Origin of the sequence: Thioalkalivibrio sp. ALMg9 (assembly GCF_000380625.1) — a bacterium.
GTDB lineage: Bacteria > Pseudomonadota > Gammaproteobacteria > Ectothiorhodospirales > Ectothiorhodospiraceae > Thioalkalivibrio > Thioalkalivibrio versutus.
Window position 1 is genome coordinate 113,715 of sequence record NZ_AQYC01000004.1, and the last position, 42,327, is coordinate 156,041.

A 42,327-nucleotide genomic window follows, 5' to 3' on the forward strand; every position below is an offset into this window, starting at 1 on the left:
AACCTCTTTTCAAGATCGTTCCTGTGGGCGGTTTTGTGCAGGTCCTTGAATTCCTCAATGCATCCTCTCCAATATTTCCTGCTCATGTACGCCGGCATGCGGTACTGGACGAAGACGTCAAAACTGAGTCCTTGAGCGAAGCCTGTCGCTCAGGCAATCAGCAGATGGTAAATCTGTTCAATCGAGCTCGCAGACATCTCAGCTACTTGCCTTGTACTCCGGAGCTTGGAATCACGTCCATGATTGAAGGTGGGCGAATGCAGGAACACCTCCGTGCAAGTTTCGCTGGGCACGCCGTGAACTTTGGGAGATTGGTTCAAACGCAGGAGTACCTTTCGAGAACGAGTGCAAATCCCAGGGAACAAGCCAAGAAGCGGACCAATTATCTAGTTGAGCAGGTTGAGGACATGACAGGGATGGATACGGTACAAATTAGGCGAAAGTTATATAGTGCGTATGTAGAACAGAGATATGCGACGGCGGTCGCCGATCTCCATCAATTTCTTGGGCCGGTGTTCAATGCACGGTAACGGTGTCTGCGCCCTCATGACGGGGTCGGACCACGGTAACGGACTGACTTTAAAACGATTGTGGAATCTGAAGGGCTGTTCCAGGGCCTTAAACGGCGCATTCCGGCCCATAAATGGGCTCTTGCTCTGAGATTAGATCCCACTCCTGCACCGCAAAGGGGATCGGTAGAGTCGCGGGCCGGTCCGACGGATTGCCGCGGCCTCTTCGAAGCCTCGCAATGACGGTGGGGAATGACGGGGCAGACGTTGCTTTGGCCCTCCGCCTCATATTCGAGTAAGAAATCACGGTTTGATCCGATACTATCCGGAATCCGCGCGACAGTGCGGGGCGCTTGGCCCATGGGAGGGTGGCTCCCCATGCTCGCCCCTTGGAAGGAGTAGTCGATGCAGTTCTCGCAAAAGGTGCAGCGGATCAGCGGGCGGTTGTTGAACGCCATCACGGTCGCTTTCGTGGTCCTGCTGGCGGGCATGATCGTGATTGTGGGCAACAGCCTGTGGCAGAACCAGCGCCTGTTGGACGAGCTGCATCACATCACGGAGGAGCGAGGACAGCGCATCCAGCTGGCGTCCGATCTGCTGGAGGCCGCCTACAATCGCCACCAGACCATGGTGAATCAGGTCATCACCGACGACCCCTTCGAGCGTGATGACCTGATGATGGCGTACCACCGCTGGGGGAACCGGGTCGGCGAGGTGCGCGCGGCCCTCAATGAGCGCGTGACCGAGGATGCGGCGCGGGCCAGACTCGAGGAACAGGATGCCCTGATCCCGGAGATCGTGAGGCTGCAGGACCAGGTGGTGGACCTGGCGGCCCGCGAGGAGATCGAGCCGGCAATGGCGATCCTGAGCGAGCGTCTGTTTGATCTTGATCGGGAGTTCGACAGCTCCATCGAGGCGTTGCGAGCACATGAACGCGCACAGATGGAAGCGGCAGCCGATCGCGCAGGCGAAGTCGGGGCGCACACGCAGCGCTTCATGCTGGTGTTCGGTGGCGGCGGCGTGGTGTTCGCATTGGCCCTGATGCTGCTCACCCGGCGGACCCTGGTGACCATGCACCATGATTTGCGCGAGCAGGCGTCACAGCTCGACGAGGCTGGACGCCAGCTGCAACACGAGGCCACCCACGACCCGCTGACCGGTCTACCCAACCGGCGGGCTTTCTATAAGCGCCTGCAGGACGCAATCGCCTGGTCCCAACGGACTGGCGAAGCGTTCTCCGTGGGCTTCATCGATCTCGACCAGTTCAAGCCGGTGAATGATCGGTTCGGGCACGCGGCGGGCGACGAACTGCTGGGGGTGGTCGCCCGCCGGCTGGAGGAGGCGCTCAGCGAGCCGGCCTGTGTGGCCCGGGTCGGGGGTGACGAGTTTGCGGTGCTACTGTTTGGCGAGGATTCAACCGAAGCCGAGGGGAAGCGACTGCAGGCGGCGGTGTCCCGGCCGGTCCAGCTTGCTGCGGGCGAGGTCACGCTGGCGATGACTCTGGGCTGGGCCTCCGGCCCGGGAGACGGCGATCCAGACGAACTGCTGGGGCGAGCCGACCGCGCGATGTATGGTCTCAAGGCGGGGCGCGGGACGTAGCCGGAGAAAGAGGACACCACCTTTCCGATCCGATCCGGCACCGCGAATGCTACCAACAAGGTCTCGGGCCAGTCCGGCCGATTGCCGCGGCCTCTGCGAGGCCTCGCAATGACGGTGGGCTGGGCTTGCGTGCGCTCAAACGCCACGAACCGTGAGCGGAGGTCTGGTGGCTGCCTAGTTCTTCTTCGACGCTCCACCAGGGTGGTGCAGCAGGCGTTCGCTTCGCCAGACGCGGACAACCCTCACCCGACCGGGATCACGCCGGTACACGATGCGGAACGGTGGATGGACGACCTCTCGCAGGAACGGCTGGTCAAATTCGGGCACTACCCTGTCGATGTCGGGGTGGTCGTTCAGGGCCTGGACTCATAACGGGGTCGGACCACGGTAACCCGCTGTAGGGACGAGACTTTCCTGCTCTCAAGCGCGGTTTCGGGCCCTTAGTCGAGGCATTTCACCGCCGAAATGGGCCCTTCATGCCGCCCTGGGCGCACACACGCGCGATTGGCTCAAGATTGATATGGTTTCCGCCGAGGAACGACCCAGAACAACAACGAGAGAGCTGCACGGATGGCGCTATCAGACCGAGATTACGACCGCGACGGGCCGCCCCGTCGTAGGCGGGGGCGCAAGCCTGCCGCCCCAGAAGAATTAGCGCTGGACCGAAGCACCAAACAACTCCTCATGGTCGTGCTGATCCTGGCGCTCGTCCTCGCACTTGCCTATCTGCTCCACTACCACATGCAGATCCGGGCCGTGAACAACATGCTGGAGCGGCTCGGAGTCGTTCAGACCGAGGCCGCCGAGCAACTCGTCAAACCGGCGCTCGACGGTCTGCGCAGCCAACAGGAACGCCTGCAACAGCAACACCGACATCAAGAGGCGGCCCGTCAGCGTGAAGAGGCGCTCCGTCAGCGCGAAGCCGCACAGGCACGCAGAGAGCGTGAGTTCGAACGCGCATTCATCGCGCAGTACGAGGTGCCGGACGGCTGCGACAGCTGGGACTCCCAAGCCCAGATGGTCGAGTGCACGAACCAGCGCATCCGCGCGCGCCGCGAATTCCGGGCCGAATTCTTCCGGGAGCCCACCCCGGGCCAGATCCTGCTGGAGGACACGCCGCGATGACGCCGAAGACCCTTCCCGATTCTGCAGCCTTCCCGGACCCTGCCCCGGGGCAAGAGGCAAGGTCTGCCCCCGAAGTCCCGTGCGTCTTCGCCTCCATTGCGCAGGCGCGCGTGCTGTTGGCGTTATGCTTTTAGAGGACTCGTCAAGTGATAGAAGCAGTGTCAAGTAAGAACATCGAAGAAGTACTCCCGCTGATTAGAAAATACCAGGAGTTCTACAAGGTTCAGGAAATTGATGACGAGAAGAATCGAGTGTTCTTCTCGCAGTTCAGCGAAAATGGAAATAATGGCTGCATTTTCCTGTTCAGGAGCAAAGCCGGAGACGCCGTGGCTTTTGCTACTGTATATTTCACGTATGTATCCAGTATTCCCGCTCGGGTCGGCGTTATGAGCGACCTTTATACATTGCCAGCCCATAGAGGAAACGGGATAGGTAAGCGGCTGATCAATCATTGCTTGGAGTTCGCCCGGGAAAAGGGTGCAGCAAGACTTCAATGGCTTACAGCCCAAGACAATCATCCGGCTCAAAAACTTTACGACTCCCTTAATACAAAAAAGAGCGAATGGTATGTCTACACGTACAGCGCATAGCCAAGCAAAGCAGTTCGGCCCTGCGGACCTGTAACTACGTGCGAGATACCAGGGTCAGGCCTTGCCTCTTTCATTTTAGGCCGGGGCAGGGGAAAAGGCACGCCCCCCAAAGGTACACATTCTGAACATATTTTCCGATGTTTATTTGCTCCACACTTACCCAACAACGATCAGGATCTGAGACAAACCCGCTAACAGAACAGACAATATAAATGCTGTCCAGACCACTGAACCATTGCCGGCCTTCGCCAGACGGTCCCCGAGCAAAAACCAAACGACAAAAAACGAGACAATCTGAATCCAGTTCAGGTGCGCCCAAGAAAAATAGAAGACAGCAGAAAAACCTGAAACGCCGTATAGAATGGTCAGGACCGTTACTAGCAGCGGCATCGATCTTGCGGCCGCCCGCACCTCACCAGTGTTGTTCAACCGCGCGCCTGTGGGCCCCGCGACCCCGACCGAGGCAGCCAAAACGTAACCTAAAACATCGATTGGGAAGAGCACAGTTCATTTCCTTATGACGGCCGAAAGAGCGCGAAGTCTATACGAGCGGGCCTTTAGAAGGGCGGGCAAGGACGGGGTCGGACCACGGTAACTAGGTGTATTAACTGGACTTTCTGAAGATAGATGGCTGTTTCAGGGCCTTAAATGGCGTATTCCGCGCCACAAATGGGCTCTTACTCGGAAATCGGGTCCAGCCGCGGCAGCGCGAAGGGACCGGTAGAGTCTCGGGCCGCTCCGACGGATTGCCGCGGCCTCTGCGAGGCCTCGCAATGACGGCGCTTCGGGCATCAGATCAAAAAGAGGACACCTACGTTTACACGCCCCACCCCGGTCATCCCGGCCGTAGCGAAATGTAGAGCCGGGATCTCCCAGCTCGGGAAACACTCGGACACCGATTCCACCCCCAACCGCGGGGATCCCGGATAACCGCTGCGCGGTTTCCGGGATGACCAGACAGTGTCATCCATGATGGGACGGACGACGGTGATGGAATCCTGGCATTTGCAGCGCACGCTGCGCTGCACCGGTTTGATTGCCTTTGCGATAGCAAAGGGCTTTGCAGCCTGCATCAGGCTCAACCACCTGCGGCGGGCGGTTCTGGCGGCACAACCTTGTGCCGCGGGGAAACCGGCACCCCTCCCGCCGGAGGCAGATCTGCGCCGGCCGCAGGGGAAAGGCCCCGGAATCGCTTCCGGGGCCCGTTCGGACAGGGTGCTGCGGTGGCTTACGCCGTCGAGGCCGGGGCGGGATCCTTGCGCCGGCGCAGGGCCCAGCCGAGCATCACGAGGCCGATACCGACCAGGAGCAGCGAGCCGGGGGTCGGTACTTCGTTATTTCCGTTACCGCGGTAGTACACCGAGATGTGCGAGATGTCGCGATCCTCGCCCGCGCCCGACAAATCGAACGGGGGGGCGGTCAACGGGGTGGCGTAGGTCCCGCCCAGGGCGCCGTTCAGCATGTCGTAGGCCACGATGTTGGTGTCGGCGCCATCCTTGAACGCGAACATCAGGTTCTCGAAATTGCTCCAGAAGTCGAGAACCACCAGCTCCCAGGTCCCGCTCTGGGCATCGCCGCTGAAGCTCACGATGGTTGCCGGATCATTGGGGTCGTTGATCAGGTTGCCGTTGGTGTCCTCGTACTTGCCGTCGAACAGCCAGTCCGAGTAGCCGAAGAACTCGGCATTGTTGACGACTGTGAGGCTGGTATTCACGTTGCCGTCAAGCGGCTCCAGGACCTGGCAGCCCTGGTTGGGCGTGACCTTGTCGCCCAGGTTGCCGTCGAGATCGGAGCAGTTGATGACGCTGGCGGAGGCCGAGCCGGCGGCAATCATGCCTCCCGCGAGCAGAAGGGCGAGGGTTCCGCCCCGTACAGTCTTTGTAGTCATGGTTGTTACCTCGTGGGTCTGCGCAGGCAGGTTGTGGTTTGGGGTCTGCGCTCGCCCACGAATTTGCAACATCCATGCCCGCTGGATTCCGCTCTATATTGACGTTGGAAAACCGTAGGTTACGCGCACCCGACGGGGGGCGGTCGCAAACGCGATCATCGGGTGTAAAGGGTTCTGACGCGTGCACGGGTGAAGGACCTCGACCAGGTCACATCGACGGGGTTGGGCCACGGTAACTAGGCCGTGTTAACGGGGCTTTCTGAACCCAAAGGGCTGTTTGAGGGCGTTAAACGGCGCATTGCGGCCCATAAATGGGCTCTTACTCTGAGAGAGGATCCCGCTCCGGCACCGCGAAGGCGACCGGTAAGGCCTCGGGCTGCCTCGACGGATTGCGCGGCCTCTGCGAGGCCGCGCAATGAAGCCATCTCAACCTTTTCCCCCGCCCCTTCCGGTCCTGACGACACGCGGCGTACTCTGCTGTAGAAACGGAGTAGTACAAAAAAGGAGACAGAGATGGGGCTTTACGATCGCGACTATGTCCAGGAGAAACAAACACCCCATACCAAGAAAGCGAGGGGTGATCGAACCGGGGGAACATCCAAGCCAGGTGCTGACGCCCGCCGGACTCGCCCGGCTCAGACGTCGCACTCGACAACCGGGGCCCCACCCAGTCCAGACTGGAAGACGATCGTCCTATGGGCATCCCTCGCCGCGAACGTGATGCTTCTAACGGCCTTGGTCATCCTCCACGGAAGATAGGATCTCCCGGGGTCGGGAGAATGGAGGAAGACGGGGCCGGACCACGGTAAGCCGGCGGACAGCATGTGAGTGAATGAGGCGTCATAGTGAAAACACTGACTTTCAGGTATTGGGACCGCATTCGATCCAGCTTATGGTTCATCCCCACCATGATGGCCCTGGGCGCGGTGTTTTTGGCCTTCATAAGCGTCGCCCTGGATAGGCCGGTGACGAACTGGTTGTTGCGTTCGTGGGGCTGGACATTCACCGGTGGAGCCGAGGGGGCCAGCGCCGTGCTGGGGGTCATCGCCGGATCGATGATCACCATCGCTGGAGTTGTGTTTTCGATGACGCTGGTCGCCCTGTCGCTGGCGACGTCGCAGTTGGGGCCGCGCTTGCTCCGCAATTTCCTGCGCGATACGACGACTCAGGTCGTGCTGGGCACGTTCGTCGCCACCTTCCTGTATTGCTTGCTGGTCCTCCTTACCATCCGGCGCGCGGAGGAGGTTGCTTTCGTTCCTCATATATCAATCACGCTCGGCGTACTCTTTGCGGTCGCGAGCGTGGGGGTGCTGATCTACTTCATTCACCACGTGTCTGTTTCGATGCAGGCCAACGAAATCGTGGCGCGCGTGAGCGACGAGTTGATCGCCGGGGTGGACCGCCTGTTTCCGGAACACATCGGGCAGGGGACGCCACGGACGTCGGCAACACCACCCGAGTCGGCATTTCTGGACGTATTTGACCGGGAGGCTCGTCCCATTCGAGCGAGCGCGGACGGATACATTCAGTTCATCGACACGGACGCCTTGATCGAGTTGGCGATGCAAAAGGATGTGGTCATTCGACTGGAGCGAGTACCCGGCGACTATGTGGTCTCCGGTGGCCCCCTGATGCTGGTCTGGCCGGGAGAAAGGGCCGCCGACGTGCCTGCGGATCAGGTCAACGACACCTTCGCCCTGGGTAACCAGCGGACTTCGGGCCAGGACATCGAGTTCGCGGTTACCCAACTCGTGGAGGTCGCTCTGCGTGCCCTCTCCTCGGGAGTGAATGACCCGTTCACGGCAATTACGTGCGTAGACCACCTGGCGTCCGCGTTGAGTCGTTTGGCTACGCGAGACATGCCATCGCCCTATCGTTATGACAGTACGGATCAGCTGAGGGTGATTGCTCCAGGGTCTACTTTTGTGGACGTCACAGATGCGGCCTTCAACCAGATCCGACAAGTGTCCCGCTCGAACACCGCGGTTACTGTCCGCCTGCTGGAAACGATCGCCGAGGTCGCGAGATTCGTACAGCGGCCAGAGGATCGCGCTGCGCTGTTACGGCACGCTGAAATGATTGCCCGTGGGGCTAGTGAGGGACAGCCCGAAGTTGAGGACCGCCAGAAGGTAGAGGAACGCTTTGAATATGCAAAACAATTGTTGAGCGTGTCGCCAAGGACAGGGTCGGACCACGGTAACGGACTGAGTTAACGCGGCTTTGAGAATTTGAAGGGCTATTTCCAGGGCTTACACGGGGCTTTTGGGCCCGTAAATGGGCTATTGCGGTGACGAGTCGCCGACGAGCAGAGGCGAAGAACTGCGGATGGGGTGCGCTACACTGGGGCGCACCCTTGTCCCGCCATCCATCATGCTGCTCACGTTCCTGATCCTGTTTGCCCTGCTGGGGCTTGGCGTCGCGCTGATGCTCTGGCATGCCCGGCAGGTGTTTTCGGTGGAGCTGCGCGATGGCGCTGCCCGCGTGCGGCGCGGCAAGCCGCCGTCCGGGTTCGTGCGGGGCTGCGAGGACGTCGCTCGACGATACGGGCTGAAGCAGGGCCGGATCCAGGCCGTGCGCACCGACCGGGGTGTCGAGTTGCGCTTCTCCCGCCACCTCCCACCGAAGACGCATCAGGCCTTTCGCAACGTCTGGACACCCCCGCCCGGCGGAGGGGGAGGCGGCGGCATGCGCGCGACGGGATAGCGAGGCGCGGGGCTCGGGGTCAGTCCCTGGCTTTTGGTCCCGTGGCAATCGAGCGGCATCCAGGCCACTCCGACCGATTGCCACGGCCTCTTCGAGGCCTCGCAATGACGAAGGGGCCAAGTTCGCAGAAAGCTTCACACTGCATGCATTATATGAGCGGGTGCGAACGCGTCTTCTGGGTGGTTCGCGACGAGATGGCGGGTACCAGCCCCGCGGGGCCAAGGGAGCGATGTTGAAGCTGAATATCGAAGAGCCGGGACCGTATCGGTTTGCCCTGAGCCATCTGGGCTTTCGCCCGTTCTTCTTGCTGGCGGGGCTGTACGCCGTGCTGGTCGTGGGTCTGTGGACCTGGCTCTACCAATTCGACATGGCGGCGCTGCCCACGGCCGCCTTTGGCGGGCCCTTCGCCTGGCACGGCCATACCCTGATCTTCGGCTACGCCATGGCGGTCGTCGCCGGGTTCCTGCTCACGGCCGTGCGCAACTGGACCGGGGTACAGACAACCCACGGGCCCGCGCTGCTGGTGCTGGCCGGGCTCTGGCTCGGCGGCCGGGTGGCGGCGTTGTTCGGGGACCCCGGGCTGGTGGCCATGGCGCTGTTTGATCTCGGCTTTACCCTGTGGCTGCTGGCCGCCCTGGCCCGCCCGGTATGGCAGACGCGCCAATGGGCCCAGCTCGCCGTGATCGGCAAGATCGCGCTGCTGGGGGCGAGCAACGGCCTGTTCTACCTGGGCGCCTTCGATCTGCTCGATGGCGGCCAGCGCCTGGGGCTCTACTCCGGGGTCTACCTGGTGCTGTCGCTGATCCTGATGATGGGGCGCCGGGTCATCCCGTTCTTTATCGAGCGCGGGCTGGATGGTGCCTTTACGCCGGTGAACCGGGACTGGCTGGACCGTCTCGCCCTGGTGCTGTTGCTCGCCTTCTGGCTGGTGGAGGTGTTCCTGCCATGGGCACCGGTCGCGGCGGGGCTGGCGGCTGGGCTGGCCGTGGCGCATGGCATGCGCTGGGCGGGCTGGCATACGCCGGCGCTGTGGCACAAGCCACTGCTGTGGGTGCTGATGATGGCCTATGGCTGGATCGTGATCGGCTTTGCCCTGCGGGCCGTGGCCGAATTCACGCCCCTCAGCCCGATGGCCGCGCTGCACGCCTTCACCTACGGGGGTATCGGCATGATGACCCTGGGGATGATGACGCGCGTCGCCCTGGGCCATACCGGACGTAACGTGTTTGACCCTCCGCGGGTCCTCGGGCTGCTCTTCGGCCTGCTGGCCACGGGGGCGCTGGTACGGGTGGCCGGCCCCCTGCTCTGGCCGGCCTTGACCGCCAGCTGGATGAGCGCCTCGCAACTCCTGTGGATCGCGGCCTTCGCCGGGTTTCTCTGGGTTTATGCCCCGATGCTGGTCAAACCACGCATCGACGGGCGTTACGGCTAGCTACCGAACTGTCGAGGCCGGACTGCGGCAACCGATTGGCTTGACGAGCTTGTCCGGGCGCGAAGGGCTCGTTGAAGGTCCTGGACGGCCCGACCTGGGCGTCGAAACCGGCGTTGGGTGAAGGCCGGACGACGTTTACCACCCGGAGGCCGAGTGGTTGCGGGCTCGCAGGGGCCAGACAGGCCTGGAGGATCAGGCGCGGGCGGTTGCCCTCCGGCGGTCGCGGGAGCCGAAGGACGGGGGCGACCGGGAATTCGCGCACCGGGCAGCAGTAGCCGAACCCTCGGCACAAAAAAACGCCCGGGATGGTCCCGGGCGTCCTGGTCTGCATGCCGGGCAAACCGCCCGGTTCAGACCGCGCTTACTGCTGGTACTGCTCCAGATCGAAGCGGTCGGCGTTCATCACCTTGGTCCAGGCCCTGACGAAGTCGTTCACGAACTTCTCCTCGTTGTCGTCCTGGGCGTACACCTCGGCGTAGCTGCGCAGGATGGAGTTGGAGCCGAACACCAGGTCGATGCGGCTGGCGGTCCACTTCACCTGGTCGCTCTTGCGGTCACGGACCTCGTAGATGCCGCTGTCCGCAGACTTCCAGGCATTGGCCATGTCGGTCAGGTTGACGAAGAAGTCGTTGGTCAACTGGCCTTCACGGCCGGTGAACACGCCATGCTTGCTGCCGCCATGGTTGGTGCCGAGCACGCGCATCCCGCCGATCAGCACGGTCATCTCCGGCGCGGTCAGGCCCATCAGCTGGGCACGATCGAGCAGCATCTCCTCCGGCTTGACCACGTAGTCCTTCTTCAGCCAGTTGCGGAAGCCATCCGCCAGCGGCTCCAGCGGCGCGAAGGAGTCGGCATCGACCATCTCGGCGCTGGCATCGCCACGCCCCGGAATGAACGGCACCAGGACATCGTATCCGGCCGCCCGGGCGGCCTGCTCGATGCCCACGCTGCCACCCAGCACGATCAGGTCGGCCACGCTGGCGCCGGTCTCGGCGGAGAGCTGCTCGTAGACCTTGAGCACCCGGTCCAGGCGCTGCGGCTCGTTGCCCTCCCAGTCCTTCTGCGGGGCCAGGCGGATATGGGCACCGTTGGCGCCGCCGCGCATGTCGGAGCCGCGGAAGGTGCGGGCGCTGTCCCAGGCCGTGCTGACCATCTCGGCGATGCTGAGGCCGCTCTCGGCGATCTTCTTCTTGGTCGCCTCGACGCAGTAGTCGGTGTTGCCGGCCGGCACCGGGTCCTGCCAGATCAGGTCTTCCTGCGGCGCTTCCGGACCGATGTAGCGGGTCTTCGGGCCCAGGTCACGGTGGGTCAGCTTGAACCAGGCGCGGGCGAAGCAGTCCTGGAAGTACGCGGGATCGGCCATGAACTTCTCGCAGATGGCCCGGTACTTCGGATCCATCTTCATCGCCATGTCGGCGTCGGTCATGATCGGGTTGTGGCGGATGGAGGGATCGCTGGCATCTACCGGCTTGTCCTCCTCCTTCATCTCGATCGGCTCCCACTGCCAGGCGCCGGCGGGGCTCTTCTTCAGCTCCCACTCATGGCCGAACAGCAGGTCGAAGTACCCCATGTCGAACTTCGTCGGATGGGTGGTCCAGGCACCCTCGATGCCCGAGGAGACGGCGTTGGCGGCCTTGCCCTGCATGTTGGGATTCTTCCAGCCGAAGCCCTGTTCCTCGACATCGGCCCCTTCGGGATCCGGACCCAGCGCACCGGCATCGCCATTGCCGTGGCACTTGCCCACGGTGTGGCCGCCGGCGGTCAGCGCCGCGGTCTCTTCATCGTTCATGGCCATGCGGGCGAAGGTCTCGCGGACCTGCTCGCCGGTCTTGAGGGGGTCGGGCTTGCCGTTGACCCCTTCCGGGTTCACATAGATCAGGCCCATCTGGACGGCTGCCAGGGGGTTCTCCATGGTGTCGGGCTTGTCGACGTCGCCGTAGCGCTCGTCGGAGGGTGCCAGCCATTCCTTCTCCGCGCCCCAGTACGTGTCCTTCTCGGGATGCCAGATGTCCTCGCGCCCGAAGGAGAAGCCGAAGGTCTTCAGACCCATGTTCTCGTAGGCCACGGTACCGGCCAGGATGATCAGATCCGCCCAGCTGATCTTGTTGCCGTATTTCTTCTTGATCGGCCACAGCAGGCGGCGCGCCTTGTCCAGGCTGACGTTATCCGGCCAGCTGTTGATCGGCGCGAAACGCTGGTTGCCGGTGCCGCCGCCACCGCGGCCATCGGCAATACGGTAGGTGCCGGCCGCGTGCCAGGACATGCGGATCATCAGCCCGCCGTAATGGCCCCAGTCGGCCGGCCACCACGCCTGGCTCTCGGTCATCAGCGCGTGCATATCCTTCTTCAGGGCGTCGAAGTCGAGCTTCTTGACCTCTTCCCGGTAGTCGAAGTCCTCGCCCATCGGGTTGGTCTTGCGGTCATGCTGATGGAGGATGTCCAGGTTCAGCGCTTCCGGCCACCAGTCCATGACCGAGTGGCCGGCGGCGGTCTCGCCGCCATGCATGACCGGGCATTTGCCCATGTTCTGATGCTCACCCATATCGTTCTCCATTTTTTCGCTGCGTTCAGCTGGTTCGTGTTTCGGAAGCCGTCATCCATGTGTCATCGATGGCTTTCCTCAGGGACCGCAAGCCGTTCCGACCCTGGGCCACCTTCGGCCAGGGTGGGCTTCACTGTCCACCTGCCCTTGAAGCTAGGCCCCACGAACCATTAGTTCCAGTTGATATTCACCATGATCGAGATAGTCTCCCGCTATTTTTCCGTGAGCGCCTCTATAGCGCGATGGGCTACAAGATGCTCTCGATCGCGCGGCGCAGCTTGGCGGACCCGGGGCCAGCCTGGCTGGGGAAGTGCGCCACCACCCGACCCTCTCGGTCCACCACGTACTTGTAGAAGTTCCAGCGCGGGGCGGCGGCCTGGCGCGCCAGTTCGCGGAAGATCGGGTGGGCGTCCGCGCCGCGCACACTGATCGGCCTGAACATGTCGAAGGTGACGCCGAAGTTCTCGAAGCACACCCGGGCGGTCTCGGCCTCGTCGTCGGCCTCCTGATTGAAGTCGTGGGAGGGGAAGCCCACCACCTTCAGCCCCTGGTCCCGGTAGTCCTGATGCAACTGTTCCAGCCCACCGAACTGGTCGGTGTAACCACAATGGCTGGCGGTATTGATGATCAGCAGCGGATGGCCCTGGAAGCGTTCCTGCAGGCTGACAATCTCGGACGCGTGCAGCCGGCCCAGCTCGTGCTGGAACAAGGCCTCGGTATCGGGCTCCGTGGCGGTTGCGCAGGCCATCGGCAGCACCAGCAACAGGGAAGCGAACAGGGGCGCAAAACGGGACATCGCAAGTCTCCACAGGGGCTCGACCTTCAGACCAGCGGCGCACCTGCGGGTTCTGTGGAGGGCTGGTTCGTGACCGCCAGCCCGGGGCCACGATGGCGCCGAACATCCTCCATTTCGGTGCTCCCTTTTGGACATGCCATGGCCTCACGGGCATGACGGGCGTACCCTTGATCGCAGACATCAACGAAGTCTCTAGCCGATGATTGCCTACACCCGCCCGCTCCTGCTGCTCGCCATCATCCTGCCGCTGACCACGGGCTGCACGGCCGTGAAGGTCGCCGGTGCCACGGGAAGCGCCGCCGTCAGCGTCACCACCGGCGCCGCAAAGGCGACCGGCAAGACCGCCGGAGCGGTGGGACGTGCCATCACTCCGGGCAGCAAGCAGGACAAGGACGACGACTGAGATACCGGCCGGCCGGCCGGGGACGGACGCAAGCCGCGAACTGCGTTTACTCGGCGCGCCTGAGCGCAACGGCCGCTCCAAGGGCTCGCACGCTGGGCCCTGGGCCGGAAACGGCGCCCTTGCACTCCGAGAGCATGCGGCCGAGGGGGATGGCCGCCCCGTTTCTGGGCTTGCCGGGCCCGCGTAACGGTCGCAGGTCTTATCCACCGACGCCTTCACCTCCCCGCTCGCATGGCAGCCCTGCCCGCCACCAGGCGAGCATGCCGCCGCGAAGCTGGCGGGCCTCGTAGCCGCGGGCCCGCAGCTTGCGCACGGCAGGGATGCTGCGGTGTGCACTGAGGCAGATGGCCACCACGGGACGATCGGGATCGAGTTCCAGGTCCGCCAGGCGTTGCCTGGAAAACTGCGTGATCGGGAGGTGACGCGCGCCCGGGATACGACTCCGACGATGCTCGACACCGGTGCGCACATCCAGCACTTGCACCTGGGCATTCTCCATCGCCTGCGCCAGTTCCTCGGGGCTCATTTCCGGCACGCGGCCGAACGGCCACCACTGGCTCAAACCCATCGTGATCACCTCCTGTCCACAGGCAAGAACGCGGTCGAACTTTGTCTTGTGCCCCGTACCTAATTCGCGACGCGGCGAGGATGGGCTGTTCTCAGCACTGACCGCGCGAAAAACCATCGCCGAAAGGAAAATCATTATGGATCATCACGACGAAGAGTTTCTCCGTCGGGCGCAAGCCGCGCGCGCTCGCATCAACGAGATCGAGCCGCAACAGGTAGACGCCAGCCTGGCATCCGGTGCGGTGGCCATCGATGTGCGCGAACCCGGGGAGTACCAGAAAGGCAGCCTGCCGAGCGCCCGCAATGTAGCGCTGGATTCCATCACGCGTCAGATCGAGGGAGTCGCACCAGACAAGGACGCGCCCATGGTCTGTTTCTGCAATGGTGGCAACCGCGGGGCATTGGCGGCGGCCCAGCTGGTGGATCTGGGCTATACCAATGTCCAGTCCATCGCCGGGGGACTGCGCGCCTACCAGAAGGCAAACGACACCTCGAAGAGCTCCGCCTGACGACCGGACGGCCCGGGGGTCCAGCTTCGGATTTTCCGACCTTGCCCGTTGCCCCATCTTCCCGTTGCCCCATCTTAAAGAAACGCTGATTCGCCACGAGGGTCAGCCAGGTCCAAGGACCGTGCGGGCTCGGGTGTGTCCAGCACCCGGTGGCCGAAGGTGGCCCTGGAGCGCAGCGGTACGCGCCCAGCGGCTCCACGCGCCTCCTTCTTCGTCATCCCGGAAACCGCGTAGCGGTTATCCGGGATCTCGGCGGCGGCTGGGGTTGCCCCGACGGGGGAGATCCCGGATAACCGCTACGCTCCGGCCGGGATGACAGTGCAGGGGCAAGGGCCCCGGGGGGAGTGACATTCCCAAAAGGCCCGGATTAAAGCACCCTGCGACGGGCCATTGTCGTCCCCGGATGATCCCCGTGACTGGCTGACTCTCGTTGTTAGTCAGGAAAGGGGAAGACGGGGCAGATCTCGGTCTGCGCCCGCGCGAGGGCTCACAGTCGTTGGCAGGTGTACTGTTCGCCGGACGCGTGCTCGACCACGAGGCGCGTGGGCGATTCGGTGACGATCCGTGTGACCTCCGTATGCGGGAGTTCCGGTAGCCGCGTAGTGATCTGCCGGATCAGCTGGCGCTGGAGTTCGACACCTGATGGGGAGCCGGGCGACAGGTCCAGGGCTTCCACGGTGAGCGTGAGCTGCTGCTCCTCGCGCTGCCACTGCCCCTCGCTGGTCGCGATCAGCGTGAGCGGCCACAGGCCGAACTGGGCCACGGCATCGCCCTCGCTCTTGTACCGCCCGTCCGGATGCAGACGGGAGCGCGTATCGAGCTGCAGATTCAGCTGGCTCGAGCCAATGGCGGCCAGTTGCATTACGGCAGGACAGGCCCAGTCGCCGTCCAGCTCCGTGGTGTCCGCCCAGGCTGCGCCGGCGAAAACCAGAGAGATGCAAAGGCCCAGCACGGGCCACGATCGATTCATCAAACGCGTCTCTCCAATCCAGTCTGGCTTCCCGGCACGGGCAGTAGGCGCGGGCAAAGGGCAAGGTTTGACCCCGTAGGGCTTCGGTTATGCGCCTGCTCCCCTCCAGCGCCCCGAATTCGTGGGGCTTCAGCCGATTACCACGGCCCCTTCGAGGCCCGCAATGACACGTCACCGCGGGGTTATTGGTTCGGCTTTGGATACGCGCCCCACCCTCGCCTGCGCGGGTCCACGCCGCAGATTGAGCCGAGTACGGTGCGCTGACCGCAGGACGCCCCGTTCGGACTCTGGGTGCGACCGACTGCTTCGTCGGTTCGATGCCACACATAAGCGTTAGTCGTCCGTTATGTTACGCTGCGCGGGAGCCTCGCGCGCCCTGAAGGCGCTCTTGACGGGGCCCGACCAGGAGAGACTGCGGTGCGATCAGTCACGCATGCACACCTTCCCGCGCTAGCCTTGGTAATGGCCGGCTTTCTGCCCTTGGCACTCCCGCTGCCGGCCCTTGCCGACGACGGTGGGTATCGGCTGCTCAAGCTGGATGGCTACAAGGTGAAGTGGGGAGACCAGCAGTTAGGGGTGGGGGCCAGCATCAGCTATGCCTTTGCCGGGGAGGCGCTACGGTTCGATGATGCGCACAACTGCCGCGATCTCGCACCGATTGACGAGCTTCTGGGCGAAGCCCTCTCCAGGGAGACGCTGGATCGCGAGGCCGCGGCGGCGTTTCGGGTTTGGGAGCGCGCGGCCGGTCTGTCATTCCACAAGGTGAGCGATACCCGGGAGGCGGATATCATCCTCGGTGCCCAGGGGCAGCCGCGTGGACGGGCATTCGCCAACGTAGCCTACGCACCCGATTCGGACGATTTCTCCAACGTTTCCTACTCGCCCGATGCGGAAGTGGATGTGCGCACCATCGAACAGTCGCTGGTGTGTCTGAATCCTGCTCACGAGTGGAAGGTCGGATTCGACGGCAACAAGGATGTGTACGACATCCGCTATACGCTGACTCACGAGATCGGTCACGCCATCGGCCTGGACCATCCCGGGCCATCCGGGCAGGTGATGGGATTCAGGTACACCGAGGACTTCGCCGACCTGCAGCCCGGCGATCTGCGCGGAGTCCAGCGGCTCTACGGGCGCCCCGCCGATACCCTCGATACCCAACTGGCCGAGATGCCGACCGAGGACGGGGAAAGCGCATTCACCAGCGACCTCTTCCTTGACCCGAACGGCCGCATCGTGCCCGTGACCGGTGTCGATAGCGGCCTTGGCATCGGCGAGAAATAGCCCCGAGTCAATTCCGGGGCAGGTCTTTCCCATGCCCCTGCTCCACCACGAGCGGCCCCCACCCGTGGCACGTCAACCGATTGCCGCGGCCCCTGCGGGGCCCCGCAATGACGGGGTTTCGGAAATTCGGGGCAGGTCTTGCCCCCTTGCCCCCGCTCCACCGTAATTCGCCCACCCCCTTGGTACTTCAACCGATTGCCGCGGCCTCTGCGAGGCCTCGCAATGACGCGGTTTGTTCAGGCGGTCCGCCCTCTGACCGCTGGCGTGCTGTGGATACCGCAATCGCCCGGAGGCCGGGGCGCCACAGCGGGTTGCCTGGCAGCGCCGGAGATCAACCGGTCTTACCGCTGCGGGCATGGCCCCGCACCTCGCGACCCGCGCCGTGAAAACCTGAAAACGGCGCGGAAACTCGAGCAGATGGAAAGGAGCCGAGACGCCAAGGTGTGGCAACGCACAGAACCCCGGAGCGACTGCACCGCAGCATGCAGTCTCATCCACTTGTCACGAAGGAAAGTCGCCATGGCATCTGTCGAGCCCACTCTGGCGGGGCGTTCCGCCACATCGGGAATGCATGACCCATTCACCACGGACATCGGTAACGAGGCACGGCGCTCCGGCGTTTCCTGGGGCGCGGTGATCGCAGGCGCCGTGGTCGCTACGGCGCTGTCGCTCAGTTTCCTGCTCCTGGGCACGGGCCTGGGATTCTCGGCGGTCTCGCCGTGGGCCGGGGAAGGCGTGTCGGCCGAGGGCATCGGGTTCGCAAGCATCGTCTGGCTGATACTCGTGCACATCATCGCCGGCGCCATGGGCGGCTATCTGGCCGGCCGACTGCGCACCCAGTGGACCGATCTGCATACCGACGAAGTATTCTTCCGGGATACCGCACACGGCTTCCTCGTCTGGGCGCTTAGCGTGGTCGTCACGGCGGCTCTGCTCGTTTCCGCCTCCACGGCGATCATCGGCAGCACCGCCCAGGCCGGTGCTTCGGCTGTCGGGGCAGCGGCTACGACTGGCGGCGCTGCCATGATGGCAGGCGCTAACGGGCAGACCGAAGGCGACGCCACCGGCCCGCTCGACTATTTCGCGGATATCTTGTTTCGCCCAGAGCGTGCCAGGGCGGCTCCCGACGCCGGCGCAACCGACTCCGACAGAACCGCCATGCGCACCGAGGCGGTACGTATTCTCGCCCGCGGCTGGGACGATATGTCGGATGGCGACAGGGCGTATCTGGCGCAACTGATCGCGCAGAACACCGGCGTCAGCCAGTCCCAGGCGGAGAACCGGATCCGCGAAGTCCAGGCGCAGATGGAGGAACTGGAAATGCAGGCGCGACAGGTGGCCGATGAGGCCCGGAGCGCGATGGCGAAACTTTCTCTGTGGACGTTCCTGGGACTGCTGATCGGGGCGTTCAGCGCCAGCTTCGCCGCCACGATCGGCGGTCGGCAGCGCGACAGCGTCCACTATTGAACCGTACAGATTGCTGCCAATCAGCGAGGTAGATCAAGATGAAATTCATACTGCTTTGGTTTCTGGGCATCCCGATTCCCGTCCTCATCCTGCTAGCCATCCTGCTTTAACGGCTGCGCGAGGCCCCCTGCTACAGGGGGCCTCGCCTTTTGCGAACCCCCGAAGCAATGATCACTCTTCGAGGGATCCCCTTGGCGCAGCGCGCCCCAGGCCTGCACCGGTCTTGCACCTGAAGACCACCCGCGGCCCGCGGGACAAGACGTCGCATACGTGGCCGGTTACCGTAGAGTGACCGTACCGATGGGCCAATGCGGGGCCGGCTCCCGGCAAGGGACTCATTACCGGAGACGGGACCCCGAAAATTGAGTGCGGATAAACCCTCGGCAAGTACGTGGATCGGAAGGCATTTGAAAGACAACCCCCTGCCGTTTTGCCCCTCTTCTGCCTGGTGGCTGACCGCATGGCTGGCCGGCGGGATGTTGCTTGCTGGCTGTGTCGGCGGGCCGCCATCGGCGGAGCCACCCGTCGCCACGGGGGCCGCGCCGCAGGAGCAGCCCGCCGCCGCGGCAGACGGACCCGCGGAGGGCTTCGCCAGCCTCCGGGACGAGATCCACTACTACCTCGAACGCCTGTCGGATCGCGCGTTCACCGAGACCTACGGGGGCGAGGAGCATCCGCGTACCTGGTACACCGCGGCCGAGGCGCTCGGCCGGATCGGTGCGCCGGCGGTCCCGCATCTCGTGCCCTACCTCGATTCCGATGATCCGTGGGAACTGAAACTCGCGCTGTACGCCCTGATGCTGGCTTCGCAGGATCCGGCGGTGACCTCGCAAACCGGCGGCGAGTACATCCGCCTGGGGACCGTCCTCGACGAACGCGAGAACGTGGCCAACCGGGCCCTCGCCCGCGACTGGTGGGAACGCTGGGGCCACCTCTGGGATTAGCAAGCGCATCCGCGCTCGAACGAGCAACACGGCACGGGTGACGAAGCGCTTACTGGATAGACGATACGGGACCGACATGGCAACGCCCCCGCCAGGGTCAGCGCGACGCGGTGTCCGACACACGCATCAACGCACAACACGCGTTCGGCAAGCGCAGGAGGCCCGAATGGGAATATCGGCGCGGGCAGTGGCAAGGTCCAGGCGCTGCTTGATGATGGTGGCCTCCTCGTTGCGTCCGAGGCGCATCAGGCACTCGTGGTAGCCGTGCAGCGCCCAGACGTTATCCAGATGCTGGTACGGCCGCGGTAGCGCGGGGTCAAAGCCGAGGTCCTCACGGTATAGCTGCGCTGCCGCCGCGACCTCGCCCTGTTCCAGAAGCAACGCGCCACAGGCGTGGCGAGTCGGCTGCATCCACCCCCAGGGTTCGTCAAAGGGAAGCCCATCGTCCTGCTTGATGGCCTGGCGCAGGAAGGCGAAGGCCTCGTCGTAGTTGGCCTTGCGGTACTCCAGCTCTCCGTTCAGCATCGCACGGGCGATCGCGAGAATATCGCGGCAGCGATTGTTGAACAGGTAGCGAGTGTCGGGCATGCATGCCGCGGCGGCCTCGAAGCGCACGCGCTGTTCCTCGCCCTCCTCGATGCGACCGGTGGCGGCGTTGGCCACGCCCTTCGCGTAGTGGGTCAGCGCGGTGCTGAACGCATACAGCTCGGGGTCGGCAGGCAGCGGGGTGTCGATCAGTTCCTGCCAGCGCCCGAACCGCACCATTACGTGCAGGTGCATCGGCACGAAGGACTCCAGCCAGTCGGCCATTGGTGGCGATTCGATCCGCAGAAGGGCCTCCGGAATGGTGGCGCGCAACCCCTCCGCTGCCTCGCACGCGTCGGTATATCGGCCTTGGAACATCGCGCCGTACAGCTTGAAGTGGTAGTTGTGAGAGCGGTAAAGGGTGTAGAAATTGATGGCGCCTTCGCGCTCCAGATACTTGCTGTCGGCCGCGATTGCCTCATTGTTGATCCGCACCACGTTGTCGTACTGACCGCACAGCACGTCGATGTGCGAGGCCATGTGTTGGAGGTGGCCCGCGTCCGGCACCAAACCACGCAGCCGGTCGCAAACCCGCAGGGCGCGCTCCGGGTGCGGCGACATCTCCATCAGGTGTACGTAGTAGTGGAGGATGCCGGGGTGCCTGCGCGCCTCTTCGCGATAGAGCGCAGTCTCCAGCACCTCGGTGGCCTCGACCGTGCTGGCACCTTCCGCCGGGGCGTTGGCCTTCAGGTCCCACAACTGCCAGGGAGTGCGGTTCAGCAGGGCCTCGGCAAACAGGGCCACCACATCGAGGTCTTCGCCGTGTTCGCGGTACACCGCGCGCATGGCATCGGCGTAGTCGTCATTCCAGCGCTCGAGTGCACCCACAGCTGGCGGCTCTGCCGTCTGGCAGCGCACCTGCAGCGCGTTGATCAGCGCCTGCTCCACCGGACTGCTGGTGGCAGCCTGCTGCGCCCGGGCCAGTGCCGTCGATCCGCGTGACAGGGAGTCTGCCAGCTCCGAATCGGCGAACGCCTCCCACGGCTTGTTGTAGTTCGGGCCAAGCGCCCAGGCGATGCCCCACCACGCCATCGCGCACTCGGGGTCATGCTCAATGGCCGTTTCGAAGCAACGGATGGCCTCCTCGTGGTTGAATCCATAGCCCCACAAGAGCCCGCGATTGAACCAGAGCCGAGCCTCCGGCGACGGTGAAGAAATACCCCGACGGTAGGGCCCAAGGTCGTAATAGCGTTTCATGATCCGCCTCCAACATCGTTCCGGATCATTACTTCAGATCATAGGCAGAAGAGACCCGAGCTGCTGCCGGTAGACGCCGGGCCGGAAGAAGGCGAATGCCACGGGTGGCTCCCGGATCGAATCTTGGCCGTTGCCTCTCCCTGCGCGACCGTAAGGAGACCAACTTCGTGGCACTTCGGCCGATTGCCACGGCCTCTGCGAGGCCTCGCAATGACGTTGCCCTGGCGTTTCGGCACGTGGGGAGATGAGCGCCCTGCCCTCGCCATCCGGGGCTTGTTGGGCCATGCTCCATGCTGCGGGCAGATGAAGACGGGGCCCGTGTCGCGGCGCCGGGCAGGAGCCGTTACCTCGAACGACAAGGAGCATGCGCATGAACCTGGAGAAGGTGATCTTCGGCTTTTTCATCATCCTGGCGTTCACGCTGAACTTCGGGTTCTTTCTCGGCGAGATCGATGATCCGGCGCACCACAATGTGTACGAGCTGTTCGCAGCCATCGTGGTAAACGTCATCGCGACGGCCCTGAAGCTGGGGGACCGGACGCAGACCGGGGCGTTGCTTCTGGCCAGTTCGCTGGTCGCGGTGCTGCAGTTGATTGCGGCCGCGGCGGTTTGGGCCTATGCCAGCCACGTGCATGCCGGGGGCATGGATGCGATGTTCATGGCCAGCATCGTCTCCCTGGCGGGCGGGGCCATGGTGGCCAACCTGATCTCCGTGCTGCTGCTGATCGCGGATACGGTGGCGCTGCGCCGCTGACGGCGGCCGCGAGCGCTACAGACACCACGAGCCGTGGGCCCCACGATCAACAAGGTGCTGTTCCTGTTCCTGCGGCGCATGCGGGCACCCCTGCTTGCGCTGACGGCGGCCTACGCGATCTCCGTTCTCGGCCTGGTGCTGATACCCGGCGTGGACGATCAGGGGGAGCCCTGGCGCATGGACTTCTTCCATGCGTTCTACTTCGTGACCTACATGGCCACCACCATCGGCTTCGGCGAGATCCCCCACGCCTTCACCGAGGCGCAGAGGATGTGGACGGTGTTTGCCGTTTACCTGTCGGTGGTGGCCTGGCTGTATGCGATCGGCAAGATCCTCGCACTGATCCAGGACCCGGCCTTCCGCCTGGCCGTCAGCCAGCATGCGTTCGACCGCACGATCCGCAAGCTGCAGCGACCGTTCCATATCGTGTGCGGTTATGGCGACACCGGGGCCCTGGTGGTGCGTTCCCTGCTCGGGCGCAATGGCTTTGCCGTGGTGATCGACCAGAACCCGGATCGCATCAACGAGCTGGTCCTGGAGGATTACCCGCTGCAGATCCCCGGTCTGTGCGCGGATGCCAGCATCGCCAATCGCCTGCTCGATGCCGGGCTCCTCAACCCGCACTGCCAGGGTGTGGTGGCGCTGACCAGCGACGATGCGGTGAACCTGCGGATCGCCATTGCCGCCAAACTCCTTAACCCGGAGCGCCCCGTGATCTGCCGTGCCGAGAGCCACGACACAGAGAAGAACATGGCCTCGTTCGGGACTGACCAGGTCATCAACCCGTTCGACATCTTCGGCCAGCGCCTGGCCCTCGCGCTGCATTCCCCCGCGCATCACCTGTTGCACGAGTGGCTTGGGAGCATCCCCGGGAGCCCGCTGCCGATGCCGATCGACCCGCCCTGCGGTCGCTGGATCCTGTGCGGCTTCGGGCGCTTCGGCAAGGCCGTGCATGCCGGGCTGATCCAGGAGGGCGTGGAGGTAACCCTGGTGGAAACGGACCCCGAGGGCGCGGACTGTCCGCCCGACTGCATCAAGGGCCGCGGCACCGAGGCGGACACCCTGCACGAGGCCGGCATCGAGAGCGCCTCCGGGATCGTGGCCGGAACCGGCCGCGACGACTACAACCTGTCCATCGTGATGACCGCGCGCGAGCTGAACCCGGAGCTGTTCATGGTCGGACGCCAGAACCGCGAGTGCGATTCGCTCCTGTTCGCGGCGGCCGACCTGCCGCTGGTGATGCGCCACGACCGGGTGATCGCCGAGGCGATCCTGGCCCATCTGACCTCGCCGCTCCTGCCGCGCTTCCTGGAACTGAGTCGCAACCAGACAACCGACTGGGCGAACGAGCGAGTCAGCTCCATCACGGCCGTGGTCGGCGACCGTGTGCCGGCCATCTGGACCGAGCAACTGGACGAGGGGACAGCCCCGGCCCTCCTTGCCCATCTGGAGCAGGAGCCGGTGACCCTGGGCCAGCTGCTGCGCGCCGACCATCCCGTGCGCCAGCGACACGCCTGCATTGTGCTGCTACTACGGCGCGAAGCCGGAGGCGAGGACATCCTCGCGCCCGATGACAACACGCCCCTGCAACCCGGCGACCACCTGCTGTTCTGCGGCCGCTTCGCGAGCGCCCTCACCATCTCGCACACCCTGCGCGACCCGCACGCCCTGCGTTACCTGCTGACCGGCGAAGATACCCCGGAAGGCTGGATCTGCCGTGCCCTCCGCGCGGCCCGCAGACAACCGGCCTGAGACGCGCAAGGCAGACCCGCCAGCACGCAAGTCCGTAAACGCGCATCGACAGAGGCAAACGGTTGGGGACCGATACCGTTCCGCCCCCACACCCGGTCATCCCGGACACCGCAAAGCGAAAGCGGTGAGCCAGGACCTCCTCGCCGGGGCTCTTCAACCCGGAGATCCCGGCTCTGCGCTGCGCTCTGGCCCGGATGACGGGATGTGTTTTGTCACGAGTGACCGTGCCAGGTGTTGCCTTACCCCCAACGAAGCTAATCGGCGCCCAGGCCACGAGTGAAAAAGAGGTGGCCCCGCGGTTCCAGGCGTTGTTCGTGGCGGACCGAAGGCTCCCGGCATAATGCCCGCGCAGCAACCAGGACCGACCGCTGAACAAGGTAGACCGTCCGATGGCGACCGTGAAAAGTACCTGTTACGAGTGCGATGCCAACTGTGCCATCGACGTCACCCTGGACGCCGTCGGCGAGCCGATCGCCATTGACGGCCCCGACTGCCCGCGCTGCTACGTCCAGCTCGACCGGCGCAACCATCCGGAGCGCTTGCTGTACCCGCTGCGGCGAACGGGCCCGCGCGGCAGCGGCCAGTTCGAGCGCATCTCCTGGGACGAGGCACTGGACACCATCGCCGAGCGCCTGCGCGCCACCCGCGAGGAACACGGGGCCCCGGCGGCGGCCTTCTTCGCCGGCTATACCAAGGAGGCCCGGCCGCAGCTCCAGCGCCTGGCGCATGCCTTCGGCTCGCCCAACTACCTGACCGAGAGCGGCTGCTGCTTCTCCTCCACCAAGGTGGCGGAAGAGGTGACCTTCGGCACCAAGATCAAGACCTCGTCCACCGTCGCCTCGGATGCGACTCGCTGCCTGCTGGTGTGGTCGACCAACCCGCGCGGTTCCATCCCTCCGTTCCACCAGCACCCCCTGGCTGAGGCCCGCCCGGGCTGCGCGACCGTGGTGGTGGACCCGCGGGTGACCCCGCTGGCGGAGCAGGCCGAAGTGCACCTGCAGATCCGCCCGGGCACCGATGGCGCGCTGGCGCTGGGCATGCATTACCTGATCTTTAAAAACGGCTGGCAGGACCAGGCCTTCCTCGACGAATGGGGCAGCGGCGTGCAGGCCTTCCGCGACTACGTGGGCGAATTCCCGCCGGAGCGTGTCGCACAGATCTGCGGCATCGACGCGGCCGATCTGCGCCGCGCCGCCGAGCTCTATGCCGCCAACGCGCCGGCGCAGATCATGCTCTCGCCCACCGCCACCGTGCAGCACAGCAATGGCTTCCAGAACCACCGCGCGGTGATCCTGCTGGCCGCGGTGACCGGCAACATCGACCGCGAGGGCGGCAACCGCTTCTTCAACGACAAGGTCACACCCAGGCCCATCGACCTGTTCGACCACTGCAAGCAGAACCTCCCGCCGCGCATCGGCGACGAGACCTTTCCGGTGTGGACGGCCCACTGGCCGGCGGCACAGAGCATGCTGCTGCCGGATGCCATCCTCGAGGGGCAGCCACAGCCGGTTCGCGCCCTGCTGGCGATGGGCATCAACACCGCGATGTGGCCGAACTCCAGGCGCATGGAGCAGGCACTGGGCGCGCTGGATTTCTTCGCCGCGTCGGACTTCTTCCACAACCCGGCCACGCGCATGGCCGACATCGTGCTGCCGGCCGCCACCAGCCTGGAACGCGCGGCGCTGATCGCCTACCCCGGCTGCAACTTCCGCGGCGAACTGCGCTACCGCCACGCCGCCGTTGCCCCGCGCGGCGAGGCGCGCCCGGATGGCGAGGTATTCCTGGAGCTGGGTGTGCGCCTGGGCATGGGAGAGCAGTTCTGGAACGGCGACCTGGAGGCCAGCTGGGCCGAGGCCGCCGAGGGCATACCGGAGACCATCCGCGAACAGGTCTATAACGACCCGGACGGCGTCACCGTGTTCGCCAGGGCACTGGACGACATGCTTGCGCACGGCTTCGAGGAAGGCGACCGCCAGTACCGGATCGACGGGTTTCGCACGGTCAGCGGCAAGGTGGAGTTCGACGCCGCGGAACTGCGCGCGGCCGGGCACGACGGCCTGCCGGTCTACCGTGAACCGGCGGAGAGCCCGGTTTCCACGCCGGAGCTCGCCCGCGACTATCCGCTGGTGCTGACCAGCGGCGCCCGCCACAAGCACGCCACCCACTCGCAGCACCAGCAGCTGGAGCGCATGCGCCGGGCGATGCCGGAGCCGCTGGTGGAGTTGCACCCGATGGATGCCGCCGCGCGCGGGATCGTCAACGGCGACACGGTAGAGGTGCGCTCGCCACGTGGGCGCGTGGCGTTCGTGGCCAAGGTCACGGACCGCATCAAGCCCGGCGTGGCCCACTGCCAGCACGGCTGGAACCACGCCAACGTGAACGAACTGACCGACGACCGCTCGCTGGACCCGATCAGCGGGTTTCCCGCGTTCAAGTCGCTGCTGTGCGAGGTGGAGCGCCTGGCGGCGGGCCACGCAAAACGCCAAGCGGAGGCCGGGTAGTGCCGTTTGTCGGTGTCCTCCCCGAACGCGAGCATATCTTCCGGCCCGAGCCGTGCCGGGAGGTGGCCGTGTCCGACGCCGCCGCCTGGCGGCTCAATCCGGACCACCGGCATGTCTATGACAAACTGCATCTGGCCCTGGATGCCGGACTGACCGCCGCGCCCTGCGGCGTGGCACCCACGGACCTCGGCATCGCGGCGGACGCCGAGGTCTTCGTCAAGCCGATCACCAACCTGGCCGGCATGGGGCTGAACGCACGCACCCTGCCGGCCAGCGACGTGCCGGCAGAGCCCGGCAGCTTCTGGTGCCAGCGCCTGCAAGGTACCCACACCAGCACCGACTGCCTGGTGGAGAACGGCGCGGCACGCTGGTTTGCCCACACCCGCGGTTCGGAGGCGAAGGACGCCGCCCGCCCGATCTACTGGGAGATCGGCGCCGCCGCGCCCGAGATCGAACCCTGGATCGCCGACTGGGTACGCCGCAACCTGGCCGGCTACAGCGGCCTCTGCAACATCGAACTGATCGGCGGCCGGCCGATCGAGGCCCACCTGCGCGGCTCCAACGGCTTCTTCGACTTCTACGGCCCGGAGTTCATTTCAGCCTGGGTCGCGCTGGCCGACGGCGAGGCGTTCACCCCGCCCCCGCCCATCCCCGGTGGCTTCGTGATCTCGGTGTTCGGCGAGGCCGACCTGCGGGATGACGACTTCCGGGCCGCCGAGGCGGCCGGCGTGAACCTGCAGCCCGATCCCTCCACCCCGGGCCGCGCCGCCATCCTGCGCTGCCGTGACCGCGAGGCCGGCTTCGCCATCTACCGACGACTCACCGGGCACACGCTGTAGCCAAGGCGCACCGCTTCCGGAGCTGGCGTAGTCAGCGCGGATACCAGGATCAGGCGTGACAGGTCGAGACAGGGCAAAGGGTTGGGACCATCCCCATTCCGCGCCCCCACCTGCGTCATCCCGGACACCGCAAAGCGGTGAGCCGGGATGACGGAGCGTGATTTGTCACGGGTGCCGGGGCCAAGCCTGAGTCCTCTCTCCACCCTGGCCGATCGGCATCCGCGACAGTCCGGCCGATTGCCGCGGCCCCTATGAGGCCTCGCAATGGCGGGGAATGGGGCCCGCGAACGGCCGGGGTCAGCGGGATACCGGCGCAGGGTCACTGCACCTGAATGGCCCACATGCCCCGTTGCGCAGGAAGCGCGAGTGCCCCGTCCCTGTCATTGCGAGGAGCGCAGCGACGTGGCAATCCAGCCGGGTGGCTTCCCCCTCGGGGGGATTGCCCGCGCCGCACTCGCCATAACGGGTTCTGGTGAGGCCGACCGCCCCGCGATCCAATCGGCGAGGCTGGAGAGGCCACGCCGGGGCGTTGCCCCGCGGCTGGCTCAGCGTACGGAGAGCCGCATGGTCATGGCGTGGGTTGCGCCCGCGGCAAGCGGGTAGGCGTCGTCGAGGGCGTTGGCGACTTCGACGCAGACCGTCTTGCGGTACTGGTCGTCGGGCATGTCCGCGAACGACTGGACACCTTCCGGGCCGGGGTTCCAGAGCACGCTGCTGGCGCTGTTCTCGCGTTCGATGACGATCTCGCGCGCGTTGTCCCGGTCCTCGATCACGAGTGTGCCCGGTTGGCCGACGAACACCTGCTCCATCGGGGTCGTCATGGCGACGTCGCCGGACTGCGTCCCGCGTTCACCGTCCGCCAGCTTGTCGATCCGCGTGGTCCCATCCAGCCCGCGCACCACCAGGCCCTCGGCCTCGCCCACGCCGAAGTAGGTGTGGAAGGCCTCCGACACACGCCACTCGCGATCGCTGCGGTTTTCGCCCTCCAGCGTCATCTCCAGGGCCTCGCCCAGGGTGACGTGCAGGCGCAGCGAGAACTCCAGCGGCCAGGCCTTGCGGATGTCGTCGTCCGGGGTCAGCACGAACACGACGTGCGTGGCATCGCCGACCGATTCCACGGACTCGACATCCCAGAACGCATAGCGGGCGATCCCGTGGCCCTTCTTGTATTCGTCGCTCGGGTCGGGCCCCAGCGCGGCCGGATCGTACGGGCCGAACCATGGCCAGCAGACGGGGACCCCGCCGCGCACCGGTTTCTTGCCGTCGTACAACGCGGTATCGCTCACCCACAGCACGTCGGCACCACCCTTCGGGCGATAGCTCAGCAGCGTCGCGCCGAAGGTCGTCAGGGTCGCGCTGCCGTGCGCGTTCTCGATATCGACCATCACCAGCGCATCCTGCTGACGAAATCGCACTTCGGGATGCGGAAACTGTTCCGTGAGCGCTGCAACCGTCATCTGATCTCTCCTGTCCGACAAGGGCCGAAGCGTAGCAGACCCCGTGGTGCACCGAGTGCCTGCACGGGCGCCGGGATCAAGGACGCCGGATCAGGTCGGGCCTTCTGCCCCGGCATTGCCACCGACCGGCGGCCCAGCACGCTCCGACCGATTGCCACGGCCTCTGCGAGGCCCCGCAATGACGGGTGTGGGTACGGCTGTCAGGCGGGTAGCGGCAGCCGGCCCTGGTAGTGGAATTGGGTCAGGGGAAAGTCGTGCAGGGCGCCGTCGCGGGGCTTGAGGAAACGGACGTGGTCGGCGGTGAGCTGGCACAGCCAGGGATCCTGGCGTGTGGGTTTGTTGCGGGTAAACGGGCGCGCGTTGAAGAGCCCGAGGTTCAGGCCGGCCTCGTGATCGCGGGCGGACGGGTATTCGAACAGGTCGATGCCGGCCTCGCGCAGCGCGGCGCCCAGGGCCTGGGTGGCCTGATAGTCGGCGGGATGACGCAACAGGTCCGCGTGTTCAGCGAACGGGGGCTGATGGAGCTGCAAGCCATTGGGGCTCTGGTAGCGTGCGGCGAACAGGGTGTGCTGGGTATCGAGCTTGCGCGGTGGCGGGGTCGCCATGCCATGCCAGAACACAAACCGGTAGTAGGCCGCCTCGGCGAGGACCGTGCGCTCGCGCAGGGCGCCGTAGAACAGGCTGGGCTCGTGGCGACGACCGAAGCGCGATCCGTGACGTAGCGGCGGATAGCGAAACGGCGTCGCCAGCAGGTAGTGCAGCCGTTCCGTACCCGGACGCCGGGGCGGCTTGGTGGCCTCCAGCATCTCTTCCAGAACGGCCTGGCGGTCGAGCGAGCTGACAATCTGGTTGGTGGCAACCTGCTCCTGGCTCTCCACCAGGCGCAGGACCTCCCCTCTCAGCATGACACGCGGCGCCGCTTCGACCAGGGCATCCCAGTCCGGCATGTCAGGTTACCCTCATAGCTTGCCGCGGATCGCGTCGAGATATTCCAGAACGCCCACCAAACCCTGAACCGTGCGGATCTGCTCGGCGGGCACGCCTCCGGTGTGGTGGTTGTGCGTCTGCATCCAGTGTTTCATCGCACCGACATCCCCGCCGGTGAGGACATAGAGCGCGCGATAGCAGCGAATCAGCAACAGCGCCAGCTCACCCGGCTTGCTGGCCGGCTCGATGTTGCCCCGACTGATATCCGTGCGGCCGCGCCCGACTACCTCGCCCAGCTCCGCCTGGGTCAGGCCCAGCGCCTTGCCGGCATTGACCAGCGCCTCGCGCAGGACCTCGGAACGCTCCGGGGCCAGAAGCTCTGCAGTGCTCATGGCTCACCTCCAGACAATCCGCATTGATCACATAATAGCACTCTATGTGCATTATGCACATTCAACCCCTGCGCGACCTTTGCCCAGCCGGCACCGCACACGCCCATCGATCCGGCCGCGCGAGACGCAACCGCGTATTCAAGTGCTACGATCGGCGCGACGGATTCATTACGCCCCGACCCAGACCCAGACTCATGCCGGTCGGGCCACCAACGGAGAGGACTCCATGCTGATCACGCTGCTGTTGATGATTGTGTTGTTGCTGGTAGCGGGCGGCTTGCTGATCTGGCAGGCGAGCATCATCTTCAGCCTGGAGATCGCGGACGGGAAACTGCGGGTGCGGCGCGGCGACCCGCCGATGCACTTCGAACATACGGCGCGGGATATCGTCCGCCGCTACGGCATCGGGAACGGTCGCCTGACCGCCATTCGCACCGGCAAGGGTTTGCGCCTGCGCAGCTCGTCCTCCATACCGAAGGAGGCGCACGGTGAGCTGCAGGCCGCACTCCAGCGCGTAAAGGTGGGCCAGAAGCGCCGCAAGAAGCGCCGATAACGCGCCCGCCGGACCGACGCCACCGCAAAACGTGGCCGGCATCAGTCAGCGGCTGCGAGCAGACTGGCGTTGCCGCCGGCGGCGGTGGTGTCGATGCACAAGTGCCGCTCCACCACATAGCGCTCCGGCGCGATCAGGGTGGTCTCCAGCGCAATGATCGGCCCGTCGCGCTGCGCCAGCGCCTTGCGCAAACTGCGGCTCCACTCGCTGTTACCGACCGCGGCGACCGCTACCAAACCGTTGAGTACGGCCAGCGTTTCCGGCTCGACGACGCCGTCGATCCCCCGCAGCGGGACGTCGGCCTTTCGCAGCGCCCGCGCCGCGCGTTCGGCACCCGGGGCCACCATAACCACCGGACACCCCGCCCCCAGCGCCTGCACCGCTTGCGCCAGTGCAACCTCCGCCCCCGGCCCCAGGCACAGCACCGGACCGCGGGGATAGAGACGCAGGCGATTACTCTCGCCGGTCGGCCCCGGCAGCGTCTGCGGACTCGTGTCGAACGCCGCGGTCTCCGCCAGGGCCTGGCGCAACAGCCCCGTGCGCTCCGGCAGCGCATTGCGCAACACCTCCATCCGGTCGGTGCGCGCGGCCCAGTCACCGGCATCCAGCGCGTCCAGGGCCTGCTGCAGGGTGTTCCGTGCAACCCAGGGGGCCTCCGCATCTGGCGCCGCGGGGTGATCCGCGGCGACCGGCGGGCGGCGCCCGAAACGGGTCAGGTACAGCGGCCCGCCGGCCTTCGGGCCGGTGCCGGAGAGCCCCTCGCCGCCGAACGGCTGGGAGCCGACGATGGCGCCGATCTGGTTGCGGTTCACGTACTGGTTGCCCACGCGCAGGCGCTCGACCACCTGCTGCACGCGATCGTCGATGCGGGTATGCAGGCCGAAGGTCAGGCCGTAGCCGCGGGCATTGATGGCATCCACCACGGCGTCCAGGTCCCGCGCGCGAAAGCGCGCGACGTGCAGCACGGGGCCGAATACCTCGCGCTCCAGGGCCTCGATCCCCGGGAGCCGGACGATAGAGGGGCCGACAAAGCGCCCAGTCTCCGGCACCGGCAGCGCCTTCACCAGCCGCCCCTGCTCCTCCTGCGCCTTCAGGTAGTCGCGGATATCCGCCTGTGCCTCGGCATCGATCACCGGCGAGACATCGGTCGCCAGTTGCCAGGGATCACCGATGGCCAGCGCGTCCATCGCACCCTGCAGCATCTCCAGCAACCGGTCATGGGCCTCGTCCTGCACGTAGAGCATGCGCAGCGCGGAGCAGCGCTGCCCGGCGGACTGAAAGGCGGAGGCAAGGATGTCGCGCACCGCCTGTTCGGTCAGCGCGGAGCTGTCCACGATCATCGCGTTCAACCCGCCAGTCTCGGCGATCAGGACGGCATCCGGCCCGGCGTTGTCCGCTAGGCTGCGATGGATCCGCTGGGCCACCTCGGTGGAGCCGGTAAAGCAGACCCCACTGATACGCGGATCGGCGGTGAGCGGCCCGCCCACGGACGGGCCGTCACCCGGCAGCAACTGGAGGGCGGTCTCCGGCAGGCCGGCCTCGCGCATCAGCTCCACCGCGCGGGTGGCGATCAGCGGGGTCTGCTCGGCCGGCTTGGCCAGCACGGTATTGCCCATCGCCAGGGCCGCGGCGACCTGCCCGGTGAAGATCGCCAGCGGGAAGTTCCACGGGCTGATGCAGACGAACACCCCGCGCGGCTCCAGCTCCGCCTCCTGTTCCAGCCGTTCGGCCTCGCCGGCGTAGTAGCGGAGGAAGTCGGCCGCCTCGCGCACCTCGGCGATGCCATCCCACACGGTCTTGCCGGCCTCGCGGTTGGCCAGCGCGATCAGCTCGGGGGCGTGCGCCTCGTAACGATCCGCGATGGCGCGCAGCAGGTCCGCCCGTGCCGCGACCGGATGCGCCGACCAGTCGACAAACCCCATCAATGTGGCGCGCAGGGCCTGCTCGACTTCCTCCACCGTGGCCTCGCGCACCTCCCCCACCACATCGTCGGGATCAGCGGGAGAAACCGCGTCACGCGGTTCGCCCTGTGGCGCATGCCCCGCGGCCAGCATCGGCGCCGCCTGCCAGCGCGTCCGCGCGAAGGACTCGCGCGCCTCGAGCAGCGGCAGGATGGAGGCGGGTTCGTTAACGCAGTAGCCACGCGAGTTCTGCCGCTGCGGCTGGTAGAGATCAGCCGGGTCGCGGATGGCCGGGTTGGCGATGGTGTCGCCGAGGGCATCCAGCTCGGCGAGCGGGTCGCGGGCGATCTCCGCCGGCGCGATGGCGCTGTCCACCACCTGGTTGACGAAAGAGCTGTTGGCGCCGTTTTCCAGCAGGCGACGCACGAGATAAGCCAGCAGGTCACGATGCGCGCCCACCGGGGCGTAGATGCGGCAGCGGGTGCCGGCCGTTGCCTTGACGATGGCGTGCACCGACTCGCCCATGCCGTGCAGGCGCTGGAACTCGAAGCCGTCGCGATCGTCTCCGGCCATGGCCAGCACCGCCGCACAGGTATGCGCGTTGTGGGTGGCGAACTGTGGGTAGATGCGGTCGCGCCGGTCCAGCAGCATCTGCGCGCAGGCGATGTAGCTGACATCGGTATTCACCTTGCGCGTGAACACCGGGAAGTGTTCCACACCCCGTTCCTGCGCCAGCTTGATCTCGGTATCCCAGTAGGCGCCCTTGACCAGGCGCACCATGATCCGCCGCTCCAGGTGCTCCGCCAGCGCGTAAAGCGCCTCGATCACCGGCGCCGCGCGGCGGCCGTAGGCCTGCACGACCACGCCGAAGCCGTCCCAGCCGGCCAGCTCCGGATCCGCCAGCAGGGCCTCAATCACGTCCAGCGACAGCTCCAGGCGATCCTGCTCCTCGGCGTCGATGTTGAAGCCGATTCCGGCCCGCGCCGCCTGCCGGGCCAGTTCCCGCGCCCGCGGCACAAGGTCCGCCATCACCGTCGCGCGGTGGGTGTACTCGTAGCGGGGATGCAGCGCGGAAAGCTTGACCGAGACGCCGGGACTGGAACGGATGTCGCCCTGCGCCTGCTTCGCGATCTCCGCGATGGCCGTGGCATAGGCCTCGTGATAGCGCCGGGCGTCGGCATCGGTGCGCGCCGCCTCGCCGAGCATGTCGTAGGAATAGGTGTAGCCCTCGCGCTCCATCTCGCGCGCGTTGCGCATCCCCTGGGCAATCGTCTCGCCGAGCACGAACTGGCGCCCCAGCAGTTTCATCGACTGCGCCACGGCAGTACGCACCAGCGGCTCGCCGACCCGCCGGATCAGCCCGCGCAGCGCGGCGGCCGGGCGCTGCGGGTCATCGCTCAGCACCTTGCCGGTCAGCATCAGGGCCCAGGTGGAGGTGTTCACCAGCGACGACGAGGAATGCCCGAGGTGGGCGCCCCAGTCGGAGGGCTCGATCTTGTCCTGGATCAGTTCGTCGATGGTCTCGGCGTCCGGCACCCGCAGCAGGGCCTCCGCCAGGCACATGAGGCCGACACCCTCCTCGGTGGACAGGCCGTACTCGGCGAGAAAGCTCTCCAGCATCGACGGCGATGTGTCGGCGCGCACCCGCTCGACGATGCGCGCGCCCTCGGCCGCGATACGGGCGCGAGCCTCGGCATCCAGCCGGATGGCGGCCCGCAGGTCGCGCAACACGGCCGCCTCGTCGGCCCCGTATGCCGCCCGGATGCGGGCACGATACGGGTCGAGGCCAGGGTCCTGCTGGGATTCGGGCTGCTGCATCGGCCTGCTCCCGTGTAAAGGGGGTCCCTGTACCCGGACCGGGCGGCCCTCGGTCACCTTACCCTGTGAAAGCGCAGGCCCGGGCGCAGGGCATCAAAGGTGACCGGTCTTCACGTAGATCAGCGTCTCCTCCTCCACCCAGGGATCGTGCTGACTCGAATGCGGACTGCGGATCCACGTGCCGGCGGGATAGCGCCCGTGCTCGTCGATGAATTCGCCGGACAGCACCAGGATCTCCTCCCCGCCCCAGTGCCGGTGGGGCTGGAAATGCTCCCCCGCCGGCCAGTGCACCAGTGCGGTGTGCTCGGCACCGAAGCTGTGCAGATGCAGGACGCGCAAGCCGCCGATGCCCGGCTGAAAGGGCGCCGAGTGGGTATCCACCACCACCTTCTCGCGGTCCTCGGGCGCGAACTGCTCCAGCTTCACGAACAACGTGCAGCCGGGATCCGAGTGCGGCGTGTGGCGGGAACCCGGCGGATTGCGCAGGTAGGTGCCGGCGGGATAGTCACCGGTTTCGTCGGAGAACACGCCGTCCAGTACCAGGATCTCCTCGCCCAGCGCATGCGTGTGTGGTGGGAAACGGGCTCCGGGCTGGAACTGCACGATGCTGGTGGCGCGGCCCGCTTCCGCCTGCTCGCGCTCCAGCGGCTTGCGCACCACGCCGTCGGCGCGGCTGCCGCTCCAGGGCTGCGCCGACGTCTCCACGACCACCGGCCGGTTCAGATCCAGGTTCAGGGCTCCCGTCATGCGCGCTCCGATCGTCTTTTCAATCGAACGCGGTGCCGACCGATTAGTTCCTTGCCCCGGACGTCACGACGCTCAGTGGTGGTGACCTTCGTGGCCGTGATGCTCAGGCCCCGGTCGGTCTTCCGCCTCGCCGTGATAACCGCGGGCCTGCCGATAGCGCGCCTTCTGCTCCTCGCTGAGCAACGCATCCATCTTCAGGTGGTAGGACAGATGCAGGTGGCGCAGGCGGCCGCGCAACTCGCCGATCGCGACCGTGAACGTCTCGATGGTATCGCTGGAGATCCCGCCCTCCGCGAAGCGCGCGTCCAGCTCGCTTTCACGCTCCACGATGCGCCGGCCCAGTTCGCGCGCCTGCTCCCGCATGGTCTCGAACAGCCGCTCGGTCTCGCGACGTTGTTCGCTCGTCAGGCCCAGCTCCGCGGCCACCTCGAGCACATGCAGAGGGCCCGGGTAGCCGTGCAGCTCGGCCGGCAGCGCCATCCCCATGCCGCGCCCTTCCAGGAGGTCCTCGGTCTCCTGTGCGGAGAGTGCCTTGATCTCGCGCTCCTGCAACCCGGAATATGGATTGGCCGCGGCCGATGCGGACATCACCAGCGCAAGGCTGGCGCCCACCAACCCCGAAAACGCGATAACACGACGCATGAAGGAATCTCCTGGCAAGAAATGGCGTCTGGATTGTAGCGCCCCATCGATCATGGGGCACCGAATCGCTCACGGACGTCTAGACTCCGGATCGATACTCATAAAAAGGCAAAAGGACGCGACATGCTGATTATCGGATTGATTTTGGTCGTCGCCGCGCTGGTATTCGCCACCGCGAAACTGCGCGTGCATCCGTTCCTCGCCCTGCTGATCGCCGCCTTCGTGATGGCGATCATCGGCGGTATCGCGCCGCGCGAAGCGATCAGCGTCATCAACGACGGCTTCGGTAGCACTCTGGGCTACATCGGCATCGTGATCGCCCTGGGGACGATCATCGGGGTCATCCTCGACCGCACCGGCGCGGCCGTGGTGATGGCGGAGGCGATCATCCGCGCGCTGTCCGACCGCTTCCCCACCCTGACGGTCTCGATCATCGGCTACATCGTGTCCATCCCGGTGTTCTGCGACTCCGGCTACGTGATCCTGAACTCGCTGAAGAACGCGCTGGCCAAGACCGCCGGCATCTCGGTGGTGGCCATGAGTGTCGCGCTGGCGACCGGGCTGTTCGCCACGCACAACTTCGTGCCGCCCACCCCCGGCCCGATTGCGGCCGCCAGCAACATCGGCATCGCCGATGCCCTGGGCCTGGTGATCCTGGTGGGGCTGTTCGTCTCCGCGGTGGCGGCCGCGGTGGGCTGGCTGTGGGCCAGCCGCTACGCGCATGCCAATGACGAAGAGCTGCTGGAACCGGACCCGATCAGCGAGGCCACCGGGCAGGAGGTCGAGAGGGAAGAGATCAAGCTGGAACACCGCCCGACCACGCTGGGCGCGTTCATGCCGATCCTGGCACCGATCGTGCTGATCTCCATCGGCTCCGTTGCCTTGCTGGCCACCCGCGACACCGAGGCCGGGATATTCGCCAGCGCACTGATCTTCCTCGGCACCCCGGTCGTGGCGCTGGCCATCGGCGTGATCTTCGCGCTGCTGCTGATCAAGGGCGCCGGCATCAAGGACCGCTTCCACCAGATGACGGTCGACGCGATCCTGCTGGCGGCCCCGATCATCCTGATCACTGGGGCCGGCGGCGCCTTCGGCAACGTGCTGCGCGAGACCCCGATCGGCGATCAGCTGGGCGACCTGCTGAGCGGTCTGGGCCTGGGCCTGCTGGTGCCGTTCCTGATCGCGGCGGCGCTGAAGTCCGCCCAGGGCTCGTCCACCGTGGCACTGGTCACCGCCTCCAGCATGATCGCGCCGATGCTGGCCTCGCTGGGGCTGGATTCGACCATGGGAATGGTCCTGGCCGTGATGGCGGTGGGTGCCGGTGCGATGACCGTCTCGCACGCCAACGACAGCTTCTTCTGGGTGGTCACCCAGTTCAGCCGCATGAAGGTGTCCACCGCGTACAAGGTGTTCACCACCGCCACGCTGCTACAGGGCATCAGCGCGATGATCACCATCTACATCCTGGGCCTGATCTTTGTCTGAACGACTGCGGGTCGTCGTTTGCCCGGACAGCTACAAGGGCAGCCTGGAGGCCGAGGACGTGGCCGCCGCCATGGCCCGCGGGGTGCACGCCGCCCGACCGGATGCCCGGGTACGCTCCCTGCCCATGGCGGATGGCGGCGAGGGCACGGCGCGGCTGGTCAGCCACACCCTCGGCTGGGCCTGGCACCTGTCGGATGTGACCGGCCCCACCGGCACCCACCTGAGCGCTGGCTGGGGCTGCGATCACCGCGAGCAGCGGGCCGTGATCGATGTCGCCTCTGCCTGCGGGCTGGACCGGATCCCCGACGACCGGCACGACCCCTGGCAGCTCCACAGCTTCGGCGTCGGCGAGCTAATGCGGGCGGCCCTGGACGCCGGCGCCGAACACCTGATGATCGGCCTCGGCGGCAGCGGCACGGTGGATGGCGGCGCGGGCATGCTGGCCGCCCTGGGCGTGCGCTTCCTGGATGCCGAGGGACACACGCTTGCGCCCCACCCGGCCGGCCTGGCCGATCTCGCGCGGGTCGACTTCGACGCGCTGGACCCGCGCCTGGGCCGCATCGACATCACCGTGCTGAACGATGTCGACAACCCGCTGACCGGGCCGCATGGCGCGGCGGCGGTATTCGGCCCGCAAAAAGGCCTGAAGGCGGCCGACATCCCGGCGATGGATGGGCACATGGAGCACCTGGCCCGTTGCATTGATGCCGCCGGGCACCTCCATCGTCCCACCGACACCCCGGGCGCCGGCGCCGCCGGCGGACTGGGCTTCGCACTGGACTGCGTCCTCGGCGGTAGCGCGCGCATGGGCGCGGGCTACCTGGCCGAACTGATCGGGCTGGATGCCGCGATCCGCGAGGCCGACCTGGTCATCACCGGCGAGGGCCAGCTGGACGGCCAGACCTCGCACGGCAAGGTGGTGGCAGAAGTCGTGCGCCGCGCCCGGGAACTGCGGGTCCCCGTGGTGGCGATCGCCGGCGCCATCGCCTGCGACGAGGCCGAGATCGCCGACTTCGGCCTGAGCGACGCCCGCGCCCTGTGCGACGGCAGCATCACCCTGGACCAGGCCCTGGCCCGCCCCGCACACTACATCGCCGAGCGCACCCGTGCCCTGATCGAGGCGGCCGAACCGGGTGTCCGACCGTGAATCAGCGGAATGCTCCCGTCTGAAAGGAACGTGTTCGGTTGATCCGGGTCCGACTCGCAGCACGGATCGATACGAACCCAAAGGAAGACCCCATGACCAAGCACGATGACGCGCTTTTTCGCCCCTACAGCCTGGGCCCGCTGGAGCTGCCGAACCGGGTGCTGATGTCCCCGCTGACGCGCTCGCGCGCCGGGCAGCCAGGCGACGTGCCCACTGATCTGAACGCCGAGTACTACGCGCAGCGCGCCGGTGCCGGCCTGATCATCAGCGAGGCCACTCAGGTCTCGCCGCAGGGCAAGGGCTATGCGTTCACGCCGGGCATCCACTCGCAGGAGCAGGTGGACGGATGGCGCAAGGTCACCGAGGCCGTGCATGGCGGCGGGGGACGCATCCAGGCGCAGCTGTGGCACGTCGGCCGCATCTCGCGCCCGGAGCTGCAACCCGACGGTCAGAAGCCAGTCGCCCCTTCCGCGATCCAGCCGGAGGGCGCCTATACCTTCATCAGTGCCGAATCCGGCATGGTTGAAGTACTGGAGCCGCGCGCGCTGGAACTCGACGAGTTGCCGGGCATCGTGGAGCAGTATCGCCAGGGCGCGCAGAATGCCAAGGCGGCGGGCTTCGACGGCGTGCAGATCCACGCCGCCAACGGCTACCTGCTGGACCAGTTCATCCGCAGTGGCAGCAACCACCGCACCGACGCCTACGGGGGCTCGGTGGAGAACCGCATCCGCCTGCCGCTGGAGGTGGTGCGCGCGGTCATCGAGATCTGGGGTCCGGAGCGCGTGGGCATCCGCGTGAGCCCGACCGGCAGTTTCAACGGCATGCACGATGATGATCCGCTGGAAACCTACAGCGCCTTCGCCGAGGCCCTGGACGCCACCGGCATCGCCTACATCGAGGTGGTGGAGGACTCCTTCCAGGGCAATCACGAAACCGGCCGCCCGGAGTCCATCATCGACGCCATCCGCGCGCGCTTCAGCCGAACCTACATCGGCAACGGCGCCTACAGCGCCGACGAGGCCCGCGAGCGCATCGCTGCCGGCCGCTGTGACCTGGTCACCTTCGGCCGCCCGTTCATCGCCAACCCGGACCTGCCCGAGCGCTTCCGCCAGGGCGCCCCGCTCAACGAGTGGGACGAAGCCACCTTCTACGGCGGCGACGAACACGGCTACACCGACTACCCGGCGCTCACGTGACCCGTGGCTCTTTCCGGCCGTCGGCAGGGCCTCTGAATTAGCTAGACGGTGACGTCGGCCAGGTGGCCCTTGCCCTCCAGCCAGGCGCGGCGCTCGCCGGCGCGTTTCTTGCCGAGCAGCATGTCCATCAGCTGCATGGTGTCGTCGGCGGCGTCGAGGGTGAGCTGCACCAGACGCCGGGTGTCCGGGTTCATGGTGGTCTCGCGCAGCTGTAGCGGGTTCATCTCGCCCAGCCCCTTGAAACGGGTCACGGAGATCTTGCCCTTCAGTTTTTCTGCCTCGATGCGCTCCAGCACGCCGGCCTTCTCGTCGTCGTCCAGGGCGTAGAAGGTCTGCTTGCCGACGTCCACACGATAAAGCGGCGGCATGGCGATATACACGTGCCCCCGCTCCACCAGCGGCCGGAAATGCTTCAAAAACAGCGCGCACAGGAGCGTGGCGATATGCGCGCCGTCGGAGTCGGCATCGGCCAGGATGCAGACCTTGCCGTAGCGCAGCCCGTCCAGGCTGGCCTGGCCCGGGTCCACGCCCAGGGCCACGGAGATGTCGTGGATCTCCTGCGAGCCGAGCACCTGGTCCGGGTCCACCTCCCAGGAGTTCAGGATCTTGCCGCGCAGCGGCATGATCGCCTGGAAATCGCGATCGCGCGCCTGCTTGGCGGAGCCGCCAGCCGAGTCGCCCTCGACCAGGAACAGCTCGGTGCGCTCGAGGTCCTGGCTGGCGCAGTCGGCCAGCTTGCCCGGCAGGGTCGGGCCCTGGGTAATCTTCTTGCGCACCACCTTGCGGCCGGCGCGCTGGCGCTTCTGTGCGTTCTGGATCGAGAGTTCCGCGATGCGCTCGCCCTGCTGCGGGTGCTGGTTCAGCCACAGGCTGAAGGCGTCCTTGACCACGCCGGAAACAAACGGCGCGGCCTGGCGCGAGGACAGCCGCTCCTTGGTTTGCCCTGCGAACTGCGGGTCCTGCATCTTGAACGACAGCACGCTGGCCACCCGCTCCCAGACATCCTCCGGGGCCAGCTTGATGCCGCGCGGGAGGAGACTGCGAAACTCGCAGAACTCGCGGACCGCTTCGGTCAGACCGGTGCGCAGGCCGTTCACATGGGTACCGCCCTGGGTGGTCGGGATCAGGTTTACGTAGCTCTCGCTGACCACCTCGCCGCCCTCCGGCAGCCAGGTCACGGCCCAGTCGGCCGCCTCGGTCGCCCCGGCGATCGAACCCATGAACGGCTCCTCCGGCAGGCGCTCCAGACCATCCAGGGCCTCCACCAAATAGTCACGCAGCCCGGCGGCGTAGCACCATTCGCAGGCCTCGCCAGTCGTCTCGTCACGGAAGGTTACGGTCAGGCCCGGGCACAGCACGGCCTTGGCGCGCAGGATGTGCTTGAGCCGGGGCACCGAGAACCGCGGCGAATCGAAGTACTGTGGGTCCGGCCAGAAATGCAGCGTGGTCCCGGTATTGCGCTTGCCGACGTCGCCGACCGCCTCCAGGTCCTGCGTCTTGTAACCGCCGGAGAAGGCCATGCGGTACTCGCGCCCGTCACGCTTGATCTGGATCTCCAGCAACTTCGACAGCGCGTTCACCACCGACACGCCAACCCCGTGCAGGCCGCCGGAGAACTGGTAGTTCTTGTCCGAGAACTTCCCGCCCGCGTGCAGGGTGGACAGGATCACCTCGACCCCCGGGCGCTTTTCGCGCGGATGCAGGTCTACCGGCATGCCGCGGCCGTCGTCGCTGACCGAGACCGAGTCGTCCTTGTGCAGGATCACATCGATGCGCTTGGCGTGGCCGCTGATCGCCTCGTCCACCGAGTTGTCGATCACCTCCTGCGCCAGGTGGTTCGGGCGGGTCGTGTCGGTGTACATGCCCGGGCGCTTGCGCACCGGGTCCAGCCCCTCGAGGACCTCGATATCGGATGCGGAATAGCTCACGTGATGGTTCCTGTGTCGATTGCGCACTCGCGGATGCGCGAAGGGTAGCAAATCAGGGCTGCTTGCAATCGCCCCCATGATCCCAACAATGCTGTGCAGATTTCGTATTCAAGTGTTTCAGGAGGGTTCCCATGGCAGAAGCCGCAAGCGCAACCGGCGACGATATCCTCGACGTCACGCAGGAAAACTTCCAGCAAGCGGTGCTGGACGAGTCCCACCAGCGCCCGGTGGTCGTGGATTTCTGGGCCGCCTGGTGCGGACCGTGCCAGCAGTTGATGCCGCTACTTCAGCAGCTCGCCACGCAGTACGCCGGCAAGTTCCGCCTGGCCAAGGTCAACAGCGACGAGCAGCAGGCCCTGGCACAGCAATACGGTGTGCGCAGCCTGCCGACCGTCATGATCTTTCGCCACGGCAAGCCGGCGGATCAGTTCATGGGCGTGCAGCCGGAGCCGAACATCCGCGCGATGATCGACCAGTACCTGGAGAAGCCCTCCGACAAGCTGATCGAACAGGCGCGCGAGCAGGCGAAGACCGGCGACGTGGACGGCGCCCTGGCGACCCTCAAGGCCGCGCTGGAGGAGGACCCCGACAACGGCGACCTGCGCATCGAGCTGGCGCGCGCCCTGGCCCAGTCCGGCGATCCCGAGGCGGCCGAGACCGAACTCGCCAAACTGCCGCTGGATCAAAGCGAGAAGGAAGAGGCCAAGACCCTGCGCGCCCGCCTGGTGTTTGCCAAGACGGCGGCCGGCGTCGACCCGCAGGCGCTGGCGAAAGAACTGCAGACAGGCGACCCGCGCCCCGAGGCGCTGGAGCAGATGGCCGCCTACGCGATGCTCTCCGGACGCGCCGAGGAGGCGCTGGGGCTATACCTGCAACTCATGAAGCAGCACCGCGCCTATAACGATGGGGCCGGCCAGCAGGGCCTGCTGGCCGCGTTCAAGGTGCTGGGGGATGACCACCCGCTGGTCGGGCAGTATCGACGGCAGATGGCGTCGCTGCTCTACTGAACAGGGCCCGGTTGCCGGCGCAGCATCCCTCCAACCGGCTACGGCCTCGACCACGCCCCATCGGCCAGAGGCTGGCCTTGTATGTTTAACCCCGGCAGGCCTAGAAAGGGTCTGTCGGGGTGGAGGGACGAGGCCGGCATCTGGCCTGTGGCACAGACGGTAGGAGAATTC

At 66.0% G+C, this 42,327-nt stretch carries 35 protein-coding genes and 1 pseudogene (1 of these 36 cut by a window edge); 21 read left to right on the forward strand and 15 right to left on the reverse strand.

Annotated elements, in window-relative coordinates:
• Window positions 1–530: the final stretch of an AAA family ATPase gene (locus tag F792_RS0101050; protein WP_026305871.1), read on the forward strand. 979 nt of this gene lie to the left of the window's left edge; the window shows 530 of its 1,509 coding nt (coding positions 980–1,509); the start codon falls outside the window, past its left edge; its stop codon occupies window positions 528–530.
• Window positions 531–914: 384 nt separating this feature from the next.
• Window positions 915–2,108 carry a diguanylate cyclase domain-containing protein gene (locus F792_RS0101055; RefSeq protein ID WP_018168021.1) on the forward strand — a complete coding sequence of 398 codons (1,194 nt, stop codon included), beginning with the start codon at window positions 915–917 and terminating at the stop codon, window positions 2,106–2,108.
• Between the two features lie 174 nt (window positions 2,109–2,282).
• Here F792_RS0101055 and F792_RS14390 read toward each other — a convergent pair.
• Window positions 2,283–2,474 (reverse strand): annotated as a pseudogene (locus tag F792_RS14390) (type II toxin-antitoxin system RelE/ParE family toxin); the annotation flags it as partial.
• A gap of 318 nt (window positions 2,475–2,792) precedes the next feature.
• Here F792_RS14390 and F792_RS0101065 point away from each other — a divergent pair.
• Window positions 2,793–3,233 carry a hypothetical protein gene (locus F792_RS0101065; RefSeq protein WP_018168022.1) on the forward strand — a complete coding sequence of 147 codons (441 nt, stop codon included), beginning with the start codon at window positions 2,793–2,795 and terminating at the stop codon, window positions 3,231–3,233.
• A 146-nt stretch (window positions 3,234–3,379) separates the two neighbouring features.
• The gene (locus F792_RS14395; RefSeq protein ID WP_077276993.1) at window positions 3,380–3,823 is read left to right on the forward strand and encodes an N-acetyltransferase; all 444 of its coding nucleotides are present in this window, start codon (window positions 3,380–3,382) and stop codon (window positions 3,821–3,823) included.
• 156 nt (window positions 3,824–3,979) lie between these two features.
• Here F792_RS14395 and F792_RS0101070 read toward each other — a convergent pair whose 3' ends face one another.
• Both F792_RS0101070 and F792_RS0101075 read right to left on the reverse strand, forming a co-directional pair.
• Window positions 3,980–4,327: a hypothetical protein gene (locus tag F792_RS0101070; protein ID WP_018168023.1), complete on the reverse strand. Its 348-nt coding sequence runs from the start codon at window positions 4,325–4,327 to the stop codon at window positions 3,980–3,982.
• Between the two features lie 724 nt (window positions 4,328–5,051).
• On the reverse strand, window positions 5,052–5,657 hold the full coding sequence (locus F792_RS0101075) for a PEP-CTERM sorting domain-containing protein (RefSeq protein WP_018168024.1): 606 nt from the start codon (window positions 5,655–5,657) through the stop codon (window positions 5,052–5,054).
• Window positions 5,658–6,556: 899 nt separating this feature from the next.
• Between F792_RS0101075 and F792_RS0101085 the strand changes: the two genes are divergently transcribed.
• The 3 genes from F792_RS0101085 to F792_RS0101095 all read left to right on the forward strand — a co-directional run bounded on the left by F792_RS0101085 (window position 6,557) and on the right by F792_RS0101095 (window position 9,846).
• Entirely contained in the window at window positions 6,557–7,924 is a 1,368-nt protein-coding gene (locus F792_RS0101085; RefSeq protein WP_018168025.1) for a DUF2254 domain-containing protein, read from the forward strand.
• Between the two features lie 157 nt (window positions 7,925–8,081).
• A complete protein-coding gene (locus F792_RS0101090; protein WP_018168026.1) occupies window positions 8,082–8,414 on the forward strand; it encodes a DUF3634 family protein in 333 nt (110 codons plus the stop codon).
• A gap of 229 nt (window positions 8,415–8,643) precedes the next feature.
• Window positions 8,644–9,846 carry an NnrS family protein gene (locus F792_RS0101095; RefSeq protein WP_018168027.1) on the forward strand — a complete coding sequence of 401 codons (1,203 nt, stop codon included), beginning with the start codon at window positions 8,644–8,646 and terminating at the stop codon, window positions 9,844–9,846.
• Between the two features lie 361 nt (window positions 9,847–10,207).
• Here F792_RS0101095 and katG read toward each other — a convergent pair whose 3' ends face one another.
• Window positions 10,208–12,400, reverse strand: coding sequence for a catalase/peroxidase HPI (gene katG, locus F792_RS0101100; protein WP_018176554.1), 2,193 nt, complete (start codon window positions 12,398–12,400; stop codon window positions 10,208–10,210).
• A 235-nt stretch (window positions 12,401–12,635) separates the two neighbouring features.
• Window positions 12,636–13,184, reverse strand: coding sequence for a glutathione peroxidase (locus F792_RS0101105; RefSeq protein ID WP_018168029.1), 549 nt, complete (start codon window positions 13,182–13,184; stop codon window positions 12,636–12,638).
• Window positions 13,185–13,383: 199 nt separating this feature from the next.
• Between F792_RS0101105 and F792_RS0101110 the strand changes: the two genes are divergently transcribed.
• Window positions 13,384–13,587: a hypothetical protein gene (locus F792_RS0101110; protein WP_018168030.1), complete on the forward strand. Its 204-nt coding sequence runs from the start codon at window positions 13,384–13,386 to the stop codon at window positions 13,585–13,587.
• A 199-nt stretch (window positions 13,588–13,786) separates the two neighbouring features.
• Here F792_RS0101110 and F792_RS0101115 read toward each other — a convergent pair whose 3' ends face one another.
• A complete protein-coding gene (locus tag F792_RS0101115; protein WP_018168031.1) occupies window positions 13,787–14,155 on the reverse strand; it encodes a rhodanese-like domain-containing protein in 369 nt (122 codons plus the stop codon).
• Between the two features lie 136 nt (window positions 14,156–14,291).
• Here F792_RS0101115 and F792_RS0101120 point away from each other — a divergent pair, with 136 nt between their 5' ends.
• Window positions 14,292–14,663 (forward strand): rhodanese-like domain-containing protein, encoded by a 372-nt coding sequence (locus F792_RS0101120; RefSeq protein WP_018168032.1) that lies wholly within the window; start codon window positions 14,292–14,294, stop codon window positions 14,661–14,663.
• 487 nt (window positions 14,664–15,150) lie between these two features.
• Here F792_RS0101120 and F792_RS0101125 read toward each other — a convergent pair whose 3' ends face one another.
• Window positions 15,151–15,633: a hypothetical protein gene (locus F792_RS0101125; RefSeq protein ID WP_196799398.1), complete on the reverse strand. Its 483-nt coding sequence runs from the start codon at window positions 15,631–15,633 to the stop codon at window positions 15,151–15,153.
• A 462-nt stretch (window positions 15,634–16,095) separates the two neighbouring features.
• Between F792_RS0101125 and F792_RS0101130 the strand changes: the two genes are divergently transcribed.
• The 3 genes from F792_RS0101130 (at window position 16,096) to F792_RS0101140 (ending at window position 19,328) form a co-directional block, all read left to right on the forward strand.
• The gene (locus F792_RS0101130) at window positions 16,096–16,917 is read left to right on the forward strand and encodes a matrixin family metalloprotease (RefSeq protein ID WP_018168034.1); all 822 of its coding nucleotides are present in this window, start codon (window positions 16,096–16,098) and stop codon (window positions 16,915–16,917) included.
• A 519-nt stretch (window positions 16,918–17,436) separates the two neighbouring features.
• Window positions 17,437–18,384 (forward strand): hypothetical protein, encoded by a 948-nt coding sequence (locus tag F792_RS0101135; protein WP_018168035.1) that lies wholly within the window; start codon window positions 17,437–17,439, stop codon window positions 18,382–18,384.
• Between the two features lie 476 nt (window positions 18,385–18,860).
• On the forward strand, window positions 18,861–19,328 hold the full coding sequence (locus F792_RS0101140) for a HEAT repeat domain-containing protein (RefSeq protein ID WP_018168036.1): 468 nt from the start codon (window positions 18,861–18,863) through the stop codon (window positions 19,326–19,328).
• 126 nt (window positions 19,329–19,454) lie between these two features.
• Here the strand turns inward: F792_RS0101140 and F792_RS0101145 are convergent, their stop codons facing one another.
• Complete coding sequence (locus F792_RS0101145) at window positions 19,455–21,110, reverse strand: tetratricopeptide repeat protein (protein ID WP_231362624.1); 1,656 nt, start codon at window positions 21,108–21,110, stop codon at window positions 19,455–19,457.
• Window positions 21,111–21,480: 370 nt separating this feature from the next.
• On the opposite strand from F792_RS0101145, the gene F792_RS0101150 reads away from it, so the two are divergent.
• The 4 genes from F792_RS0101150 (at window position 21,481) to F792_RS0101165 (ending at window position 26,956) form a co-directional block, all read left to right on the forward strand.
• A complete protein-coding gene (locus F792_RS0101150; protein WP_018146378.1) occupies window positions 21,481–21,864 on the forward strand; it encodes a DUF6394 family protein in 384 nt (127 codons plus the stop codon).
• 33 nt (window positions 21,865–21,897) lie between these two features.
• Window positions 21,898–23,616: a TrkA family potassium uptake protein gene (locus F792_RS0101155; protein ID WP_018168038.1), complete on the forward strand. Its 1,719-nt coding sequence runs from the start codon at window positions 21,898–21,900 to the stop codon at window positions 23,614–23,616.
• A 389-nt stretch (window positions 23,617–24,005) separates the two neighbouring features.
• A complete protein-coding gene (locus F792_RS0101160) occupies window positions 24,006–26,117 on the forward strand; it encodes a molybdopterin-dependent oxidoreductase (protein WP_018168039.1) in 2,112 nt (703 codons plus the stop codon).
• Window positions 26,117–26,956 carry a hypothetical protein gene (locus F792_RS0101165; protein ID WP_018168040.1) on the forward strand — a complete coding sequence of 280 codons (840 nt, stop codon included), beginning with the start codon at window positions 26,117–26,119 and terminating at the stop codon, window positions 26,954–26,956. Before F792_RS0101160 ends, F792_RS0101165 begins: the two co-directional genes overlap by 1 nt.
• A gap of 545 nt (window positions 26,957–27,501) precedes the next feature.
• Here the strand turns inward: F792_RS0101165 and F792_RS0101170 are convergent.
• The 3 genes from F792_RS0101170 to F792_RS0101180 form a co-directional block, all read right to left on the reverse strand.
• Window positions 27,502–28,413, reverse strand: coding sequence for a D-hexose-6-phosphate mutarotase (locus F792_RS0101170; protein WP_018168041.1), 912 nt, complete (start codon window positions 28,411–28,413; stop codon window positions 27,502–27,504).
• Window positions 28,414–28,613: 200 nt separating this feature from the next.
• A complete protein-coding gene (locus tag F792_RS0101175; RefSeq protein ID WP_018168042.1) occupies window positions 28,614–29,360 on the reverse strand; it encodes an RES family NAD+ phosphorylase in 747 nt (248 codons plus the stop codon).
• Window positions 29,361–29,372: 12 nt separating this feature from the next.
• Window positions 29,373–29,732 (reverse strand): MbcA/ParS/Xre antitoxin family protein, encoded by a 360-nt coding sequence (locus F792_RS0101180; RefSeq protein WP_018168043.1) that lies wholly within the window; start codon window positions 29,730–29,732, stop codon window positions 29,373–29,375.
• 226 nt (window positions 29,733–29,958) lie between these two features.
• On the opposite strand from F792_RS0101180, the gene F792_RS0101185 reads away from it, so the two are divergent.
• The gene (locus F792_RS0101185; protein WP_018168044.1) at window positions 29,959–30,285 is read left to right on the forward strand and encodes a DUF3634 family protein; all 327 of its coding nucleotides are present in this window, start codon (window positions 29,959–29,961) and stop codon (window positions 30,283–30,285) included.
• A 41-nt stretch (window positions 30,286–30,326) separates the two neighbouring features.
• Here the strand turns inward: F792_RS0101185 and putA are convergent, their stop codons facing one another.
• The 3 genes from putA to F792_RS0101200 form a co-directional block, all read right to left on the reverse strand.
• On the reverse strand, window positions 30,327–34,004 hold the full coding sequence (gene putA, locus F792_RS0101190) for a bifunctional proline dehydrogenase/L-glutamate gamma-semialdehyde dehydrogenase PutA (protein WP_018168045.1): 3,678 nt from the start codon (window positions 34,002–34,004) through the stop codon (window positions 30,327–30,329).
• 93 nt (window positions 34,005–34,097) lie between these two features.
• Entirely contained in the window at window positions 34,098–34,751 is a 654-nt protein-coding gene (locus tag F792_RS0101195) for a cupin domain-containing protein (RefSeq protein WP_018168046.1), read from the reverse strand.
• Window positions 34,752–34,823: 72 nt separating this feature from the next.
• Entirely contained in the window at window positions 34,824–35,393 is a 570-nt protein-coding gene (locus tag F792_RS0101200; protein ID WP_018168047.1) for a Spy/CpxP family protein refolding chaperone, read from the reverse strand.
• Between the two features lie 123 nt (window positions 35,394–35,516).
• Between F792_RS0101200 and F792_RS0101205 the strand changes: the two genes are divergently transcribed.
• From F792_RS0101205 to F792_RS0101215, 3 genes are all read left to right on the forward strand, one after another.
• The gene (locus tag F792_RS0101205) at window positions 35,517–36,878 is read left to right on the forward strand and encodes a GntP family permease (RefSeq protein WP_018168048.1); all 1,362 of its coding nucleotides are present in this window, start codon (window positions 35,517–35,519) and stop codon (window positions 36,876–36,878) included.
• 4 nt (window positions 36,879–36,882) lie between these two features.
• Window positions 36,883–38,025 (forward strand): glycerate kinase, encoded by a 1,143-nt coding sequence (locus F792_RS0101210; protein WP_081620103.1) that lies wholly within the window; start codon window positions 36,883–36,885, stop codon window positions 38,023–38,025.
• A gap of 92 nt (window positions 38,026–38,117) precedes the next feature.
• Entirely contained in the window at window positions 38,118–39,221 is a 1,104-nt protein-coding gene (locus F792_RS0101215) for an alkene reductase (protein ID WP_018168050.1), read from the forward strand.
• Window positions 39,222–39,262: 41 nt separating this feature from the next.
• Here F792_RS0101215 and parE read toward each other — a convergent pair whose 3' ends face one another.
• Window positions 39,263–41,149, reverse strand: coding sequence for a DNA topoisomerase IV subunit B (parE, locus tag F792_RS0101220; protein ID WP_018168051.1), 1,887 nt, complete (start codon window positions 41,147–41,149; stop codon window positions 39,263–39,265).
• A gap of 131 nt (window positions 41,150–41,280) precedes the next feature.
• Between parE and trxA the strand changes: the two genes are divergently transcribed.
• Complete coding sequence (gene trxA / locus F792_RS0101225) at window positions 41,281–42,156, forward strand: thioredoxin (protein ID WP_018168052.1); 876 nt, start codon at window positions 41,281–41,283, stop codon at window positions 42,154–42,156.
• Window positions 42,157–42,327: the final 171 nt, after the last annotated feature.

Bases quoted from the DNA above. Each gene is read 5' to 3' on its own strand.
- F792_RS0101095 (WP_018168027.1), top strand. From the start codon at position 8,644: ATGTTGAAGCTGAATATCGAAGAGCCGGGACCGTATCGGTTTGCCCTG.
- F792_RS0101160 (WP_018168039.1), top strand. From the start codon at position 24,006: ATGGCGACCGTGAAAAGTACCTGTTACGAGTGCGATGCCAACTGTGCC.
- F792_RS0101135 (WP_018168035.1), top strand. From the start codon at position 17,437: ATGGCATCTGTCGAGCCCACTCTGGCGGGGCGTTCCGCCACATCGGGA.
- F792_RS0101205 (WP_018168048.1), top strand. From the start codon at position 35,517: ATGCTGATTATCGGATTGATTTTGGTCGTCGCCGCGCTGGTATTCGCC.
- trxA (WP_018168052.1), top strand. From the start codon at position 41,281: ATGGCAGAAGCCGCAAGCGCAACCGGCGACGATATCCTCGACGTCACG.
- F792_RS0101185 (WP_018168044.1), top strand. From the start codon at position 29,959: ATGCTGATCACGCTGCTGTTGATGATTGTGTTGTTGCTGGTAGCGGGC.
- F792_RS0101170 (WP_018168041.1), bottom strand. From the start codon at position 28,413: ATGACGGTTGCAGCGCTCACGGAACAGTTTCCGCATCCCGAAGTGCGA.
- F792_RS0101195 (WP_018168046.1), bottom strand. From the start codon at position 34,751: ATGACGGGAGCCCTGAACCTGGATCTGAACCGGCCGGTGGTCGTGGAG.
- F792_RS0101105 (WP_018168029.1), bottom strand. From the start codon at position 13,184: ATGTCCCGTTTTGCGCCCCTGTTCGCTTCCCTGTTGCTGGTGCTGCCG.
- F792_RS0101140 (WP_018168036.1), top strand. From the start codon at position 18,861: ATGTTGCTTGCTGGCTGTGTCGGCGGGCCGCCATCGGCGGAGCCACCC.
- F792_RS0101175 (WP_018168042.1), bottom strand. From the start codon at position 29,360: ATGCCGGACTGGGATGCCCTGGTCGAAGCGGCGCCGCGTGTCATGCTG.
- F792_RS0101090 (WP_018168026.1), top strand. From the start codon at position 8,082: ATGCTGCTCACGTTCCTGATCCTGTTTGCCCTGCTGGGGCTTGGCGTC.
- F792_RS0101120 (WP_018168032.1), top strand. From the start codon at position 14,292: ATGGATCATCACGACGAAGAGTTTCTCCGTCGGGCGCAAGCCGCGCGC.
- putA (WP_018168045.1), bottom strand. From the start codon at position 34,004: ATGCAGCAGCCCGAATCCCAGCAGGACCCTGGCCTCGACCCGTATCGT.
- F792_RS0101110 (WP_018168030.1), top strand. From the start codon at position 13,384: ATGATTGCCTACACCCGCCCGCTCCTGCTGCTCGCCATCATCCTGCCG.
- F792_RS0101115 (WP_018168031.1), bottom strand. From the start codon at position 14,155: ATGGGTTTGAGCCAGTGGTGGCCGTTCGGCCGCGTGCCGGAAATGAGC.
- F792_RS0101130 (WP_018168034.1), top strand. From the start codon at position 16,096: ATGGCCGGCTTTCTGCCCTTGGCACTCCCGCTGCCGGCCCTTGCCGAC.
- F792_RS0101150 (WP_018146378.1), top strand. From the start codon at position 21,481: ATGAACCTGGAGAAGGTGATCTTCGGCTTTTTCATCATCCTGGCGTTC.
- F792_RS0101125 (WP_196799398.1), bottom strand. From the start codon at position 15,633: ATGAATCGATCGTGGCCCGTGCTGGGCCTTTGCATCTCTCTGGTTTTC.
- F792_RS0101075 (WP_018168024.1), bottom strand. From the start codon at position 5,657: ATGATTGCCGCCGGCTCGGCCTCCGCCAGCGTCATCAACTGCTCCGAT.
- F792_RS0101180 (WP_018168043.1), bottom strand. From the start codon at position 29,732: ATGAGCACTGCAGAGCTTCTGGCCCCGGAGCGTTCCGAGGTCCTGCGC.
- katG (WP_018176554.1), bottom strand. From the start codon at position 12,400: ATGGAGAACGATATGGGTGAGCATCAGAACATGGGCAAATGCCCGGTC.
- F792_RS0101055 (WP_018168021.1), top strand. From the start codon at position 915: ATGCAGTTCTCGCAAAAGGTGCAGCGGATCAGCGGGCGGTTGTTGAAC.
- F792_RS0101065 (WP_018168022.1), top strand. From the start codon at position 2,793: ATGGTCGTGCTGATCCTGGCGCTCGTCCTCGCACTTGCCTATCTGCTC.
- F792_RS0101145 (WP_231362624.1), bottom strand. From the start codon at position 21,110: ATGAAACGCTATTACGACCTTGGGCCCTACCGTCGGGGTATTTCTTCA.
- F792_RS0101215 (WP_018168050.1), top strand. From the start codon at position 38,118: ATGACCAAGCACGATGACGCGCTTTTTCGCCCCTACAGCCTGGGCCCG.
- F792_RS0101200 (WP_018168047.1), bottom strand. From the start codon at position 35,393: ATGCGTCGTGTTATCGCGTTTTCGGGGTTGGTGGGCGCCAGCCTTGCG.